Source organism: Arthrobacter sp. zg-Y179, assembly GCF_020907345.1.
Classification (GTDB): Bacteria; Actinomycetota; Actinomycetes; order Actinomycetales; family Micrococcaceae; genus Arthrobacter_B; species Arthrobacter_B jinronghuae.
In genome coordinates this window covers 395305-436927 of record NZ_JAJJOB010000008.1, presented here as the reverse complement: position 1 = coordinate 436927, position 41623 = coordinate 395305, and the positions used below count along the sequence as shown (strand labels likewise).

The following is a 41623-nucleotide window of genomic DNA, read 5'->3' as shown; positions in this document are numbered from 1 at the left end:
ATTGGGGTAGGGGCCCGACCCGCCGCACCGCGGGCCCCGTGGCCCCACCCAACCGGGGGCCCCTCTGTGCTGCGGAGAGCGGGCTGCTAGGACTCGAGCGTCGCGTCCATGGTGATCTCGATGCCGGTCAGTGCCTGCGAGACCGGGCAGCCGGTCTTCGCCGACTCGGCAATGTCGTCAAACTGCTCCGCCGTCAGGCCGGGGACGACGGCGGTGACTTTGAGGTGGCTGCCGGTGATGCCCGTGCCCGGAACGAAGGTCACGTCAGCGGATGTGGAGATCCGCTCCGCCGTCTTGCCTGCCTCGGCAAGCGCGTTGCTGAAGGCCATGGAGAAGCAGGCCGAGTGGGCAGCAGCAATAAGTTCCTCAGGGCTGGTCTTGCCGTTGGCTTCTTCGGCGCGGGCCTTCCACGTGACGTCGTAGGTGCCGAGTCCGGAGGAGTCGAGGGTGACGTCTCCCTTGCCGTTGAAGAGGTCGCCGTTCCAAACGGTATGGGCTGAACGGACTGTAGACATGGGGGTCTCCTTAAACAGTGATGGGACGGGACCGGCAACAAGCCGGCGCACCATCCCATCCTATTTCCGCTGTTGTGCGGACTACCACATAGTGGCTACGGCAATGTTGATGACCGCGAGGATGCCCACGCCGTTTGCGAGTCCGGAGGACACCGGCTCGTCCTTCTTGTAGCGGCGCTGTCCGATGAAGGCCAGTACGGCAATCACCAGGGTGATCAGCAGCTTGATGCCCACCTTCAGGTGGTTGACGTCGCCGTCGCCCATCTCATTCAGCGCCACCAGTGCCAGGCCGGTGACCAGCTGCAGCAGTGCTGCGTGGAACTGGCCGGGCAGCACCGTCGGATTCTTGATGCGGGCAAACCAGATGCCCACAATGATGGCTGCGCCGAGGATGTGCAGGAAAACAAGGAAGCTGTGAAGGAAGTCCATAGGGCCAGTTTACCGACTGGAAGTCGGGAACCCTGGGGAAAGCACCGGGGCCAGATAACTTTTCTACAACATGTAGAGAAGTCTCCGGAGGATCCGCCGGCCCGGAGAAACGGAGCAGGGCGCCCTCCCGGTAACGGGAGAGCGCCCTGTCTAAGCGGAACCGGGACTAGAGTCCCAGGTCTGCCTCGAAGTTGCCTTCTTCCAGGCGTGCCTTCAGCGTCTGCAGGAAGCGGCCTGCATCGGCGCCGTCCACCAGGCGGTGGTCGTACGTCAGGGAGAGGTACATCATCGAACGGATGGCAATGTTGTCATTGCCCTCGGCGTCGGTGACAACCATGGGACGCTTGACGATCGCGCCGGTGCCCAGGATGCCGACCTGCGGCTGGTTGATGATCGGCGTGTCGAAGAGGGCTCCGACGCTGCCGATGTTCGTGATGGTGAACGTTCCGCCGGAGAGCTCGTCGGGGCCGATCTTGTTGTTGCGCGTACGGCTGCCGACGTCGGCAATCTTCTTGGCCAGCCCGGTGATGTTGAGGTCGCCGGCATCGTTGATGACCGGAACCAGCAGGCCCTTTTCGGTGTCCACGGCAATCGCGAGGTGCTCGGCGTCGTGGTACGTGATTTCCTGCGTCTCGTTGTTGTACGAGGCGTTGAGGACCGGGTGCTGCTTCAGGCCCTCGACAACTGCCTTGGCAATGAACGGCAGGAAGGTGAGCTTCGCGCCGTTCTGCTGCTGGAAGTTGCCCTTGGCCTTCTGGCGCAGGGCTGCAATGCGGGTCATGTCGACCTCGTGCACCTGGGTCAGCTGTGCCGACTCCTCCAGGGACTCGCGCATGCGGCGCGCGATGGTCTGGCGGATGCGCGGTGCCTTGACCGTGGTGCCGCGGAGCTTCGCGCTGGCTTCGCTGATCTGCGCCGGTGCTGCCTTTTCGGGGGCCGCGGAGGCTGCCGGGGCGGACGCGGCGGGCTGCTGCGAGGCGGCCTTCTTGGCCTCAGCGGCTTCCAGCACGTCCTGCTTGCGGATGCGTCCGGCAACGCCGGAACCCTTGATGCTGGACAGGTCGACGCCGTGTTCGTTGGCGAGCTTGCGCACCAGCGGGGTCACGTAGGTGCCGCCGTCGTTGGACCCGCTGGAAGCCTCCTGCTTGGGAGCTTCAGCCTTCGGGGCTTCCTGCTTCGGAGCCTCAGCCTTCGGGGCTTCCTGCTTGGGAGCCTCAGCCTTCGGAGCCTCCTGCTTGGGCTCTTCCTTCTTTTCCGGCTCGACGGCCGGCGCTTCGCGCTCGTCCTTGGAAGCGGCCGCTACGGGCTCGGCTCCCTTGGGCTCGGCCTTTGCGGGGGCAGCAGCACCGGATCCGATGACGGCCAGTACGGAACCGACCTCGGCGGTGTCGTCTTCATTGACCCGGATTTCCAGCAGCTTGCCGGCGACCGGGGACGGGATCTCGGTGTCGACCTTGTCGGTGGAAACCTCGAGCAGCGGCTCGTCCATTTCGACGTCGTCGCCGACGGCTTTAAGCCAGCGGGTGACGGTGCCTTCGGTGACGGACTCGCCGAGGGCGGGGAGGGTGACCTCGGTGCCTTCGCCGGAGCCGCTCTCCGCGGGAGCTTCTTCAGCAGCCGGAGCCTCTTCGGCCGCAGGGGCTTCTTCGGCCGGAGCCTCCTGGGCGGGAGCTTCCTGGTTGGCGGCGCTGCCGCCGTCGTCCAGCTGTTCGCCGGAGCCGGAACCGTCGCCGATGCGCACGAGTGCTGCGCCGACCTCGGCGGTTTCGTCTTCGGCCACGAGGATTTCCTCGATGACGCCGGCAACGGGGGAGGGGATCTCGGTGTCGACCTTGTCGGTGGATACCTCGAGCAGGGGCTCGTCGACCTCGACGCGGTCGCCCACGTTCTTCAGCCAGCGGGTGACGGTGCCTTCGGTGACGCTTTCACCGAGGGCTGGTAAGTTCACGGTTTCAGACATATTGTCCCCGTTTCTCCTTGTTAGATCTTTTGTGACCAGCCGTGCCGCTGGTGCTGGTGATGATTTCCCCCGGGCCGCAGCCGCAGAGGCGGTGCGGCCCGGGGAAGTGAATCTTAGGTGTTAACCGTGAAGGGGCTTGCCGGCCAGTGCCATAGCGGCTTCGCCCAGCGCTTCGTTCTGCGTCGGGTGAGCGTGGATCAGGCTGGCAATATCCTCAGGGTACGCCTCCCAGTTGACGATCAACTGGGCTTCGCCGATCTGCTCGCCGATACGGCCGCCGATCATGTGCACACCCACGATGGGGCCGTCCTTCTCGCGGACCATCTTGATGAGGCCGGAGGAACCGAGGATGGAGGTCTTGCCGTTGCCGGCCAGGTTGTACTCCTGGACCTCAACGTTCTCGGCACCCAGCTTGTCCTTGGCCTTGGCTTCGGTCAGGCCGACGGAGGCGATTTCCGGCTCGCAGTAGGTGACCTTGGGGATGTTGACGTCGTCAACCACAACGGGCTTCAGGCCGGCGATTTCCTCGGCAACGAAGATGCCCTGCTGGAAGCCGCGGTGGGCCAGCTGCAGGCCGGGAACAATGTCGCCCACGGCGTAGATGTTGCCGACGCCGGTGTGCAGGCGGTCGTTGGTGATAACGAAGCCGCGGTCCATGGTCAGTCCGGCTTCTTCGTAGCCCAGGTTGGCGGTGACGGGACCGCGGCCCACGGCAACGAGCAGCAGGTCGGCTTCGAAGGTCTTGCCGTCGGCCAGGGTGACGACGACGCCGTCGTCGTTCTGCTGGACGTTGTCGAAGAAGATGCCGGTGCTGAACTTGATGCCGCGCTTCTTGTAGGCGCGTTCAAGCTGCTTGATGATGGCTGCGTCTTCGTTGGGAACCAGGGAGGGCAGGCCTTCGACGATGGTGACGTCGACGCCGAAGGAGTTCCAGACCGAGGCGAATTCGACGCCGATGACGCCGCCGCCGAGGATGACCGCGCTCTTGGGCACGGTGTCCATCTTCAGGGCCTGGTCGGAGGTGATGACCTTGCCGCCGATTTCCAGGCCCGGCAGTGAACGGGAGTAGGAACCGGTGGCCAGGATGATGTTCTTGCCGGTGTAGGTCTCGCCGTTGACCTCGATGGTCTTTTCGCTGGTGAGCTTGCCCTCGCCCTCGATGACCGTGATGCCCTTGGACTTGATCAGGCCCTGCAGGCCGCGGAACTTGCCCGCAATGATGTTGTCCTTGTAGGAGTTCACAGCAGTCATGTCGATGGAGTCGAAGGTGGCATTGATGCCGTACTTCGAGGCCGTCTTGGCGTTCTCCGCGATTTCAGCGGAGTGCAGCAGAGCCTTGGTGGGGATGCAGCCGTTGTGAAGGCAGGTCCCGCCCAGCTTCCCCTTTTCAATCAGACCTACGGAGAATCCCAGCTCCACGGAGCGCAGTGCCGCGGCGTAGCCGCCGCTGCCTCCGCCGAGGATCAGGATGTCGAACTCTTGCGCAGCTGCCTTATCGGCCACTTGGACGCTCCCTCGCGTATTCGTTGACGCGCCCATGCGCGCCGATGAGTTGTTGGGCGTTTGTGATCAGTCCTCACCCTATCGCCCCCTACCACCGGCATCCACTTGAACACAGGCGGTAGGGGGCGAAGTGTAATGAGAAACACCTGCCACAAGCGTCAGTTCCGTTTCACGGAACCGTATTGGATGCTATGAGGCGCGCGCTACGACGTCTTCGGCATAGGCCACCAGGGTGCGGACGGCAACGCCGGTGCCTTCCTTGGGGGTGTAGCCGTAGGGGGCGCTGTCGTTGAAAGCCGGTCCCGCGATGTCCAGGTGTGCCCACGGGATCTTGGTTCCGTTGACTTCGCCGACGAATTCCCGCAGGAACGTGGCGGCGGTCATCATGCCGCCGAAACGCTCCCCGTGGTTGGCGATATCCGCCACCTGGGAATCCAGGCTCGCCCGCAGCTCCTCCGGAATCGGCATCGGCCAGAACAGCTCGCCGGCCCGGTCCGCAGCTGCCTTGACGGCGTCCCGAACGCCTTCTTCACCCATGACTGCGGAGACGCGCCTGCCCAGCGCAATCATCTGGGCACCGGTCAGCGTCGCGACGTCGATGATCGCGTCGGGGGCTTCCTCGCTGGCGGCCACAAGACCGTCGGCCATCACCAGCCGGCCTTCGGCGTCCGTGTTCAGGACCTCAACGGTGCGGCCGCCGTAGGTGGTCATTACGTCGGAGGGACGCTGTGCCGTGCCCGAGGGCATGTTCTCGGCAATGCAGAGCCAGGAGGTCACCTTGATGGGAAGCCCCAGTTCGGCGATGGCCAGCAGGGCGTTCAGTACGACGGCGGCCCCGCCCATGTCCGACTTCATCGCCTCCATGCCGGCGGCCGGCTTGAGGGACAGTCCGCCGGAGTCGAAGGTGATGCCCTTGCCGACGAGTGCCAGCTTGGCCTTCGAACGCAGCGGCGCGTATTCGAGCTTGACCAGGCGCGGGGGACGGGCCGATCCCTTGCCCACCCCGAGGATGCCGCCGAAACCTTCGCGTTCCAGCTTCTTTTCGTCCATCACGGTGACCTTTACGGGCAGCGACTTGGCCAGGTCCTTGGCGGCGGCGGCGAAGGTCTCCGGATAGAGGTGGCTCGGCGGCTGGTTGACCAGGGTCCGGGTGGCGTTGACCGCGCGGCCGAGGATGCGGGCGCGTTCGAGGGCCGGCTTGAGGCCCTTCTCGTCAGCGGCTGCAGTGATGACGGTGATTTCGGAAACCGGCGCCGGAACCTTGTCCGCGGTGGCGGCGCTCCGGTGTTCGGTGAAGCTGTAGGCGCCGAACAGGGCACCTTCGGCGACGGCGGCGGCATCGGCCACGGTGCCGGCCGGCAGTGCGAGGGCGACGGACCCGGTGCCGGCAATCTGGCGGACGGCCGATCCTGCGGCGCGGCGCAGTGCTTCCTCGGTCAGGGCGACGCCGGCCGAAACCTTGCCGAGGCCGGTAAGGACCAGCATGTCGGCGTCGGCCTCGGGCAGGCCGGGCAGGCGGTGGACTTCGTCAACGGCACCGGTGACGCCGAGCAGCGGCAGGGAAGCAGTCAGGGCGGCAGACGCCTTGGGGGAAAGCGGGCTTTCGATCAGGACCGGGCCGTCGGGGGTCTGGCCGACGCCGATCACGAGTGCGCTGGCGGCAACCTTCCGCCCGTCCCTGGATACTGCCGACAGGCTGGGTTCACTGGCTTTGTTCACGAAGCTGCTTCCTCACGTTTCTGTGTTGCTCTGCGTTTACCACACCGATCGTAGTCTGAAGAACGCCCGCATGCCGCAACGTTGCTCCTTAGCTGCTGCGCAGGGGCTAAGGAACAAGGGCCGGTCCCGGTCCCGGAATGAAACGCACGCGTCCGGACGTTTACCCTTGAGTAAGGGCACAGCAACGGTTTAAAGCAGCCGGAATCACCGGTCGTCACCTTCCTGTGCCGAGAGCGCACATGAGTTCCCGGGAGGGGTAAGACATGCTGGATCCGTTGACCCTGTTTAATCTGAATCCGGAGGTCGCGGAATCCGGGGACCTCTCCGGCTTGAAGCTCCTGGTCGGTTTCACCGGCTTCGCCGAGGCCGGCCACGTGGTCAGCCAGATCCGGGATGAGTTGTTTGATGCCCTGGACCATGACCTGGTGGCGACGTTCGACTCGGACCAGCTGATCGACTACCGCAACCGCCGGCCGCAGATTTCCTTTATCGAGGACCACCTCAGCGACTACGAGCCGCCGCGGCTTGAGCTGCACCGGATGTATGACGGGCTGGGGGAGCCGTTCCTGTTCCTGACCGGATTCGAACCGGACCTGCAATGGGAACGTTTCACGGCGGCCGTAGTGCATTTGGTGAAGGCCTTCGACGTGGCCCTGGTCTGCTGGGTCCATTCGATTCCGATGCCCGTCCCGCATACCCGCCCGATTGGCGTCACCACGCACGGCAACCGGCCCGACCTGGTGGAAGGGATCAGCTCCTGGACGCCGATCGCGCAGGTTCAGGCCGCCGTCGGACACGTCCTGGAGCTCCGGCTGGTCGAGGCAGGGGTCGACGTCGTCGGTCACGTGGTGCACGTACCGCACTACCTGGCCGAGGCGGAGTTCCCGCCCGCAGCCGTCGCCGGACTCGAGTACCTCGGCGCCGCCGCCTCGCTGGTGCTGCCGACGGACCGACTCCGCGAGGCAGGCCGGGACGTGGAACGGCAGATCACCGAACAGGTGGAGGCATCTGCGGAGGTCAAGGGCGTAGTGGCAACCCTCGAGAAGCGTTACGACCAGTACACCGAAAGCACCGTCCGGCGCTCCCTGCTGGTCAAGGGCAACGACGAGCTGGCAGACGCCGAGGAAATCGGAGCGGCTGTGGAGGCCTACCTGGCCAGCCCGCAGGCCGAAGAAGAATCCGAGGCCCTGTGGCCCGAGAACCAGCATGACGCCGAGAACAGCGAACCGAGCGATAACGCGGACCAGGAGAATGAACCGGATGCGACCGAGGGCACGGTTGAGGGCCACGGCAGCGACGACGGGAACGGGCGGACCGGCACGGCCTGACGCCGCGCGTCCCGGCTGCTGTCCCCGGCCATGTCCCGGGCAGGTGGGCCGATGAACGGCACACGGGCCTGGATCGTCTGGGGTGTGGGCGTCTTCGCCTACATGGTGGCGGTGACCCAGCGGACTTCGTTCGGCGTGGCCGGCATCGAAGCCACTGAGCGCTTCTCGGCCACCGCCTCCGTCCTGTCCGTCTTTACGGTGGTGCAGCTGCTGGTCTATGCGGGGCTGCAGATACCCGTAGGGGTGCTGGTGGACCGCTTCGGCCCGCGGCTGCTGATCGCCGGGGGAGCGGCGCTGATGTTTGCCGGACAGCTCCAGCTGGCTGCTGCCGAATCCGTCGGCGCCGGAATCCTCGGGCGTTCCCTTGTGGGTGCCGGCGACGCACTGACCTTCATCTCCGTGCTGCGGCTCCTTCCGGCCTGGTTCTCCGGCAGGAAAATCCCCGTCCTGACCCAGTACACCGGCATTGTCGGCCAGTTGGGGCAGATTGCCAGCGCCATTCCATTCGCCTATGTGCTGCACCGTTTCGGGTGGAGCACGGCCTTCGTCTCCGCGGCCTCCCTGTCGCTGCTTGCCCTGGTCCTGACCTTGGCCTGCGTGCGGAACCGGCCGGCCGGCGGTGAGGCGCCCGTCCCGCTGCCCCTGCGGCAGACCGGCACGTCACTGGCGGAGGCGTTCGCGCAGCCGGGGACGCGCCTGGGCATGTGGACCCATTACACCGTGCAGTTCCCCGGCACGGTCTTCGTCATGATGTGGGGGTTCCCCTACCTGGTCAGCGCCGAAGGCGTGTCGCCCGCCGTCGCATCGGGCCTCATGACTTTCTTCGTGGTGGTCGCGATTGTCTGCGGGCCGTGGATGGGGTCCTGGGTGGGCAGGCACCCGCTGCGCCGCTCCACTATGGTGCTGCTGATCGCCGGCGCCATGGCGGCAGGGTGGGCCGCCGTGCTGCTTTATCCCGGCCCGGCGCCGCTGTGGCTGTTGGTCCTCCTCGTGGCACTGCTCGCCATCGGCGGCCCCGGCTCCATGATCGGCTTCGACTTTGCCCGGACCTACAACCCCAGTGCCCGGTTGGGAACCGCCACCGGGATTGTGAACATCGGCGGCTTCATTGCCTCGCTGGTCAGCATGTACCTGATCGGCGTGGTGCTGGATGTGCTGAATAACAGCGGCTTTTCAGGGGGGAACCTGTACGCCCTGGACTCCTTCCGGATAGCCCTGTCCGTGCAGTTTGCCGTGATGGCGGTAGGAGTCATGGGCATTCTCCGGACCCGGGGGCAGATCCGCTCGCGGCTGGCCGATGAAGGATCCCCGCTGCCGCCGCTCCGTGCCGCACTGGCCCGCGAACGGCAGCGCCGCCGCGGGGAACGCGGAGGTCCCGGTCCGCAGTAGGGCCGCGGGCGCCCTCCACCCTTGACCCTTGCGCGGCCCCGCCGCCAAAATGATCCGCATGACCAGGGCGCAGGTGCCTGCCGGCACAGTGGTGAGCGTGAGCGGGATATCCAAGGCTTTCCGGAACGTCGCGGCGCTGGAGGACGTCACGTTTTCGATTGAGGCTGGTGAAGCCTTCGGAATCCTCGGTCCCAACGGCGCCGGCAAGACCACAACGGTGGAGTGCGTAGCCGGCACCCTGCGGCCCGACGGCGGACGCATCACCGTACTGGGCGTGGATCCTGCGGCTGACCGGCGAACCGTACGCGAGCGGGTCGGCTATCAACTCCAGGCCGCCGCTCTGCCTCCCGCCCTGCGCGTGGAGGAGGCGCTGCGGCTGTTTGCCGCTTTTTACCCTGCACCTGCCGACGTGCCGGAACTGCTGCGCACCGTCGGGCTGCACGAACACCGCAAACGCCCCTTCGGCAAGCTCTCAGGCGGGCAGAAGCAGCGACTCTCGATTGCCCTCGCGCTCATCGGCAATCCCGACGTGGTCGTGTTCGACGAGCTGACCACGGGGCTGGACCCGCAAGGCAGGCGCGACGTGCGGCAGCTGATTCAACGGGTGAAGGACGGCGGCATCACGGTTGTCCTCGTCACCCACTACCTTGACGACGTCGAGCGCCTCTGTGACCGCCTGGCGATTATCGACGCCGGCCGGACACGGTTCGTGGGCACACCGGCGGAGCTGCTCGCCGTTTCCAGCAGGAACGCCGCTGAGCCCGGTGCTCTCGAGGATGCGTATCTGGCCTTCATCGAGCAGACGGCAGCCGACTGAAGGGAAAGGTGGAGCATGCGAGCGCTGGGAGCCCTGACGCGCACTGAAGCCACACTGTATCTGCGCAACCCGGTGAGCATTTTCATGGCATTGGTGCTGCCCTCGGCCATTCTGCTGCTCCAGGGCTTTGTCATTCCCAACACGCGGGTCCCGATGGGAGGCACGGACCCCGTCTATGCTGCCCTGCGCCCCATTGACCTGCTCGTGCCGCTGTCCATAGCGGTGGCACTGGCCAGTGTGGCGGTAACCAATTACCCGTCCGCGATCAGCGGTTACCGGGAGACCGGAGTGCTGCGTCGGCTGGGCGTGACGCCGGTCGGCGCGCACCGCATCCTGTTCGCCCAATGGACCGTCAGCGGCGCAGCGCTCGCCGTCGCGGTGACCGTCACCGTCCTGCTCGCCAGGATTGCCTTCGACAGCCGGATGCCGAGCAGTCCCGGACTGGTTGTCCTCGTGGTGGTTTTCGGCGTTGCCGCCATGATGGCCGTCGGATCGCTCATCGCTGCCCTCGCCGGGACCGCCCAGAACGCCTACGGCATCGGATTCCTGGTGTTTATGGGGTGCATGTTCACCGCCGGATTATGGACGCCCGGGCCGCTGATGCCGGAAGGTGTCCGGCAGGTTGCATCCTTCACACCCCTCGGTTCCATGACCCAGGCACTGACCGGCGCCTGGTACGGAGGAACCGTGACGGCCGCTCCCTTCCTCGTTATGCTCTTCTGGACCGCTTCATGCACCGTAGTGGCCGCGAAGGTGTTCCGCTGGAAATGATCCCTCCGCGGCCGCCCGGCGGGCCCTCCTGTCTGCCACGCCCGCGGGCGGCCACTTTTCCTCCACCGGTGCCGACGAGGCGGCTCCGCCGGCGCCGGGTGCACAGATGCCGGGCCTGCCCTGCAGCGACCGAGGATTCCCGGGGAACCTTGGGCCATGAGCACAGAACCGGCCAATGGCACTTCGCGGAACCCCTACCGCGTCAACGCTCCGGCTGACATCCTCAGCCTGATTCCACACACTTTGGGCTTCGAGCCCCGCGAGTCCCTGGTGCTGATGGCACTCTGCGGTGGCCGGCTCGGTGCGACGCTGCGGGTGGACCTCCCGCCGGGCAAGGGGCCGCGGCCGGGGCCCGCGGCCAAAGGGGCGAACGCCGCCTATGCCGCCACAGCCTGCCGGTTCCTGGCCTCGGACACCGAGGCTGACGGCGTGCTGCTGGCACTGTATACGGACCTGCCATGGAAAGACCCGGCGCATCCGCCCTACCGGCCGTTGGTCCGCCGTCTGGAGAAGGACCTGGCCGCCGCCGGCATCCCGCTGCAGGATGGCTGGCTGGTAGGGCCGGACACCTGGCGGGACTACTTCTGCACCCAACCGGACTGCTGCCCCTGGCCGGGGGCGCCCAGATCGCAGATTGCAGACAGCATGCTGAACACGGAACTGGTGTACCGGGGGAGTGCTTTCGCGGCATCGCTGGAAAAGGCGGTGGGGGAATCTTTCCCGGCGCAGTGGCCCAACCGGGACGAGGTAGGGATGAGCCAGACACGCTTCGGGGAGCAAATGGCTGCACATTGGTGCGAACGGGAGCAGTTCCGCCGCACCCTGGAGTTGTGGGGCAGATGTTTCGCAGACCACGGCCTCGAGGCCGGTGCTGCCCCGTATGCCGAAGATACAACCGAGCCGGACGCGGGTTCCCGGAACCGGCTGCACCGCGATTCCGAATGTGCCGGGTTTCTCCTGGCCAGCCTCTGCGACCGCGGTATCCGTGATGCCCTGCTTGTCCAGACGGCTGCGGGCCACGCCGCAGCCGTTTTCGGCGCAGAGGCCAACGGCATGGTCCGCCGCCAGGTCCATCCTGTTGTCCTTCCCGGGGCCGCAGACCAGGGCGTGAACGGATCCGGCATCGTTCCCCTGCTCCCGCGCCCTCGAAGACAGTCCAAAGCAGCCGCGGACTTCCGCAGCATCCTGGTGGGCAGAGGGGGTGCCCCGGACTGGGTCCTGCTGGACCGGGCGTACGCCGTTTTCTCGGATCTCGTACCCGCGGCGGACCAAGAGGCCAAGGCGGCCCTGCTTTCGCTGCTCGCCTGGATGGAGTGGGCCAGGGGGCGCGGCTCGCGTGCCCACCTCCATCTGCAGCACGCGCTTGATGCGCGACCCGGCTACCGACTTGCATTGCTGCTGCGCGAACTGCTGGGCACGGGGATCCTTCCGGACTGGACCGGCTCCCGGGACGGGTCGTGGCCGGGCACGCCGGATGGCTAGCCCGAGACCCGGATGAACCGGCGCGGTAAGAGAACCAGCGGGGAAAGCCGTACGGTGGAACAGGCCCGCGGAGTGCGCCGAGAAGGTGCGCCGGTGCGGTAGCGGGACGGAAAACGTGCGACAATGGGAACCGAGACCCGGTCGGGTTCGTGTATCAAGTGTCCTTTGAACTGCCAGTCCTTGTGGCTCGCGGAACAATACACCGGCACGGTTTGTTGTACTGACGGCAAGCCAAACCGAAACACTTGGATAGAATCACGGACTTGACAGGGTCATAGTGGTGTTGCCCCCAATGGCGGTGCCACAACCCGCCGTATGAAAGGTTTTCTGTGTCGCCGAGAAAGACAACTGCAGTCGAAGAGACTGACACTGCAAATAAGCGCACTGCCGCAACTGAGGCCCCGTCCGCGGTGGCCGCCCAGGAGGCTGCTTCCGGCGAAAAGACCGCTGCCAAGACGCCCCGCAAGCCCGCGGCCCGGAAGGCTCCGGCGAAGGCCGGCACCACTGCAGCCGGACGAAAGACCGCTGCGAAGACCGCCAAGGCCGCCAAAGCCGAGGTTGATGAAGAGGTTGAGTCCGACGTAGAGCCGGACGCAGACGCCGTCGAAGCTGCAGACACTGCAGCACCCACCGGATCCGGTTTCGTGTACTCGGATGCCGACGACGACGACGCGCCTGCCCAGCAGGTCGTCTCCGCCGGCGCCACGGCTGACCCGGTCAAGGACTACCTGAAGCAGATCGGTAAGGTCGCCCTGCTGAACGCCGAGCAGGAAGTCGACCTTGCACTGCGGATCGAAGCCGGCCTGTACGCCGAAGAGAAGATGGCTGCGGATCCCGACATGGACCCGAAGCTCAAGCGTGAGCTTCAGTGGGTGTCCCACGACGGCAAGCGGGCCAAGAACCACCTGCTCGAAGCCAACCTGCGCCTCGTTGTCTCGCTGGCCAAGCGCTACACCGGCCGCGGCATGCTGTTCCTGGACCTGATCCAGGAAGGCAACCTTGGCCTCATCCGCGCCGTAGAGAAGTTCGACTACACCAAGGGCTTCAAGTTCTCCACGTACGCCACGTGGTGGATCCGCCAGGCCATCACCCGCGCCATGGCAGACCAGGCACGCACCATCCGCATCCCGGTGCACATGGTGGAAGTCATCAACAAGCTGGCCCGCGTACAGCGCCAGATGCTCCAGGACCTGGGCCGCGAGCCTGCTCCGGAAGAGCTGGCACTGGAACTGGACATGACCCCTGAAAAGGTCGTGGAGGTGCAGAAGTACGGCCGTGAGCCGATCTCCCTGCACACCCCGCTGGGTGAAGACGGTGACTCCGAGTTCGGCGACCTCATTGAGGATTCCGAAGCCGTGGTTCCCGCCGATGCGGTCAGCTTCACCCTGCTGCAGGAGCAGCTGCATTCAGTGCTGGACACGCTGTCCGAGCGTGAAGCCGGCGTGGTTGCCATGCGTTTCGGCCTCACCGACGGCCAGCCGAAGACGCTGGACGAAATCGGCAAGGTTTACGGCGTGACCCGTGAGCGGATCCGCCAGATCGAGTCCAAGACCATGTCCAAGCTGCGCCACCCGTCGCGGTCGCAGGTCCTGCGGGACTACCTGGATTAAGCACCTGCCGGTCAGCCGGCAACCCGCTTCACCAACGGCACCCCGATCCGCGGACGGGGTGCCGTTTGCGTGCGGCACGCACCGCGGAACAAGATGCAGCTGGACAAAAAGAAGTCCCCTTCCGACCCGGAAGGGGACTTCTTCAAGCTTGGTACGCCGCGTCGACGCGGACATTACTCCGTGGCATCGCTGACCGAACAGGCGACTGCGCGTTTACTCTGCAGAGACCGGTGCCTTCTCGTTCAGGCGCGAGGTCTCATCCTGCCATTCCGACGTGAGCGGACGAAGGTTTGCCTCCACCGCCCGGGCGTGGTGCCCGCAGAAAAGCAGTTCCCCACCGGAGGATTCCAGTACGGCACGTACGTATGCCTGTGCGCCGCAACGATCGCAGCGGTCCAGGCTGTTCAGCTCACGGGTTGCTACTGCTGCTGTCATGAGTTGCCTCCTCAAGGGTGTTGATACTTCATATAACCACCTTTGACACCCCGTCCCTTGCAGGTTGGCCCGCCTTTCGCTCTACGCGTACCCTCCGGGGCGGTCCCCGTGGGCAAACTCACGCAACTGAGTCGTTGGGCGGAAGTGTCACCGCCGGGGATTAACCTTGTAGGAGTCCCTGATTGTTCCCGGATCTCTCTACCGGCAAAACAGCCGACACCAAGGAGTTTCAACGCACGTGGCGCCCCCTAGTTCTGATTACACTGCCCGGCACCTGTCCGTCCTGGAAGGACTGGAGGCCGTCCGCAAGCGTCCCGGCATGTACATCGGGTCCACCGACTCCCGGGGCCTGATGCACTGTCTCTGGGAAATCATCGACAACTCCGTCGATGAAGCCCTGGCCGGTTTTGGGCAGAGCATCAAGATCATCCTTCATCCGGACGGTTCCGTGGAGATCCACGACGACGGCCGTGGCATCCCGGTGGATATCGAACCGAAAACCGGACTCTCCGGCGTCGAAGTCGTTTTCACCAAGCTCCACGCCGGCGGCAAGTTCGGCGGCGGGTCCTACGCGGCCTCCGGCGGCCTGCACGGCGTCGGCGCCAGCGTGGTCAACGCCCTGTCCTCCCGGCTCGACGTGCAGGTGGACCGGGCCGGGAAGACGTACCAGATGGCCTTCCGCCGCGGCGAGCCCGGCCACTTCGACGACACGGGCAAAAAGCCCGGACCCGAGGCCAAGTTCTCTCCTTTCCTGGACAGCTCACGGCTTGAAGTGGTGGGTAAGGCCAAGCGCGGCGTCACAGGCACGCGCATCCGGTACTGGGCCGACCGGCAGATCTTCACGCCGGACGCCAAATTCTCCTACACCGAGCTGCAGGCCCGCGCCCGCCAGACGTCCTTCCTGGTCCCCGGGCTGCGCATCACCCTGCGCGATGAACGGCGCCTGCCCGGAACCCCGGGCGAGAACGGCCCCGTGGAGGAAGTCTTCCACCACGACGGCGGGATCGCAGAGTTCGTCGACTATCTGGCCGCCGACGCCGCGGTCACTGATATCTGGCGCCTGCACGGCTCCGGCAAGTTCAAGGAATCCGTGCCCGTACTCGACGAAAGCGGACACAGCCGGATCACCGAGATCGAACGCGAGGCGGAGGTGGATATCGCCCTGCGCTGGGGAATCGGTTACGAGACCAATATCCGCTCGTTCGTGAACATCATCGCCACCCCCAAGGGCGGAACGCACCAGACCGGCTTCGAGCAGGGCCTGCTGAAGACCTTCCGCAAGGTCATTGAAGCCAATGCCCGCAAACTGAAGGCCGGCAACGACAAGATCGAAAAGGACGATGTCTTTGCGGGGCTCACCGCGGTGCTGACGGTCCGCCTCGCCGAACCGCAGTTCGAGGGCCAGACCAAGGAAATCCTCGGCACCTCCGCCGTAAGGGCCATCGTGAGCAAGGTGGTGGAGAAGGAAATCACCGCCCGGCTGAACTCCACGGCGCGCGCCGACAAGGCGCAGTCTTCGCAGCTGCTGGAAAAGGTAGTGGCGGAGATGAAGTCCCGGATCTCCGCTCGCGTACACAAGGAGACCCAGCGCCGGAAGAACGCGCTGGAAACCTCCACCATGCCGGCCAAGCTGGCGGACTGCCGGATCGATGACCAGGAACGCTCTGAACTGTTCATCGTGGAAGGCGACAGCGCCCTCGGCACGGCGAAACTTGCCCGGTCCTCGGACTACCAGGCGCTGCTGCCCATCCGCGGCAAAATCCTGAACGTGCAGAAGGCGTCCGTGGCGGACATGCTGTCCAATGCCGAGTGCGCAGCACTGATCCAGGTGGTGGGGGCCGGCTCCGGCCGCAGCTTCCAGCTCGACGCCGCCCGGTACGGCAAGGTCATTTTCATGACCGATGCAGACGTCGACGGCGCGCACATCCGGACCCTGCTGCTCACGCTGTTCTTCCGCTACATGCGCCCGCTGGTGGATGCCGGACGCGTCTATGCGGCCGTTCCGCCGCTGCACCGGGTGGAGGTCATCAATGCCGGTTCCAAGAGCAATGAGATGGTCTACACCTACAGCGAAAAGGAACTGCACCAGGTCCTTGCCCGTCTGGAAAAGGAAGGCAAGCGCTACAAGGAACCGATCCAGCGCTACAAGGGCCTGGGTGAAATGGATGCAGGCCAGCTGGCCGAAACCACCATGGACCCCCGGCACCGCACCCTGCGGAGGGTCCGGATCTCCGAGGCAGCTGCGGCCGAGCAGGCGTTCGAGCTGCTGATGGGCAGCGACGTGGCACCGCGCAAGGACTTCATTATCGCCGGCGCGGCCATGCTGGACCGGGACCGGATCGACGCCTAGCCGGGACCGGATCGACGCCTAGCGGGGGCCAGGTCCGGTGGGGGTCCGCACCTCACCGAGGCGGGTCCCGGCCTAATCCAGCAGCCCCGGGGCGATCAGCAGGGTGGTCGGCACCGCCAGCAGGAGGGCCGAGAGGCACAGCACACTCCACTGCTGCCAGCGGGGCAGGGGTCGCTGAGGCGTAAGCAGCCGGCTGAGCCTGCCGGCAATACCCAGTGGCTCTGACCCCTCCGGTGCCCCCAAGGCCAGCGGGGACGTCACGGGCAGGCGCTCCTGCTGTTCGGCCGGGGGCTTGGGCGCCCCGGGTACCGCGGGGGACCCGGATCCGACAATTGCCACGGCACGGACAAGTGTCATCCGGTCCACCTCCCGCAGCGCCTCGTCATCGGCGAGCATCTCGATCAGCTCATTGACCGAGCGCTGGGCCAGCATCGATGTCGGCAGCCACGGCAGGGCGGCACGCCAGGCCGCGAAGGCCCACAGCAGCAGGTGGTGGTGCTGGGCCAGATGGGCGCGTTCGTGGGTGAGCACCGCGGAAAGCTCGTCCTTGGAGAGCATGTTCAACAGTCCGTCAGAGAGGACGGTGACGGACCGTGCACCGCCGGGCAGGCAGTAGGCCACCGGGGTTGGATGCTGGATGACCAGCGTGGCAGGCGTGTCAGTGGAAGGGGAGCCGAGCAGGTTGAGCATGTCCCGGTGCCGGTGCCGGCCGCGGAGGATCCGGTAGTACGTCAGCAGCAGGGTGAACACCAGATGGGCGCTCAGGAGCATCGCGGCGCTGAGCGCGAACACATGGACCAGTCCGAGGGTGCTGGCCGGAGCGCCTTCCAGGAGGATCCGCCACAAGCCGTGCAGTCCGGCCAGGAGATTGTCCCCGAGCGGGTCCAGGCCCCAGGTGAGCATGGCGCCGATCATGGAGAGGCCGCCCGCAAGGGCTATCGCCTGCCACAGGATCATGGCGGTGAAGGGGGAGCGGGCGGGCCAGGTTGCCCGCGAGAGAAGAATCGGAACGGGCCACGCCAGCACGATCGCCAGCGCGGCCAACGCGTAGGAGGCCCAGAACACGGCAGGTGCCGGTGCCTAGGCGCCGAGCAGCCTGCGCAGCATTTCGGCCTCGGTATCCGAGACGGAACCGACGAACCGGGCGAGCACGGCTTCGCGGTCATTGGCCGTACCGAGGGCCTCATGCATGAGTTCGGCCGTGTGCTCGGCGCGGCTGGTCACGGCACGGTAGCGGTGGGGGCGGATGTCGCGTTCACGCTGGACCAGCGACTTCTTTTCCAGCCGGGAGAGCACGGTCAGCACGGTGGTGACAGCCAGGCCCTTGCCGTCAGCGGAATCCTCGCGCTGCGCCAGTTTCTCGCGGAGTTCATTGGCGGTTGCTGCGTCGTTTGATTCCCACAGCAGATCCATCATTGCGCGTTCCAGCTCACCGAGCGTTGCCATGTGCATCCTTTTTCGATCGAGACCCCGGCGGACCCCTGTATCGGGTCCAGACTTACTAATGTACCGCGTTTCCCCCGTTTGTTCTACATCACGTAGAAATCTTCGCGCAGTTGTTCTACGCTGTGTAGAAGTAAGGAATTCTACGACGCGTAGAACTCGTTCCTCAAGTTGAAGGACATGTAAGCGTGGAAGCACTGGATATCGCCCGGTGGCAGTTCGGCATCACGACCGTCTACCACTTCCTCATGGTCCCGCTGACCATTGGGCTGGGGATCGTGGTGGCAGCCATGCAGACAGCCTGGGTGCGCACCGGCAAAGAGCAGTACCTTCGAATGACGAAGTTCTGGGGCAAGCTGTTCCTCATCAACTTCATCCTCGGCCTGGCCACGGGCCTGGTCCAGGAGTTCCAGTTCGGGATGGCGTGGAGTGAATACAGCCGGTTCGTCGGCGACGTCTTCGGCGCCCCGCTGGCGCTGGAATCACTGCTGGCCTTCTTCACCGAATCGGTGTTCCTTGGACTCTGGATCTTCGGCTGGAAACGGCTGCCGAAGAAGGTCCACCTGGCCTGCCTGTGGATCACCACACTGGCCTCCATGCTCTCGGCGTACTTCATCCTTGCCGCCAACTCCTGGATGCAGCACCCCGTCGGCGTGGAAATGGTGGACGGCCGCCCGGTCATGAACGACATCTGGGCCGTCCTGACCAACAACACCCTCCTCGTCGCCTTCCCGCACACCATCTTCGGCGCCTTCGCCGTGGCCGGCGGGTTCCTGATCGGCATCGCCTGGTACCACCTCTGGAAGCGGCGCCGCGACGGCATCGATACCGTGGATGCCAAGGGCAACGTGGTGGTGGGTGAACGGCCTGAAATCGGCCGCGACAAGACCGACCATTCCGTGTGGCTGCGGTCCCTGCGCATTGGCGCCGTCGTCGCCATGATCTCCTTTGCCGGCGTCGCGGTCAGCGGCGACCTGCAGGGCAAGCTGATGTTTGAGCAGCAGCCCATGAAGATGGCCGCGGCGGAGGCAGCGTGCCATGACGGCACCGGCTTCTCCGTCCTGTCCATCGGCGACCCGGGCGCGGAGAACTGTGAAGACGTGGATACCCTGGTCGAAATCCCGGGCATGCTGTCCTTCCTCGCCAACGGTGACTTCGATACCGAAATCCGGGGCGTGAACACCCTGCTGGAGCAGTACCAGGACGATTACGGTACGCATCTGCCCGCTGACGAGATGTACGGCACCAACTCCGGGGCGGAGATCGACTACACCCCGAACTTCGCCGTCACCTACTGGGGCTTCCGCATCATGATCGGCTTCGGCAGCATCGCCGCCATTGCCTCCGCCTACGCTCTCTGGGCGGTCCGCAAGGGCACGGTCCCCGAATCCAAGTGGCTCATGCGCCTGGCCGTCTTCGGCATCCTGGCGCCGTTCGGTGCCAACTCCGCGGGCTGGATCTTCACCGAAATGGGCCGCCAGCCGTTTGTGGTGGCTCCGAACCCCACCGGTTCCGACGGCGTGTTTATGTTCACCGCGGCAGCCGTCTCACCCGGTGTGAGCATGGGGGAGCTGCTGTTCTCCGTCATAACCTTCACCGTCGTGTACCTGGCCCTGCTGATCGTGGAGGTGATGCTGCTGTTCAAGTTCGTCCGCGGCGGTGTCCCGGCCGCGATGCCGGACCTGCTGGGCGGCGATGACGGCGCCACGGGCGGGATGAATTCCCCCGGCGGCGATCCGGACGGCACCCCCGGAAAGAAGAAGGACGATGTCCTCGACTTTGCCTACTGAGATTCTCCGGAGGGCAACTGCGCGTGCGGGCGCCCTCCGGATACCGTCCGACCACCCTGCAATCTGCCGCACACCGGCACTTCTGGAGCTCTGAACGTAATGTCGCTACCGCTGTTCTGGTTTATCGTGATTGCCTTCCTGTGGGTCGGGTACCTTTTCCTGGAGGGCTTCGACCTGGGCGTGGGCATGCTTATGAAGCTGATGGCCCGCGATGAAAAAGACCGCCGGGTACTGCTGAACACCATCGGTCCGGTGTGGGACGGCAACGAAGTATGGTTGATCACGGTCGGTGCCATGACTTTTGCGGCCTTCCCGATGTGGTACGCCTCGTTGTTCTCCGCCCTGTACCTTCCGCTGGTCCTGGTGCTGCTGGGGCTCATCTTCCGGGCCGTATCCATCGAGTACCGCGGCAAGCATGACAGTGACAGCTGGCGCAACCGCTGGGACTGGGGCATGGCCCTCGGCTCCTTCGCTGCTGCCTTCGGCGTCGGCGCCGCCCTCGGACTGACCACCACGGGCCTGCCGCTGAATGAGAACGGCGACCGCGTGGGCGGCGCATTTGCCTGGCTGACTCCGTATGCGGTGCTGGGCGGGGTGGCAGTGGTGGCCTTCTGCCTGGTTCATGCCTGCGTTTTCCTGATGCTCAAGACCGACGGACAGATCCGTGACCGCGCCCGGCGCATCGTGATGCGCTGGCTGCCCGTGGGCATCCTGCCCCTAGCGGCGTGGGCCATCATCGTGCAGTTCATGAACGCCAAGGCGGCGACCCTGCCCCTGCTGGTGATTGCGGTGGTGGGTGCCCTGCTGGCCTGGATCTACGCACGCCGGGGCCGCGACGGCCTGAGCTTCATCAGCCTTGGCATCTTCCTCGTGGCCGGAGCGGCGACCATCTTCGCCTCCATGTACCCCGTGGTGCTGCCCTCCACGCTGGATGCCGCCTGGAACCTTACGGTGGACAACGCCTCCGCGTCCCCCTACGCCCTGAAGGTCATGAGCTGGGTGGCTCTCTTCGGCCTGCCGGTAGTGGTGCTGTACCAGGGCTGGACCTACTGGGTGTTCCGTAAGCGGGTCACCACCGAGTCCATCCCCGCCCCCCACAGTTTCAAGAACCAGTGAAGCCCGTACTGCCCGTCAGCGCCACGAGCCGCCGGGCGCTGTACCTCCTCGGGCTTCTCGCAGCCGTCAAGGCCGCGGGGCTGGTGCTGCTGGCCGACGCCGTAGCGGGCGGCATCGCGGGACTGGCCGCGGGCGGTCCCGACTGGAACCGGGTGTTCCTGCTCGGCATAGCCGGCGCCGTGCTGCGGTCCGTGGCTGTATGGGGCCAGGACACCGTGGCCCAGCGTGCGGCGGCCGGGGTGAAAGACGAACTGCGCCGGCAGCTGTCCGTGCGGGTACTGGCCGACGGCGGCACCGTCCCGGGGATGGGCAGCGGTGCGTTGAGCGTCCTGCTGACGCGCGGGTTGGACGGGCTGGACAACTACTACTCCAAGTACCTCCCCGCACTGGTGACCTGCGCCGTCGTACCCCTGCTCGTGGGTGCCCGCATCCTCGCCGCGGACTGGATCAGCGCCGTCACGATCGTGCTGACCGTACCCCTCATCCCGGTCTTTATGATCCTGATCGGCCTGCACACCGAGGACAAGACCGCCGCCGCGGTGGACGCGCTGAACCGGCTCTCGGACAACATGCTGGAGCTGGCCAAGGGCCTGCCCGTGCTGGTGGGCCTCGGCCGTGCCCGTGCGCAGACCCGGGCACTACGCGATGTCGCCGACCGCTACCGCACCACAACGCTGGCGACCCTGCGGGTGGCGTTTATGTCCTCGCTGGCGCTGGAACTCATTGCCACTATCTCGGTGGCCCTGGTGGCGGTATTCATCGGTGTCCGGCTGGTGCACGGGGGCATGCCGCTGGAACTGGGACTGCTGGCCCTGATTCTTGCACCCGAGTGCTATCAGCCGCTGCGTGACCTGGGCACCGCCCACCACGCCAGCGAGGACGGCCTTGAAGCACTGAACCGGACCAACGCCGTGCTGGACGCACCGGCGGCCGTGCCGCTGGCGGAGGACGCAGCCGCCGCTCCGGAAACCTCCGGGTCGGCGCTCGTGGTCAGGGATCTGACCGTCGTGTATGAAGGGCGGCCGCACCCTGCAGTGGAGAACCTCAGCTTCAGCGTGCCGGCAGGTGCCATTGCCGCCCTGACCGGTTCCAGCGGGGCAGGAAAAACCTCCGTACTGGAAGTCCTCGCCGGGCTGCGCCGGAACGGCGGGGACACCCGGCTGTCCGGCACCGTACAGGGGATCAGCCGCAAAACGCAGGCCTGGATACCGCAGCATCCGGTACTGGTCGAGGACACCGTTGCCGAGGAGATAGCCCTCTACGCGGGCTTCCCGGTGTCCGGTGACGGCCGTGCCGAAAGCCCGGACAGCGCGGGCCGCACGGCAGCCCGCCACGCGCTGGAACGCATCGACGCCGGGCACCTCCTGGATTCCGCGACCGCTGACCTGAGTCCGGGCGAACAGCGCCGGGTGGCTGTGGCGCGGGCACTGGCCCGCATCGAAGCGGATCCCGACGTCCGGATCCTGCTGGCGGATGAGCCCACCGCACACCTCGATCCGCGCAGCGCCTCGGCTGTCCGTGCAGCCCTCGCCGCGCTGCGGGGACGGACCACCGTGCTGCTGGTGGCCCACGACGCCGCCACCGCAGCCATCGCCGACACCGTGATTCCGGTTGAAGCCGCGGCGGGCGGAATCCCGGCCCGGGAACGCGTCGGGGGCAGGCATGCGGCATCCCTTGGGGCCGCTGCCCGCAGCGCCCCGGTGACGGTTCCGGCAGCTGCCGACGCCGGTCCCGGTCGGGTCGCCGGCAGTCCTGCATCCGGCAGTCCTGCAGCCGGCAGTCCTGCAGCAGACACCGCAGCGGAGCCGGCGTCCGCCCGCCATGAACCGCTGTGGAAGAACCTCCTGGTGCTGAAACCGTGGAGCAAGCAGTTTGTCCTGGCCCTGGTGCTGGGCACGGGCGCCACCATGTTCGCCGTCGCCCTGACGGCCCTGTCCGCCTGGCTGATTGTGCGTGCCGCGGAGCAGCCGCCGATCCTGTACCTGCTGATGGCGATTGTGGGGGTGCGGTTCTTTGGCATCGGCCGGGCGTTGCTGCGCTACCTGGAGCGCCTCTCCCTGCATGACGCGGTGTTCCGTGCCACCAACACGCTGCGGGTCCGGCTCTGGAACGGATTGCTGCAGCGCCCCGAAGGCTGGCGCCGCGTGGCGCGGGGTTCGGGTGCGCTCGAACGCCTGGTGGGTGACGTGGACGAGCTGCGGGACATCGCGCCCCGGGTGGTCTTCGCACCCCTGACCGGCCTGCTGACCGCCGTCGGCGCCTGCATAGTGACGTGGCTGCTGGTCCCGGAAGGCCTGGCGGTACAGGTGGCGCTCACCGTGGTGGGGATGGTCATCGCTCCGCTGCTGGCCCTGTTCGCCGATTCGGCTGCCCGTGCAGCCACCGTGAACCTGCAGGCCCGGTCCATGTCCTCCATGGCACGCCTGCTCACGGCTGCCTCCGACCTGGAAGCCAACTCGAGCTCGGCGCCGGTCCTGGCCCGTCAGGAGCAGTTCGAAGCAACGGCCGCTCGGGCCGTCCGGCGCAGTGCCTGGGCCCAGGGGCTGGCCAATGCGATCACCGCCCTGGCCTGCTCCCTTGCCGCGCTTTACATGATCACCGCTTCGCAGGGTGCGCCGGCCACGGTGGCCGCGGTGGTGGTCCTGGTGCAGCTGGCGTTGATTGAGCCTTTTGTCGCAGTCAACGGCTCCATCCAGCAGTTCTCCGCGTGGCGCACCCTGGGGGACAAGGTCCTGCCGGATCTGGGCACTGAAGACGTCGCGCCGGATGACACCGCAGGGGAAACCGCTGCCCGGCAGAGCTTCGGCAAGGTCCAGATCCTGGAACTGGATAACATCCGGTACCGCTATCCCGGCGCTGCCGCAGATGTGCTGACCGGCGTGGACCTGTCGGTATCCGCAGGGGAGTGGGTAGCCGTTACCGGTCCGTCCGGCAGCGGCAAGTCCACGCTGCTCGGCGTGCTGCTCGGCTTCCTGCCGCCTCGAAGCGGCACCTATCTGATCAACGGCGTTCCTGCGCAGTCGGTCCCGCAGGCGGCCCGGCGGATGGCGTGGTGCCCGCAGGAGGCGCACCTGTTCGACTCGACCCTCCGCGGGAACCTGCTCCTCGCCCGCGACCGGACCCTTGCCCCGACGGAAACGGAAATGATCGGCTCCCTCCGGGCTGTTGGCCTGGGGCCGCTGTTCGACACACTGCCCGACGGTTTGGACACAGCCATCGGTGCCGGCGGGCACTTCCTCTCCGGCGGCCAGCGCCAGCGGCTTGCCGTGGCCCGTGCGCTGCTCGCGGCGGCCGACGTCGTCCTTCTGGACGAGCCCACGGCGCACCTGGACGCCGAGGCGGGGGCGCAGCTGATGGCCGACCTGAAGTCCGGCCTGCAGGGCAAGGCCGTTGTGGTGGTGACCCATAATCCGGCTGATGCCGCCTGGTGCGACCGGGAGGTCTCACTGGGAGCGGTCCTGTTGTCCTAGGGTGGATGGATGCAGACGCCTTCCCCACCCCTGTTCCCCGGGCCGGAAACCGGCCTGCGCTGGCGCTCCATCGGAGCCGACGACGTCGACGCCTGGTACGCCCTGATCCGCAGGATGGCGGAGGCGGACAGACCCGGATGGGTGGAGGACCGCAGGGACCTGGAGCAGGCGCTGGAAACCACGTCCGGCGATCCCGCTCAGGACACGCTGATCGGGCTGGATAAAACCGGTGCGGCCCGGGCCTACGGCCGGATCGCACTGAACCCCGGATCGGAGACCGGCTCCGGCTTCGGCGGCGTGGATCCGCAGTGGCGGCGCCGGGGCATCGGGTCGAAGATCTACCGCTGGCAGGAAACCCGCCTGCGCCAACGGCTGCTCACGGAACACCGGAAGCACGGTGTACTGCGCACTTACGCCGAGGAATCCAACGCTTCCCAGGTGGCACTGCTGCAGTCCGAAGGCGCCGAGGTGGTCCGCTACTTCACCGAGATGAGCCGGCCGCTCGCCGGGGACCTGCCCGACGCCGCACTGCCGGAGGGCATGGAGTTCCGGACCTTCAATGCGGAGATTTCGGACGCCGTGCGCCGGGCGCACAACGAAGCGTTCAAGGACCACTGGGGAAGCGAGCCGCGGAACAAGGAGCGCTGGGGATTCACCGTGGACCATCCGCAGTTCCGGCCGAAATGGAGCTTTGCCGTGGTGGACACAGGCTCCGGCGAGGTTGCCGCCTACCAGCTGGCGAGCTTCGATCCGGAGAGTGAGGACATCCACGGCTACAAAGAGGGTTACACCATGCTCCTCGGCGTGCGGCGGGACTGGCGGGGACGGAAACTGGCTCCGGCGATGCTGCGTGAAGCAATGCGCCGGTTCCGGAAGGGCGGCATGGACAATGCCGGACTCGGCGTGGACACGGAGAACCCGTCCGGGGCCCTGGGACTGTACGAAAGCCTGGGCTACAAGCCCACGCACCGGGAAGTGGTCTTCGACAAGCCGGTGTTGTAACAGGGTTCTGTTGGAGCAGCGATCCAGGGGAAGAGCGCGCTACCGGTCCACGGGGGCAGTGTCCGGAACCTCGAGGATCCAGATGGCTTCCGCTGCGGGCAGGCCCAGGTCCAGCGTCCTGCCCCCTGCTTCAATGGTCAGCGTGCCGGCATAGGGCTGGCGCTGCACCACGGACACCATGGTGTCCAGATGAAGCCCCAGCCCGGCGAGGTAGCGCAGCAGTTCGGGGTCATTGTCGGAGACGCGGGCAACCGTTCCGCCCGAGCCCGGTTCGCACCGGCTCAGCCGCCGTGCATTCAGCACGGGAAAACTGCCGTCGCGGGCCGGGATCGGGTCGCCGTGCGGGTCGCGCACGGGATTGCCGAGGCGTGCCGCCAGGGCATCCACCATCTTGTCCGATACGGCGTGCTCGAGGTGTTCGGCTTCGTCGTGTACTTCGTCCCAGCGGTAACCCAGGTACTCCACCAGGAAAGTCTCGATCAGGCGGTGCCTGCGGACCATGCCCACGGCAGCCTTCTCGCCCGCGTCCGTCAGGGCAATCGATCCGTAGCGTGCGTGGGTCAGCAGGCCCTGGCGGGTCAGTTTCTTTACCGCCTCGGAGACCGACGACGGCGAGAAGCCCATGTGGACGGACAGCGCGGACACCGTCAGGGGCTCATCCGTCCATTCCTGTGCGGTCCAGATAACCTTCAGGTAATCCTGGCTTGCTGTCGAGAGTTCACTGTGTGCCACGGATTCCACCTTACTGGCAGGACGCCGCCAGTCGGGAATAAATACCCCCTAGGGGTACTTGAACTGATACCCCGGCAGGGTATAGCTTGGAAACAGTCAAGGACAGGAGCAGAGGCAATGGACGCAGTGACGCAGAACGTTCCGGAAACCGCGGATACCCACGACGGGCCCCATGGTTACGCGTCGGATAAAGACGCCTACCTCCGTCGGCTGCGCCGGATCGAGGGCCAGGTGCGGGGAATCGCCCGCATGGTCGAGGAAGACAAATACTGCATCGACATCCTCACGCAGGTCGCCGCCATCAACAAGGCGTTGCACGCGGTCAGCCTTGGGCTGGTCCAGGACCACATGTCGCACTGCCTGGTAGACGCCGCGCAGGAGTCCGAACGAACCGGCAACCCCGAACTTGTCACCGCAAAGGTCCAGGAAGCTGCCGACGCCATCGGCCGGCTGCTGCGCTAGGACCGGCACCCGGTCCACCCCACCCATCCAGAGGAAGAAGATTCGCATGGAAACCACCACACTGAACATCTCCGGCATGACCTGCGGCCACTGCGTCGCGTCCGTGACCGAGGAACTGGAGGCACTCGACGGCGTCGATAAGGTCTCCGTGGACCTGAACGCGGGCGGCATTTCGACCGCTACCGTCACCGCGACCCGAAGCCTCAGCCCCGCCGAACTGGGCGAAGCGGTTGCTGAAGCCGGCTACCTGGTGGTGGGCGCCGACGCGTAGCAGCCGCACAAAGCGCAACGAAGCGGACACTGCGGGCAGGAAGTAGGAAAAGGAAATCATCATGGACACTCGCGAACAAGCGGCAACCAGGGCAGTCGAACTTGAGATCCAGGGCATGACGTGCGCTTCCTGCGTGGCGCGGGTGGAGCGCAGGCTCGGAAAGATCGACGGCGTCGAGGCCTCAGTCAACCTGCCGCTGGAAAGCGCGCGGGTCACCGCTCCTGCAGCGGTCACCGACCAGGAGATTGTCGACGCCGTGAATGCGGCGGGCTACACCGCCCGGTTGAAAACCCGGCAGCCTGCCCGGCCTTCCGCCCACGGAGGGCACATGTCCGGTGAAGACCACATGTCCCACGGCGGAACCGCCGCACAGCTGCGCCCCCGGCTGATCCTGGCAGCTGTCATCAGCGTTCCGGTCCTGCTCATTTCCATGGTTCCCGCACTGGCATTCCCGAACTGGGGATGGGTGGTGGCGCTGCTCGCCCTGCCCGTGGTGACCTGGTCCGCGTGGCCCTTCCACCGGGCCGCGGCCGTCAACGCCCGGCACCTTGCCTCCACCATGGACACCCTGGTCTCCATCGGCGTCGTGGCTGCGTACCTGTTCTCGGTGGGCCAGCTGGCCGTCGATCCGGGACTTACCGCGGATCCGGGCATGGGATCGGACCCGCACCTGTACTTCGAGGTCGCCTCGGTGGTGGTCACCTTCCTGCTGCTGGGCCGCTACCTGGAGGCCAACGCCAAAACCAAGGCAACGGATGCGCTGAAGGCACTGCTGAACCTGGGTGCCAAGGACGCGACGGTGCTGCGGGACGGGCAGGAAGTCCGCGTCCCCGCGGACCGGCTGGAAGTGGGCGACGTATTTGTTGTGCGGCCCGGGGAAAAAATACCGGCTGACGGCTTGGTGCTGGAGGGCCGGTCCGCGGTGGATGCTTCCCTGATCACCGGCGAGTCGCTGCCGGTGGAGGTGGATGCCAACAGCCCGGTCACGGGCGCCACCATCAACACCTCCGGCCGCCTGCTGGTGCGGGCCACCCGGGTCGGCAGCGAGACCACCCTGGCGCAGATGGGCCGCCTCGTCAGTGATGCACAGTCCTCCAAGGCCCCGATCGCCCGGCTGGCGGACCGGATCAGTGCCGTGTTCGTTCCGGTGGTCCTCGGCATCGCGGTCCTGACCTTCGTGTTGTGGATGCTCCTGTCCAGCGACCTGCAGGCCGCCTTCACCGCTGCCGTAACCGTGCTGGTGATCGCCTGCCCGTGTGCCCTCGGCCTCGCCACCCCGGTGGGCCTGCTGACCGGAACCGGCCGCGGCGCGCAGCTGGGCATCCTGATCAAGGGCGCCCAGGTACTGGAGGACACCCGCACAGTGGACACCATCGTGCTGGACAAGACCGGCACAATCACCTCGGGCCGGCTGTCCGTGGCCCGGATCCGGCTCCTGGACACAGCACCGGCGGACCTGACTGCCGACGGCCTGCTGCGCCTGGCCGGCTCGGTCGAGGACGCCGGGGAGCACCCGATTGCCCGTGCCATCGCCGCGTCCGCACGTTCCGGTCCCGGCACCGTACCGGTCACCGAGTTCGATTCGGCACCGGGCGGGGGAGTCCGCGGCACCGTGGACGGGCACCGCATTGTGGCCGGACGCCCCGCCTGGCTGGACGAAAACGGCATAGACCTCCCGGACGCTGCCTACGCCGCACTGCGGGAAGAGCAGGAGGCCGGTGCCACCGCCGTCCTGGTGGCGGTGGACCGCCGGGCTGCGGGGATCATCAGCCTGCAGGACACCGTCAAGGAGGGCTCCGCGGAGGCCATTGCACGGTTCCGCAGCCTGGGCCTGCATCCGGTGCTGCTGACCGGCGACAACGCGGTGGTGGCCGCCCAGGTCGCGGAACAGGTCGGAATTCCGGCGGAGGACGTGCTTGCCGATGTCCGTCCCGAAGGGAAGGTCGACGCCGTCCGGCGGCTCCAGGCACAGGGACGCACGGTGGCCATGGCCGGGGACGGCGTGAACGACGCCGCGGCACTGGCCCAGGCGGATCTGGGCATCGCCATGGGATCCGGCACCGACGTCGCCATGGAAGCAGCAGACCTGACCGTGATGGGCAGCAGCCTGGGACAGGTCGCCACCGCCGTCGAACTTTCCCGGCGCACGCTCGCGACCATCAAGACCAACCTGTTCTGGGCGTTCTTCTACAACGCGGTGGGCATCCCGGTGGCAGCCTTCGGACTGCTCAACCCCATGATTGCGGGGGCGGCGATGGCGGCGAGCTCGGTGCTGGTGGTCGGCAACTCGCTGCGGCTGCGCAGCTTCGGCAAATAGGAAGCAGGGCCGACAGCCGCGCACTAAAAAACGGGCCGGTCCGGGAACGTTCAGCTCCCGGACCGGCCCGGTTTTTTGTCACTGCGTGATGTCAGCCCTGGCTTGGTCCTACGGCGTCCACCGCGTTGGCCAGAGGCACGCCGGAGCCGTCCCGCCGGCCGTGTTCGGTCGGCAGGGCCCGCGCCACGCCGTTGGCTGCGGACGCCTTCGCGGGGCCGTGCCCGGCCCAGGCCACGGACAGCGAATCTTCGCCCTTCAGGAAGCGGTGTGCCCGGACGCCGGCCGTTGCCCGGCCCTTGGCAGGGTATTCGGCAAACGGTGTCACCTTCACCGACCCGCCGGGGGTGCCCGGCAGGGCCTCGGTGGTGGTTGAAACGGTGACGACGACGGCGTCGGGATCCTCCGCAGCCACGGCACCGAAGAACACCGCGGCGTCGTCGGCTGCCAGCTTGATCCCGGCCACGCCGCTTGCCGTCCGGCCCTGGGCGCGGACCGCGGAGGCAGGGAAGTGCAGCAGCTGCGCCGACCGGGTGATGAAGACCAGTTCATCCGTCTCGTCCGCGGCCACGGACACCCCGATGACCTCGTCCTTGGGCTTGAGCGTGATGGCTTCCCAGTCATCGCGGTTCAGCGGGTAATCCGGATTGACCCGCTTCACCACGCCGTTGCGGGTGCCGATGGCCACCACGGCGTTCAACGGAACGAGGCCCACCAGCTTCTCGCCCTTGCCCAGTGTCATGAATTCCTTGACGGGCACGCCGCCGGCAAGGTTCGGCAGGCCGGCGGTCGAGGGCAGGGCGGGCAGGTCCAGGACGGAGATCCGGATCATCCGGCCCGAGGAGGTCAGCGCCCCGATCTCGCCGCGGGCGGTGGTCTTCACCACTGAGCGGAACACGTCGTGGCGCACCCGCTGCCCTCCTTCGGCCAGCGGTTCCTGGTCCGAGGTCCGGGCCACCTGGCCGGAGGCGGACAGGATGGCCCAGCAGGGATCGTCCGGGATCTCCAGCGGAAGGACCGACTTCGCGCCCTTGCCTGCGACGCCGGCAGCAGCGGTCACTGCCGCACCCTTCAGGGGTGAAGCGGCCTCCGATTCGAGCAGAACCGTACGCCGCGGCGTCGCGTATTTTGCGGCCACTTCGCCCAGTTCATCCGAGACCAGGGAGCGCAGCCGCTGCTCGGAACCGAGAATCGCCTCGAGTTCCTCGATGGCTTTGCGCAGCTCGTCCTGCTCCTTTTCGAGTTCGATGCGGGAGTACTTCGTCAGCTGCCGCAGGCGCAGCTCGAGGATGTGGCTGGCCTGGACCTCGGTCAGGTCGTAGACGGCCATCAGCCGTTCCCGGGCCTGGGCCGTTTCATCCGAGGACCGGATGATCTGGATGACCTCGTCAATGTCCACAATGGCGATCAGCAGGCCCTCGACCAGATGCAGCCGGTCCTGCTTCCGGCGAAGCCGGTAGGCGGTGCGGCGGCGGACCACACCGAGACGGTGCGCAACGTAGACCTGCAGCAGTTCAACCAGGCCCAGGGTCCGGGGCTGGCCGTCCACCAGGGTGACGTTGTTGATCCCGAAGGAATCCTCCATGGGCGTGAACTTGTACAGCTGGGCCAGCACGGCGTTGGGGTTGAACCCGTTCTTCAGCTCGATCACCAGGCGCAGGCCGTGGCTGCGGTCGGTCAGGTCCACAATGTCGGAGATGCCCTGGAGCTTCTTGGACGTCACGGCGTCCTTGATTTTTTCAATGACCTTTTCCGGGCCGACCATGTAGGGCAGCTCGGTGACCACCAGGCCGGTGCGGCGCGCGGTGAGCTGCTCCACCTCCACCTTGGCGCGGGTCTTGAAGGAACCGCGGCCGGTGGCGTAGGCATCGCGGATGCCGTCCAGCCCGACGATCCGTCCGCCCGTGGGCAGGTCCGGTCCGGGGATGAAGCGCATCAGCTCGTCCAGCCCGGCGTCCGGGTTGGCGATCAGGTGCTGGGTGGCGGCAATAACCTCGCCGAGGTTGTGCGGGGCCATGTTCGTGGCCATGCCGACGGCAATACCCGTGGCGCCGTTGACCAGCAGGTTGGGGAAGGCCGCGGGCAGGACTTCGGGCTGCTGGAGCTGGTTGTCGTAGTTCGGGACAAAGTCCACTACGTCTTCGTCCAGGTGATCCGTCAGGGTCAGGGCCGGGGCCGCCAGCCGGGCCTCGGTGTAACGGGCGGCGGCCGGACCGTCGTCGAGCGAGCCGAAGTTGCCGTGGCCGTCGATCAGGGGCAGGCGCAGCGCCCAGTCCTGCGCCATGCGCACCATGGCGTCGTAAATGGCCGTGTCTCCGTGCGGGTGCAGCTTGCCCATCACCTCGCCCACCACGCGGGCGGACTTCACGTGTCCGCGGTCCGGGCGCAGCCCCATGTCCGACATCATGTACAGGATGCGCCGCTGGACAGGCTTCAGGCCGTCGCGTGCGTCGGGGAGGGCACGCGAATAGATCACCGAGTAGGCGTATTCGAGGAAGGAGCCCTCCATCTCGGTGGTGACATCTATCTCGATGATGTTCTCGGCGATCTTTTCGCCGGGTACGGATTTGGAGACGGGTTGGCGCCGGGCCATGCTGTTGTCGAATCCTTGCAGTGTTAGGGGACAGGTGTTCCGCGCCGTACACAATCCACGCGGTGGGAAGCCACGCTGTACAGAGCGGGTGGATGACTATGGGGAAGTTTGCCCACTACTCTGATTCTATGGTGGAGCAGGGACATTACCCCGAATATTGGGAAGCCGACGTCGTGTTGCGGGACGGGGGGACCGGCCATCTGCGCCCCGTTTCCCCCTCCGACGCGGACGCACTGCAGGCCTTCCACATGCGGCAGTCGCAGAGTTCCATCTACCTGCGGTTCTTCACGTACAAGGCCAAGCTCACCAATAAGGAGCTGGAGCGCTTCACCAACGTCGACTACCGGGACCGGGTGGCGTTCGTCATCACCATCGGTGATGAAATCATCGGCATCGGCCGCTACGACCGGCTCGACGATCCCACCGAAGCCGAGGTTGCCTTCAACATAGCGGACGGCCACCAGGGCCGCGGACTGGGATCCATCCTGCTGGAGCACCTGGCCGCCGCGGCCCGCGAAAACGGCATCCGCCGCTTCTCCGCGGAAGTCCTTCCCGAGAACCGCAAAATGATCGGCGTGTTCGCCGACGCCGGCTACGAGGTAAGCCGGCACTTCGACGACGGCGTGATCGCCCTGGACTTCAACATCGACCCCACGGAGAAATCGCTGGCGGTCATGGAAGCACGGGAGCACCGGGCCGAGGCCCGCAGCGTGGCGGACCTGCTCTCGCCGTCGTCCATCGCCGTCATCGGGGCCAGCCGGGAATGGGGCTCGGTCGGCTACCAGCTGCTCGAGCACATCATTGAGGGCGGCTTCAAGGGATCCGTCTACGCCATCAATCCGGAAGCCTTCGAACTGGCGGGCATGATTTCCTACAGCCGGATCTCCGAGGTGCCGGAAACGGTCCAGCTGGCCGTCATCGCCGTGCCCTATGAACAGGTCCTGGAGGTGGCCGACGAATGCGCTGCCGCCGGGGTGAAGGCCCTGCTGGTGGTCACCGCCGGTTTCGGACCGAAGGGACAGGAGGGGCTCGCCCGGCAGCGTGCCCTGGTCCGCCGCGCACGGGCCCACGGCATGCGGGTGGTCGGGCCGGCGTCGCTGGGCCTGATCAATACCAGGCCGGATGTGTCCCTGAATGCTTCCATGGCACCGGCACTGCCCCGGCGCGGGGGACTGGGGCTCTTCAGCCAGTCCGCCGCCATCGGCGTCCTGCTCTATGCCACTGCCCAGCGGAGGGCGCTGGGACTGTCGTCCACCATCTCCGCCGGCAACCGGGCCGATGTCTCCGGCAATGACGCCATGCAGTACTGGGAGGACGACGCCGACACCAAGGTTGTGGCGATGTACCTGGAATCGGTGGGGAACCCGCGTAAGTTCTCCCGCCTGGCCCGCAGGCTGGCGCGCACCAAACCCGTGATTGTCGCCAAGTCGGACGTGACCGGCCTCCAGCTTCCGCCCGGCCACGCCGTGCGCACCACGCAGGCCCCTCCGGGAGCCCTGGACGCGATGCTCCGCCAGTCCGGCGTGATCCGGGTGAGCACCAACGAGCAGCTGATCGACGTGGCGCAGATCGCTGTCAGCCAGCCGCTGCCGCGCGGGCGCCGGGTGGCTGTCTTCAGCAATTCGGCGGCCCTGGGCCGGGTCCTTGCCGACGCCTGCACCGGCCTGGACCTGGACATCACCCGCCTCGAGACGGAACTGGCCCTGGACACCGGGATGAGCGTGGCGCTGCCGCAGCTGCGCCGGACGGTCACCGAGGTGCTGTCGGACGATTCGGTGGACGCCGGCGTCGTCGCGGTTCTCCCGGCGCCGGGGCTGAGGACGGAAGCGATAGCCGCCGTTCTGGCGGAATGCGTGCAGGAGACCGGCAAGCCCCTGGTCGCTGCCTTTACCGGGATCGTGGATCCCCGGGCGCATGTCGAGGGACTGCTTGCGGCGGACCCCGATGTTCCAGGCGGCGGCGGGTTGCCGTGCTTCAGCAGCCCCGGAGCCGCGGTTGCCGCCCTGGCCTCCGTGGTGCGCTACACCGAGTGGGCGCACCGGGACCACGGCAGTTTCGTGGAGCCTGCCGGTGTCGATACCGAAGGAGCGTCGGCCTACCTCGATTCGCTCATGGACCGGGTGGAAGGCGACGCCCTGACCCGGCTGGACCCGGAGCAGACGGCAAGGCTCCTGGAGTTCTACGGCATTTCCGTGCTGCCCGCCGTCAGTTTTTCCACGCCGGACGAGGCAGTGGCCGCCGCCGAACAGCTTGGCTGGCCGGTGGCGGTCAAGACCCGCGAAGGGCACCTGCGCCACCGCCTGGACCTCGGCGGGGTACGGCTGAACATTTCCACGCCGGAGGCGCTGCGGACCAACATCGAGCAAATGCACCGGGCGCTGCGCCGCTACGGCGAATTTGAAATGGAAGTGCAGTCCATGGCCAACAGCGGGCAGGGCTGCCGCATCCGGGCCATTGAGGATCCGCTGCTGGGACCGGTGATTTCCTTCGGACTCGCCGGTGACGCCACCAGCCTGCTGGACGACTGGGCGCACGGCGTTCCGCCGCTGACGGACCGCGACATTGCCGACCTGGTGCGGGCACCGCGTTCAGCCGCCAAGCTCTTCGGTTATCAGGGGCTGCCCGAAGCCGACATCGCCGCGCTGGAGGACCTGGTCGCCCGGCTGGCCGTCCTGAAGGATGAGCATCCGCAGATCGCGCTGATCGACATCAATCCGGTCCTGGTGTCCGCCGACGGGGTTACCGTGCTGAGCGCCGATGTCCGGCTGGGCAACCCGCAGCGCCGCACCGACAGTGCCCGGCGCGCAATGCGGGACTGATCTTTTCCACCACCCGCGCGCCATTTAGGCATGAAGGGGCGGTCTGGGGGAAACTGGAAACATGTCGCCGTTACTTTCCGCTGAACGCCGCAGCCTTGACGCATCCATGGAACGGGCAGGCTTCTACCCGACGCTTTTGGCCGACGTGGTCCACGATGCCCTCGACGGCCGCGAACCGCTGTCCCATCTGATCCACCTTGAAACGCATTTTGAGCGTACCGAGGTGCACCGCCACATCACGGTCCTGGTGCTGACCGAGGACATGCTCGTCATCACCCACGTGGATGACCAGCAGCTGGACGAGGCCGGCGAGCAGATGATGGCGCAGGTCTCCACCGAATCCGTACCGGTAACGCAGATCCGTTCCGTGGTGCTGGGCTATATGTACGCCCAGCCGCAGAACTACAAGCCGTCCGACCCGGCGCGGGAGATGACCCTCGCCATTGCGTGGTCCGGCGGACAGCGCCTGGACATGGGTCCCGCCGGCTGTGCCGACCCCCAGTGCGACGCGGACCACGGCTACACCGGCACCATTGCCCAGGAAGACATTGTGCTGCGCGTCAGTGCGGAAGCCGACGGCGCCCAGGCGGTTCAGAACGCCAAGGCCTTTGCCCGCGCCCTGCGCAAGGTGAACACCGATACCACTGCGGTTCCCCGCCCGATGGACGGCGGCGACCCGCGCCAGCGCATGCCCGGCATCGGCGGACGCTTCAACCGCGCCCACCCGCAGCGCTAGCACCGTGGCATCAAACCCCTCTGCTCCTGACCTCCTGCCCGCCGCACCTGCCTATGGAACGCGTTCCGTAGCGGACGTGCTCTCCAGCGCCGCCGCCGTGCTGGGCGTTCCCGGCTATGAAAACCTGCTGTCCCTTCCGGCAGCCCGGCGTGTCTGCGTAGTGATGGTGGACGGACTGGGACTGTCCCTGCTGAAGAAGCGCGGCGGGCACGCACCCTTCCTGAAGGGATTCCTGCCCAAGGCCCGCACCCTGAGCGCTTCCTTCCCCACCACCACGGTTGCCTCGCTGGCATCCCTGGGCACGGGACTTCCTCCCGGCCGGCACGGACTCGTGGGCTACGACGTCCTGGACCCGGACCAGGACAAAGTAGTAAACATGCTCGGTTCCTGGGACCCGGGGGTGGACCCGCTGCAGTGGCAGCCCTATCCCACCATCCTGGAGAATGCCGCCGAGCATATCCCGGTGGCCACGGTCAGCCTGCCCCGCTTTGCCGACTCCGCACTGACCCGCGCCGCGCTCCGGGGCGGCACGTTCATCCCGGCAACCGGGGTACACGCCCGCGTATCGGCAGCTGTCGACGCCCTGGCAGGTGCGGACCGCATGCTGATGTACCTCTACTGGAACGAACTGGACAAGGCTGGGCACCGGTACGGTGCAGCTTCCCCTGAGTGGGGCAATGAGCTGGAAGAACTCGACAGCGCCCTGAAACGGCTCGTGGCAAGGGTGCCGGCCGGCACCTTGGTGGTGTTGACCGCAGATCACGGCATGGTCGACGTAGCTGCTTCCCAGCGGTTCGATTTCAGTACCCAGCCGGAACTGATCGACGGCGTCCGGCACACGGCAGGGGAGCCGCGCATGGTGCATCTGTACCTGGAACCTGACGCGGGAAATGACGCGCTTGGCCGGCTCAAAGCCGCGTGGCAGGCTGCCTACGGGACCCGGGCATGGATTTTCACCCGCGACGAAGCAGTGCGTGCCGGCTATTTCGGACCGGACGTGGATGCCGCTGTCCTGCCCCGGATCGGTGACCTGATGATCGCCGCCCGCGAGCCGATCGCCTTGTTCGACACGCGCCGGGTGGCTGCCTCGGCACTGGAGGTCACCGGCCAGCACGGGTCGCTCACCAAGGCGGAGTGCGAAGTCCCCCTCCTGGTCCTGGCGCAGCCTGAAACACGCAAGCGCACGTCTTCTCCGGCGCAGGGAGCAAAGTAGCCATGGCGGAACTGGTCTTTTTCTCAGGCACCATGGACTGCGGCAAATCGACGCTCGCGCTCCAGATGGATTACAACCACAGCGCCCGCGGCCGCGGCGGGATCCTGTTCAGCCGCAATGACCGTGCGGGGGAGTCCATGATCTCCAGCCGCCTCGGACTGCAGACGCCGGCAGTCGAAGTGCGTGACGACACGGACTTCTGGGCCGAGGTGCTGCACTGCCGGGGTAAAGGGCACAACGTGGACTACCTCATCTGCGACGAGGCGCAATTCTACAGCGCCGCGCAGGTCGAGCAGCTGGCCTCCATCGTGGACGAGATGGAGATTGACGTGTTCGCCTTCGGCATCACGTCCGACTTCCGGACCCGGTTGTTCCCGGGATCGCAGCGCCTGGTCGAGTTGGCGGACCGCATGGAGGTCCTCCAGGTCCGCGCCCTGTGCTGGTGCGGGCGGCGCGCTACCCACAACGCCCGCACCGTGGACGGCGTGATGGTGACGGAGGGGGACCAGGTGGTGGTCGGCGACGTCGAGTCCCGCACCCCGGCTCCGGCCGTTTCCGCCGAAGCCGAGCTGCCGCTGTTCGCGGATAAGCCTTTGTTCGAGGACCGGCCCTTGTTTGACGATCAACCGTTGTTCGACGCCGATGAGCTGCTGGCAGCCGGCGGCACCGGGTCCCCGGCGGGAATTTCGGCGGGAACTTCGGCCAAGGCCGACCCGGTCATCGGCTATGAAACGCTGTGCCGCCGGCACTACATGCGCCGGGTTACCGCGCAGCAGGCAGCCGCCCTCGCTGACGCAGCGGAATCAGCATCGGTGTGTTGCGTGGAGTCCAAGGCGGAAACGTTCCGGTCCTAGGCGGCACCGCCCCGGCGTAACACGCGCCGGGCCAGGCCCAGAGAAGCTCCCGCGGCTGCGATCACCGCACGGGCAAGCGTGCTTCCGGCGTGGTTATCCGGGACTAGTCGCCCTTGGTGCCGAAGACGATCTCGTCCCAGGACGGGACCGAGGAGCGCTTGGGCTTGATGGCGCGCCGCTCCTGGGCACTGTCGTCCTTGCCCTTATCGGCGTCGGATTCCTCCGCCTGCTGGCCCTTGCCACCGCTGGGCAGACGGTCCCACGGGAAATCGCGTCCGGCGTTCTTGCGGGCGGAGGGTTCCACCGGTGCCTCATCCGGGACGGCGGTCTCTGCTTCCGCAGGCGCGTTGGGCGTTTCCTCGTCGGCACCGCCCGAGGCAGGTTCCCGGGTTGCACGCCGGCGGAAGGGCCGCGCCAGGACGCTGATCTCCCGGGTCTGGGTAACGCTGCCGGGAAGGGCCACGGGATCCACCGGATCGTCGCTGTCGGCGGAATCGACCGACGGTGCCAGGGTCAGGCGGCCGGTACGCGGCCGCTTGGCGCTGCTCTCGTCGTCCTCCGTATCGGGGCTGCCCTCACGCGGGTGCGCCGCGGGGACGCTGCCCTTGGACAGCAGAGTTGCCAGGGCGTCGTCGCCGTCTTCATCGCTGCCCAGCCGCTGGCCGCGGCGCGACCGCAGGACTTCGAGGATGTCGTCGGTGTCGTCGGAGGACGCACCGCCTTCTGCTTCGAAATCGAAGACACGGTCCGCGACGGCGGCAAGGCGGCGGGTGGGCACGGGAGTGTCCAGCGGTTCCAGTTCGCTCAGGACCTGCGCCCAGCGGTTGGTGTTCGTCACGCTCTTGCGCAGCGGGCTGAAGATCCAGCGGGCGGGCGGTTCCTCGCCGACGGCGACCCGGGACTTCTCGGTGAGCTCGAAGCGGGCCACCACTTCCCAGGTTCCATCCGGGCGGCGCCAGGCGTCCCACTCGACGGAATCGGGGTCCACGCCGAAGGAACGCAGCCGGTGCAGCACCATGTCGCCGAGGTTTACCGGATTCTCGCCGAAGGCGCTGCGGTAACCGTCGTGGGTGGCGGACATGGGTGCGGCAACCTCGACGCCCTGCGCCTGCCGCGCAACGTATTCACGCTCGGCGAGCACGGGACCTTCGTAGCGGCGGATGTGCGCCAGGTCGTGGCCGGAAAGTTCGGCAACCTCTTCGGCGCTGGCGCCGGATCGGATGCGGGCCTGGATATCCCGCGGAGCCATGGTGGTGCCGGCCGCCGGAGCGGCCTGCGGTGCGGACCGGTGTGCGGGGCGCGATGCCGCTACCCGGAGGGCTTCATCAATCCGGAGACGGAAGGTTTCCCCGCCCTTGCCGCTTAACAGCAGATGTTCGCCACCTTCATGGACACCCACCAGCCGTAGATCCTGCATCAAAAAGTCCTCCACCCGATAGCAATTCCTTCTTGAAACAATGCCATCCCCGGCGCCGAAAACCTAAGCTTTGCCCGGGTGTGGCGCATTTGGAAAGGGTGCAGGATTACCGCCCCGGCGCGGGAGCGCGTGTCCCGAGCGGGAGCCGGTTCGCTTTTTGACCGCATGTGGGTAAAAATCTCTGCTTTACGGGCACAAAACACGTATCCGTGGCGTTGATATCTCCGAGTCACCGACGCGGGTCCGGGGAGCCGGTCCAACCCGGGGCTCAGGCAGCAGCGAACACCATTCAAACGGACGGCGAGATAAGACACTATGGCGACAGATTATGACGCCCCGCGCAAGACCGAGGAAGACGCCGGCGAAGAGTCGATAGAGGAGCTCAAGACGCGGCGCACGACTGTGCCGTCAGCCCTCGTGGACGAGGACGAGGCTGAGGCGGCGGACGCCTTTGAGCTCCCCGGGGCGGACCTTTCCGGCGAGGAACTGCTGGTCCGGGTCCTTCCGGCGCAGGCCGATGAGTTTACCTGCGCCTCATGTTTCCTGGTTCGCCACCGCTCACAGATAGCCCTGGAAAAGAACGGCATGTATTACTGCGTGGACTGCGAGGGCTGACTCAGCGCCCGGAGGTGAGTGCTTCGACCAGCTTTTCCGGACGGCGTGTGGAGGTCAGCCAGTACGGCGTGCGGTCCGCGGGGTCCGTAATTTCAATGCGGACCACAGGGGAAATCCAGCCGCGGATGCACATGTAGGCCGTAGCGTTCAGCGCCGGCCCGCGCTGCATGGTGGCGTCCTCGCCGCGGAAAGCCTCGACCTTGCCGATGAAGCGGCGCTCGATCTGCGCCCGTCCGACCTGCAGGGTTTCCGGGGTGACCCGGATCTGGGGGGTCGAGATCACCAGGAGCACTGCCAGGATGACGGCGGCGACTACGGCGCCGGTGATGCCGGCCCCCAGGCTGATCGGGACAAAAACGAGGATGCAGGCTGCGGAGAGGAGGGCGGCGACGAACCAGATCCCGAAGGAAGGTGTGAGGCGTTCGGAGTACAGTACGGTGCCGGCGGAGCTCTTTGACGAAGGGCTCTTTGCAGAAGGGGATGACATACCCCCAGCTTTTCACCTTTGGCGGGGCATTTCATCCCGCGCCGTGCCGGTGGGCAAATGCCCGGCGACCGCACAGGAAAACGCGCTAAAGTGTGGTGGTTGGCCCGGGGGCCGGGGCCGAACGGCTCTGCCGCCCGGATGCTTCCACCGCCCCCCGCAGCCGCCCCCGGCTGCTGTTGTTGGAAATCTATTGAAACCGGAGAAACTGGTGCAAGGTGCAGGGACCACGCTGAAGGTACAGCTGAAAATGCTCGACGACGGGCTGGAACCGCCGTCGTACGCGCACCCCGGCGACGCCGGAGCCGACCTTCGCTCCCGGATCGATTTCACCCTTGCCCCGGGGGAACGGCAGCTCATTCCCACCGGTGTGTCGCTGGCCCTGCCTTTCGGCTATGCGGCTTTTGTCCATCCCAGGTCCGGGCTCGCCACCAAGCACGGCATCAGCATCGTCAACGCGCCCGGGACCGTGGACGCCGGGTACCGCGGAGAAATCTCCGTCACCCTGATCAACACCGACCTCACGCAGCCGGTGACGCTGCGGCGCGGCGACCGGATTGCCCAGCTGGTGATCCAGCGCGTGGAAACGGCCGAGTTTGTTCCCGTCGATGAGCTCCCGGATTCTGTCCGGGGAGCCGGGGGATTCGGGTCCACCGGAGGATTCACCGCCGTTCCCGCCTGACCCGCAACCGGACCGCGGACAGCGGCCGTACTTAAAACTTGCAGACAAGAGAGAAGGAACTTCGGTTATGGCATTTGGGCGGCGTAAGAAAACCAAGGCAGAGGAAACCGCCGGGGCAGCAGCGGAGAACGCATCCGCAACCGCTGCGGACACGGCAGACGCCGACGCCGGCAGCGACGCCGTGCAGGCACCGGCGGCAGGCGGCCCCTACGACCTGAGTGAGCGTCCCTCCGAGGAAGGCTACGTTGATCTCGGAGCGCTGCGGATTGCCGCGTCCCAGGGGCTGCAGCTGCGCCTGGAAGTTGAGGAAAAGACCCAGCGCGTGGTTGCCGTGACGCTGGACCTGGAGGGGTCCAGCCTTCAGCTGCAGGCCTTCGCCGCCCCCCGGTCGGAGACCCTCTGGGACGACATCCGGGAACAGATCGGCAAGTCGGTGGGGTCACAGGGCGGCACCGTGGATGAACTCTCCGGCACGTTCGGCACCGAGCTGCTGGCTCGGGTGCCCGCCCAGGCGCAGGACGGCTCCAAGGGGTACCGGGTGGCCCGCTTTGTCGGTGTCGACGGCCCCCGCTGGTTCCTCCGCGGCGTCTTCGGCGGCCCGGCAGCCATGAATCCCGACGCCGCAGGCCCCCTCGAGGAAGTCTTCCGCAACGTCGTGGTGGTCCGGGGCGAGCAGCCCCTGCCGCCGCGCGACCTGCTGCAGCTGCGCCTGCCCCGCGATGCTTCCCCGCTCCCGCGTGCCGACAAGGGTGCCGCCAAGCCCGCCGCACCCGAGCGCGGCCCGGAAATCACGACGATCGGCTAACCTGTGCCCGCCGTTACCGCTTCCACGCACTGCGTGAGCATCAAATCCCTCCCGGAGCGTGGCCGGGCGTACTGCCGCGGCTATGTCTCTGCCATCACCGTGGTGCCGGCCAACGACCCGCCGCGGTTTACCGCCGTGGTGGAGGACTCGACGGCCGCTTACCGCGAAAACCCCCTGGTTCCCCGGGCCAAGGTCCGCCTGGTCTGGGTGGGCCAGCGGCGGGTGCCCGGGATCGAAGCCGGAACATATCTGGCGTTCGAGGGCATGGTGTCCAATGTGGACGGCCGCCCCACCATCTTCAATCCGCGATACGAAATCATTGGACGCCCGGAGGCCGACGCATGAGCACACCCAAGCAGCCGGACGAGGGCCAGCCGGACCTGAACCAGCTCGCCGGACAATATGCGGCCCGCGCCGGGGTGGAACGCCGCGATGACGGGCAGATCGATGTGCTCAAGTCCGTCGGCGGCGTCCGGGGACTGGCCGAGGCGATTGTT

Annotated in this window: 34 protein-coding genes and 1 pseudogene (1 of these 35 cut by a window edge); 23 read left to right on the top strand and 12 right to left on the bottom strand. The window is 66.7% G+C overall.

From position 1 onward, the window contains the following. Positions 1 to 86: 86 nt before the first annotated feature. The 5 genes from LOC56_RS10735 to LOC56_RS10715 form a co-directional block, all read right to left on the bottom strand. On the bottom strand, positions 87 to 515 hold the full coding sequence (locus tag LOC56_RS10735; RefSeq protein WP_229952241.1) for an OsmC family protein: 429 nt from the start codon (positions 513 to 515) through the stop codon (positions 87 to 89). Between the two features lie 81 nt (positions 516 to 596). Beyond that, complete coding sequence (locus LOC56_RS10730; protein WP_227922504.1) at positions 597 to 944, bottom strand: hypothetical protein; 348 nt, start codon at positions 942 to 944, stop codon at positions 597 to 599. A gap of 166 nt (positions 945 to 1110) precedes the next feature. Further along, on the bottom strand, positions 1111 to 2904 hold the full coding sequence (gene sucB / locus LOC56_RS10725; RefSeq protein WP_229952240.1) for a 2-oxoglutarate dehydrogenase, E2 component, dihydrolipoamide succinyltransferase: 1794 nt from the start codon (positions 2902 to 2904) through the stop codon (positions 1111 to 1113). A gap of 120 nt (positions 2905 to 3024) precedes the next feature. Then, a complete protein-coding gene (lpdA, locus tag LOC56_RS10720; protein ID WP_229952239.1) occupies positions 3025 to 4407 on the bottom strand; it encodes a dihydrolipoyl dehydrogenase in 1383 nt (460 codons plus the stop codon). A gap of 189 nt (positions 4408 to 4596) precedes the next feature. After that, positions 4597 to 6126, bottom strand: a complete 1530-nt coding sequence (locus LOC56_RS10715) for a leucyl aminopeptidase (RefSeq protein ID WP_229952238.1) — start codon at positions 6124 to 6126, stop codon at positions 4597 to 4599. Between the two features lie 263 nt (positions 6127 to 6389). Between LOC56_RS10715 and LOC56_RS10710 the strand changes: the two genes are divergently transcribed. The 6 genes from LOC56_RS10710 to LOC56_RS10685 all read left to right on the top strand — a co-directional run bounded on the left by LOC56_RS10710 (position 6390) and on the right by LOC56_RS10685 (position 13523). Then, a complete protein-coding gene (locus LOC56_RS10710) occupies positions 6390 to 7454 on the top strand; it encodes a proteasome assembly chaperone family protein (RefSeq protein WP_442860096.1) in 1065 nt (354 codons plus the stop codon). Between the two features lie 51 nt (positions 7455 to 7505). Next, on the top strand, positions 7506 to 8843 hold the full coding sequence (locus LOC56_RS10705) for an MFS transporter (protein WP_229952237.1): 1338 nt from the start codon (positions 7506 to 7508) through the stop codon (positions 8841 to 8843). Positions 8844 to 8901: 58 nt separating this feature from the next. Continuing rightward, complete coding sequence (locus LOC56_RS10700) at positions 8902 to 9660, top strand: ABC transporter ATP-binding protein (RefSeq protein WP_229952236.1); 759 nt, start codon at positions 8902 to 8904, stop codon at positions 9658 to 9660. A 15-nt stretch (positions 9661 to 9675) separates the two neighbouring features. Continuing rightward, a complete protein-coding gene (locus LOC56_RS10695; RefSeq protein WP_229952235.1) occupies positions 9676 to 10431 on the top strand; it encodes an ABC transporter permease in 756 nt (251 codons plus the stop codon). Positions 10432 to 10587: 156 nt separating this feature from the next. Then, on the top strand, positions 10588 to 11913 hold the full coding sequence (locus LOC56_RS10690; protein WP_229952234.1) for a DUF4192 family protein: 1326 nt from the start codon (positions 10588 to 10590) through the stop codon (positions 11911 to 11913). Positions 11914 to 12242: 329 nt separating this feature from the next. Further along, on the top strand, positions 12243 to 13523 hold the full coding sequence (locus LOC56_RS10685; RefSeq protein WP_229952233.1) for an RNA polymerase sigma factor: 1281 nt from the start codon (positions 12243 to 12245) through the stop codon (positions 13521 to 13523). Between the two features lie 213 nt (positions 13524 to 13736). Here the strand turns inward: LOC56_RS10685 and LOC56_RS10680 are convergent, their stop codons facing one another. After that, complete coding sequence (locus LOC56_RS10680; RefSeq protein WP_146362357.1) at positions 13737 to 13958, bottom strand: DUF7455 domain-containing protein; 222 nt, start codon at positions 13956 to 13958, stop codon at positions 13737 to 13739. Positions 13959 to 14196: 238 nt separating this feature from the next. Between LOC56_RS10680 and LOC56_RS10675 the strand changes: the two genes are divergently transcribed. After that, positions 14197 to 16308 (top strand): DNA gyrase/topoisomerase IV subunit B, encoded by a 2112-nt coding sequence (locus tag LOC56_RS10675; protein WP_227922482.1) that lies wholly within the window; start codon positions 14197 to 14199, stop codon positions 16306 to 16308. A gap of 72 nt (positions 16309 to 16380) precedes the next feature. Here the strand turns inward: LOC56_RS10675 and LOC56_RS10670 are convergent, their stop codons facing one another. Both LOC56_RS10670 and LOC56_RS10665 read right to left on the bottom strand, forming a co-directional pair. Then, positions 16381 to 17373, bottom strand: coding sequence for a M56 family metallopeptidase (locus LOC56_RS10670; protein WP_229952232.1), 993 nt, complete (start codon positions 17371 to 17373; stop codon positions 16381 to 16383). 15 nt (positions 17374 to 17388) lie between these two features. Then, complete coding sequence (locus LOC56_RS10665) at positions 17389 to 17754, bottom strand: BlaI/MecI/CopY family transcriptional regulator (protein ID WP_229952231.1); 366 nt, start codon at positions 17752 to 17754, stop codon at positions 17389 to 17391. A gap of 185 nt (positions 17755 to 17939) precedes the next feature. On the opposite strand from LOC56_RS10665, the gene LOC56_RS10660 reads away from it, so the two are divergent. The 4 genes from LOC56_RS10660 to LOC56_RS10645 all read left to right on the top strand — a co-directional run bounded on the left by LOC56_RS10660 (position 17940) and on the right by LOC56_RS10645 (position 25129). Further along, on the top strand, positions 17940 to 19541 hold the full coding sequence (locus LOC56_RS10660; protein WP_229952230.1) for a cytochrome ubiquinol oxidase subunit I: 1602 nt from the start codon (positions 17940 to 17942) through the stop codon (positions 19539 to 19541). A 99-nt stretch (positions 19542 to 19640) separates the two neighbouring features. Then, positions 19641 to 20657 carry a cytochrome d ubiquinol oxidase subunit II gene (cydB, locus tag LOC56_RS10655; RefSeq protein ID WP_229952229.1) on the top strand — a complete coding sequence of 339 codons (1017 nt, stop codon included), beginning with the start codon at positions 19641 to 19643 and terminating at the stop codon, positions 20655 to 20657. Continuing rightward, a complete protein-coding gene (gene cydD / locus LOC56_RS10650; RefSeq protein WP_229952228.1) occupies positions 20654 to 24127 on the top strand; it encodes a thiol reductant ABC exporter subunit CydD in 3474 nt (1157 codons plus the stop codon). The genes cydB and cydD overlap by 4 nt, the downstream gene beginning before the upstream one ends. 9 nt (positions 24128 to 24136) lie before the next feature. Then, positions 24137 to 25129: a GNAT family N-acetyltransferase gene (locus tag LOC56_RS10645; protein WP_229952227.1), complete on the top strand. Its 993-nt coding sequence runs from the start codon at positions 24137 to 24139 to the stop codon at positions 25127 to 25129. 39 nt (positions 25130 to 25168) lie between these two features. Here LOC56_RS10645 and LOC56_RS10640 read toward each other — a convergent pair whose 3' ends face one another. After that, complete coding sequence (locus LOC56_RS10640) at positions 25169 to 25861, bottom strand: metal-dependent transcriptional regulator (protein WP_229952226.1); 693 nt, start codon at positions 25859 to 25861, stop codon at positions 25169 to 25171. Between the two features lie 117 nt (positions 25862 to 25978). Here LOC56_RS10640 and LOC56_RS10635 point away from each other — a divergent pair, with 117 nt between their 5' ends. From LOC56_RS10635 to LOC56_RS10625, 3 genes are all read left to right on the top strand, one after another. Next, positions 25979 to 26323 carry a metal-sensitive transcriptional regulator gene (locus LOC56_RS10635; RefSeq protein WP_229952225.1) on the top strand — a complete coding sequence of 115 codons (345 nt, stop codon included), beginning with the start codon at positions 25979 to 25981 and terminating at the stop codon, positions 26321 to 26323. Positions 26324 to 26369: 46 nt separating this feature from the next. Continuing rightward, positions 26370 to 26594, top strand: coding sequence for a heavy-metal-associated domain-containing protein (locus tag LOC56_RS10630; protein ID WP_229952224.1), 225 nt, complete (start codon positions 26370 to 26372; stop codon positions 26592 to 26594). A 61-nt stretch (positions 26595 to 26655) separates the two neighbouring features. After that, positions 26656 to 28911, top strand: coding sequence for a heavy metal translocating P-type ATPase (locus LOC56_RS10625; protein WP_229952223.1), 2256 nt, complete (start codon positions 26656 to 26658; stop codon positions 28909 to 28911). A 91-nt stretch (positions 28912 to 29002) separates the two neighbouring features. Here LOC56_RS10625 and LOC56_RS10620 read toward each other — a convergent pair whose 3' ends face one another. Then, positions 29003 to 31501: a DNA gyrase/topoisomerase IV subunit A gene (locus tag LOC56_RS10620; RefSeq protein WP_229952222.1), complete on the bottom strand. Its 2499-nt coding sequence runs from the start codon at positions 31499 to 31501 to the stop codon at positions 29003 to 29005. A gap of 128 nt (positions 31502 to 31629) precedes the next feature. Between LOC56_RS10620 and LOC56_RS10615 the strand changes: the two genes are divergently transcribed. From LOC56_RS10615 to LOC56_RS10600, 4 genes are all read left to right on the top strand, one after another. Further along, complete coding sequence (locus LOC56_RS10615) at positions 31630 to 34320, top strand: bifunctional acetate--CoA ligase family protein/GNAT family N-acetyltransferase (protein ID WP_229952221.1); 2691 nt, start codon at positions 31630 to 31632, stop codon at positions 34318 to 34320. Positions 34321 to 34381: 61 nt separating this feature from the next. Next, complete coding sequence (locus LOC56_RS10610) at positions 34382 to 35056, top strand: DUF5998 family protein (RefSeq protein WP_229952220.1); 675 nt, start codon at positions 34382 to 34384, stop codon at positions 35054 to 35056. A 4-nt stretch (positions 35057 to 35060) separates the two neighbouring features. Next, positions 35061 to 36269 carry an alkaline phosphatase family protein gene (locus LOC56_RS10605; RefSeq protein ID WP_229952219.1) on the top strand — a complete coding sequence of 403 codons (1209 nt, stop codon included), beginning with the start codon at positions 35061 to 35063 and terminating at the stop codon, positions 36267 to 36269. 2 nt (positions 36270 to 36271) lie between these two features. Then, positions 36272 to 37123, top strand: a complete 852-nt coding sequence (locus LOC56_RS10600; RefSeq protein WP_229952218.1) for a thymidine kinase — start codon at positions 36272 to 36274, stop codon at positions 37121 to 37123. A gap of 103 nt (positions 37124 to 37226) precedes the next feature. On the opposite strand, the gene sepH is transcribed toward LOC56_RS10600, so the two are convergent. Continuing rightward, entirely contained in the window at positions 37227 to 38540 is a 1314-nt protein-coding gene (sepH, locus tag LOC56_RS10595; RefSeq protein WP_229952217.1) for a septation protein SepH, read from the bottom strand. Between the two features lie 315 nt (positions 38541 to 38855). Between sepH and LOC56_RS10590 the strand changes: the two genes are divergently transcribed. After that, positions 38856 to 39155: a DUF4193 domain-containing protein gene (locus tag LOC56_RS10590; RefSeq protein ID WP_229952216.1), complete on the top strand. Its 300-nt coding sequence runs from the start codon at positions 38856 to 38858 to the stop codon at positions 39153 to 39155. Position 39156: 1 nt separating this feature from the next. Here the strand turns inward: LOC56_RS10590 and LOC56_RS10585 are convergent, their stop codons facing one another. Beyond that, entirely contained in the window at positions 39157 to 39642 is a 486-nt protein-coding gene (locus tag LOC56_RS10585) for a DUF3093 domain-containing protein (RefSeq protein WP_229952215.1), read from the bottom strand. A 190-nt stretch (positions 39643 to 39832) separates the two neighbouring features. Between LOC56_RS10585 and dut the strand changes: the two genes are divergently transcribed. The 4 genes and pseudogenes from dut to LOC56_RS10565 form a co-directional block, all read left to right on the top strand. Then, on the top strand, positions 39833 to 40321 hold the full coding sequence (gene dut, locus LOC56_RS10580) for a dUTP diphosphatase (protein ID WP_255798026.1): 489 nt from the start codon (positions 39833 to 39835) through the stop codon (positions 40319 to 40321). A gap of 67 nt (positions 40322 to 40388) precedes the next feature. Then, entirely contained in the window at positions 40389 to 41126 is a 738-nt protein-coding gene (locus tag LOC56_RS10575; protein WP_229952214.1) for a DUF3710 domain-containing protein, read from the top strand. Positions 41127 to 41159: 33 nt separating this feature from the next. Next, positions 41160 to 41471, top strand: a complete 312-nt coding sequence (locus LOC56_RS10570; RefSeq protein WP_229952213.1) for a hypothetical protein — start codon at positions 41160 to 41162, stop codon at positions 41469 to 41471. After that, positions 41468 to 41623 (top strand): annotated as a pseudogene (locus LOC56_RS10565) (DUF3159 domain-containing protein) (its annotated part continues 453 nt past the right edge of the window); the annotation flags it as partial. The gene LOC56_RS10570 and the pseudogene LOC56_RS10565, both read left to right, overlap by 4 nt.

Coding starts and splice junctions, on each gene's coding strand:
- LOC56_RS10710 (WP_442860096.1), top strand. CDS start 6,390: ATGCTGGATCCGTTGACCCTGTTTAATCTGAATCCGGAGGTCGCGGAA.
- sepH (WP_229952217.1), bottom strand. CDS start 38,540: ATGCAGGATCTACGGCTGGTGGGTGTCCATGAAGGTGGCGAACATCTG.
- LOC56_RS10690 (WP_229952234.1), top strand. CDS start 10,588: ATGAGCACAGAACCGGCCAATGGCACTTCGCGGAACCCCTACCGCGTC.
- LOC56_RS10645 (WP_229952227.1), top strand. CDS start 24,137: ATGCAGACGCCTTCCCCACCCCTGTTCCCCGGGCCGGAAACCGGCCTG.
- LOC56_RS10590 (WP_229952216.1), top strand. CDS start 38,856: ATGGCGACAGATTATGACGCCCCGCGCAAGACCGAGGAAGACGCCGGC.
- LOC56_RS10610 (WP_229952220.1), top strand. CDS start 34,382: ATGTCGCCGTTACTTTCCGCTGAACGCCGCAGCCTTGACGCATCCATG.
- LOC56_RS10600 (WP_229952218.1), top strand. CDS start 36,272: ATGGCGGAACTGGTCTTTTTCTCAGGCACCATGGACTGCGGCAAATCG.
- LOC56_RS10680 (WP_146362357.1), bottom strand. CDS start 13,958: ATGACAGCAGCAGTAGCAACCCGTGAGCTGAACAGCCTGGACCGCTGC.
- LOC56_RS10585 (WP_229952215.1), bottom strand. CDS start 39,642: ATGTCATCCCCTTCTGCAAAGAGCCCTTCGTCAAAGAGCTCCGCCGGC.
- LOC56_RS10700 (WP_229952236.1), top strand. CDS start 8,902: ATGACCAGGGCGCAGGTGCCTGCCGGCACAGTGGTGAGCGTGAGCGGG.
- LOC56_RS10625 (WP_229952223.1), top strand. CDS start 26,656: ATGGACACTCGCGAACAAGCGGCAACCAGGGCAGTCGAACTTGAGATC.
- LOC56_RS10735 (WP_229952241.1), bottom strand. CDS start 515: ATGTCTACAGTCCGTTCAGCCCATACCGTTTGGAACGGCGACCTCTTC.
- LOC56_RS10630 (WP_229952224.1), top strand. CDS start 26,370: ATGGAAACCACCACACTGAACATCTCCGGCATGACCTGCGGCCACTGC.
- LOC56_RS10665 (WP_229952231.1), bottom strand. CDS start 17,754: ATGGCAACGCTCGGTGAGCTGGAACGCGCAATGATGGATCTGCTGTGG.
- LOC56_RS10615 (WP_229952221.1), top strand. CDS start 31,630: ATGGTGGAGCAGGGACATTACCCCGAATATTGGGAAGCCGACGTCGTG.
- LOC56_RS10635 (WP_229952225.1), top strand. CDS start 25,979: ATGGACGCAGTGACGCAGAACGTTCCGGAAACCGCGGATACCCACGAC.
- cydB (WP_229952229.1), top strand. CDS start 19,641: ATGTCGCTACCGCTGTTCTGGTTTATCGTGATTGCCTTCCTGTGGGTC.
- LOC56_RS10705 (WP_229952237.1), top strand. CDS start 7,506: ATGAACGGCACACGGGCCTGGATCGTCTGGGGTGTGGGCGTCTTCGCC.
- sucB (WP_229952240.1), bottom strand. CDS start 2,904: ATGTCTGAAACCGTGAACTTACCAGCCCTCGGTGAAAGCGTCACCGAA.
- LOC56_RS10695 (WP_229952235.1), top strand. CDS start 9,676: ATGCGAGCGCTGGGAGCCCTGACGCGCACTGAAGCCACACTGTATCTG.
- LOC56_RS10575 (WP_229952214.1), top strand. CDS start 40,389: ATGGCATTTGGGCGGCGTAAGAAAACCAAGGCAGAGGAAACCGCCGGG.
- LOC56_RS10620 (WP_229952222.1), bottom strand. CDS start 31,501: ATGGCCCGGCGCCAACCCGTCTCCAAATCCGTACCCGGCGAAAAGATC.
- LOC56_RS10730 (WP_227922504.1), bottom strand. CDS start 944: ATGGACTTCCTTCACAGCTTCCTTGTTTTCCTGCACATCCTCGGCGCA.